General features: G+C 65.3%; 53 protein-coding genes (2 of these 53 only partly in view). 15 read left to right on the forward strand and 38 right to left on the reverse strand.

The window, feature by feature from the left end; genetic code table 11:
- Positions 1-560, reverse strand: partial view of an acetaldehyde dehydrogenase ExaC gene (gene exaC / locus CLI93_RS10955; protein WP_095995886.1) — the start only. 967 nt of this gene lie to the left of the window's left edge; the window shows 560 of its 1,527 coding nt (coding positions 1-560); its start codon is at positions 558-560; its stop codon lies off the left edge, out of view.
- A 455-nt stretch (positions 561-1,015) separates the two neighbouring features.
- Between exaC and CLI93_RS10960 the strand changes: the two genes are divergently transcribed.
- From CLI93_RS10960 to CLI93_RS10970, 3 genes are all read left to right on the forward strand, one after another.
- Entirely contained in the window at positions 1,016-3,058 is a 2,043-nt protein-coding gene (locus CLI93_RS10960) for a sigma-54-dependent Fis family transcriptional regulator (RefSeq protein ID WP_238946630.1), read from the forward strand.
- A 208-nt stretch (positions 3,059-3,266) separates the two neighbouring features.
- Positions 3,267-4,730, forward strand: coding sequence for a 2-oxoadipate dioxygenase/decarboxylase HglS (hglS, locus tag CLI93_RS10965; protein WP_095542598.1), 1,464 nt, complete (start codon positions 3,267-3,269; stop codon positions 4,728-4,730).
- A gap of 24 nt (positions 4,731-4,754) precedes the next feature.
- On the forward strand, positions 4,755-6,089 hold the full coding sequence (locus CLI93_RS10970; RefSeq protein WP_238945824.1) for an NAD(P)/FAD-dependent oxidoreductase: 1,335 nt from the start codon (positions 4,755-4,757) through the stop codon (positions 6,087-6,089).
- Positions 6,090-6,137: 48 nt separating this feature from the next.
- Here CLI93_RS10970 and CLI93_RS10975 read toward each other — a convergent pair whose 3' ends face one another.
- Entirely contained in the window at positions 6,138-7,274 is a 1,137-nt protein-coding gene (locus CLI93_RS10975; protein ID WP_095995888.1) for a mechanosensitive ion channel family protein, read from the reverse strand.
- Between the two features lie 177 nt (positions 7,275-7,451).
- Between CLI93_RS10975 and CLI93_RS10980 the strand changes: the two genes are divergently transcribed.
- Together CLI93_RS10980 and CLI93_RS10985 are read left to right on the forward strand one after the other, a co-directional pair.
- Positions 7,452-8,117, forward strand: a complete 666-nt coding sequence (locus CLI93_RS10980; protein WP_095995898.1) for a LysE/ArgO family amino acid transporter — start codon at positions 7,452-7,454, stop codon at positions 8,115-8,117.
- Positions 8,114-9,124 (forward strand): alpha/beta hydrolase, encoded by a 1,011-nt coding sequence (locus CLI93_RS10985; protein WP_095995889.1) that lies wholly within the window; start codon positions 8,114-8,116, stop codon positions 9,122-9,124. Before CLI93_RS10980 ends, CLI93_RS10985 begins: the two co-directional genes overlap by 4 nt.
- A gap of 99 nt (positions 9,125-9,223) precedes the next feature.
- Here CLI93_RS10985 and CLI93_RS10990 read toward each other — a convergent pair whose 3' ends face one another.
- The 6 genes from CLI93_RS10990 to CLI93_RS11015 form a co-directional block, all read right to left on the reverse strand.
- Positions 9,224-10,132 (reverse strand): PaaX family transcriptional regulator, encoded by a 909-nt coding sequence (locus tag CLI93_RS10990; protein WP_095542594.1) that lies wholly within the window; start codon positions 10,130-10,132, stop codon positions 9,224-9,226.
- Positions 10,133-10,288: 156 nt separating this feature from the next.
- The gene (locus tag CLI93_RS10995) at positions 10,289-11,278 is read right to left on the reverse strand and encodes a tripartite tricarboxylate transporter substrate-binding protein (protein ID WP_095542593.1); all 990 of its coding nucleotides are present in this window, start codon (positions 11,276-11,278) and stop codon (positions 10,289-10,291) included.
- 16 nt (positions 11,279-11,294) lie between these two features.
- A complete protein-coding gene (locus CLI93_RS11000; RefSeq protein WP_095995890.1) occupies positions 11,295-12,686 on the reverse strand; it encodes a carboxylesterase family protein in 1,392 nt (463 codons plus the stop codon).
- A 3-nt stretch (positions 12,687-12,689) separates the two neighbouring features.
- Positions 12,690-13,928 carry an acyl-CoA dehydrogenase family protein gene (locus CLI93_RS11005; RefSeq protein ID WP_095542591.1) on the reverse strand — a complete coding sequence of 413 codons (1,239 nt, stop codon included), beginning with the start codon at positions 13,926-13,928 and terminating at the stop codon, positions 12,690-12,692.
- 321 nt (positions 13,929-14,249) lie between these two features.
- The gene (locus tag CLI93_RS11010) at positions 14,250-15,296 is read right to left on the reverse strand and encodes a 2,5-dihydroxypyridine 5,6-dioxygenase NicX family protein (RefSeq protein ID WP_095542590.1); all 1,047 of its coding nucleotides are present in this window, start codon (positions 15,294-15,296) and stop codon (positions 14,250-14,252) included.
- A gap of 59 nt (positions 15,297-15,355) precedes the next feature.
- Positions 15,356-15,934, reverse strand: coding sequence for a flavin reductase family protein (locus tag CLI93_RS11015; protein ID WP_238945822.1), 579 nt, complete (start codon positions 15,932-15,934; stop codon positions 15,356-15,358).
- Positions 15,935-16,204: 270 nt separating this feature from the next.
- Here CLI93_RS11015 and CLI93_RS11020 point away from each other — a divergent pair, with 270 nt between their 5' ends.
- The gene (locus CLI93_RS11020) at positions 16,205-16,522 is read left to right on the forward strand and encodes a Dabb family protein (RefSeq protein WP_095542589.1); all 318 of its coding nucleotides are present in this window, start codon (positions 16,205-16,207) and stop codon (positions 16,520-16,522) included.
- A gap of 204 nt (positions 16,523-16,726) precedes the next feature.
- On the forward strand, positions 16,727-17,320 hold the full coding sequence (locus tag CLI93_RS11025) for a hypothetical protein (protein ID WP_143327007.1): 594 nt from the start codon (positions 16,727-16,729) through the stop codon (positions 17,318-17,320).
- A gap of 153 nt (positions 17,321-17,473) precedes the next feature.
- Here CLI93_RS11025 and murA read toward each other — a convergent pair whose 3' ends face one another.
- From murA to CLI93_RS11045, 4 genes are all read right to left on the reverse strand, one after another.
- Positions 17,474-18,760 carry a UDP-N-acetylglucosamine 1-carboxyvinyltransferase gene (murA, locus tag CLI93_RS11030; protein WP_095995891.1) on the reverse strand — a complete coding sequence of 429 codons (1,287 nt, stop codon included), beginning with the start codon at positions 18,758-18,760 and terminating at the stop codon, positions 17,474-17,476.
- Between the two features lie 23 nt (positions 18,761-18,783).
- The gene (locus CLI93_RS11035; RefSeq protein WP_095542586.1) at positions 18,784-19,032 is read right to left on the reverse strand and encodes a BolA family protein; all 249 of its coding nucleotides are present in this window, start codon (positions 19,030-19,032) and stop codon (positions 18,784-18,786) included.
- Positions 19,033-19,097: 65 nt separating this feature from the next.
- A complete protein-coding gene (locus CLI93_RS11040; protein WP_095542585.1) occupies positions 19,098-19,877 on the reverse strand; it encodes an ABC transporter permease in 780 nt (259 codons plus the stop codon).
- A gap of 75 nt (positions 19,878-19,952) precedes the next feature.
- Positions 19,953-20,879: an ABC transporter ATP-binding protein gene (locus CLI93_RS11045; RefSeq protein WP_095542584.1), complete on the reverse strand. Its 927-nt coding sequence runs from the start codon at positions 20,877-20,879 to the stop codon at positions 19,953-19,955.
- A gap of 171 nt (positions 20,880-21,050) precedes the next feature.
- Between CLI93_RS11045 and CLI93_RS11050 the strand changes: the two genes are divergently transcribed.
- From CLI93_RS11050 to CLI93_RS11085, 8 genes are all read left to right on the forward strand, one after another.
- Positions 21,051-21,548 (forward strand): hypothetical protein, encoded by a 498-nt coding sequence (locus tag CLI93_RS11050; protein WP_095542583.1) that lies wholly within the window; start codon positions 21,051-21,053, stop codon positions 21,546-21,548.
- Positions 21,545-22,612, forward strand: coding sequence for a 3-isopropylmalate dehydrogenase (gene leuB / locus CLI93_RS11055; protein WP_095542582.1), 1,068 nt, complete (start codon positions 21,545-21,547; stop codon positions 22,610-22,612). Before CLI93_RS11050 ends, leuB begins: the two co-directional genes overlap by 4 nt.
- A 45-nt stretch (positions 22,613-22,657) precedes the next feature.
- Positions 22,658-23,341 carry an exopolysaccharide biosynthesis protein gene (locus CLI93_RS11060; protein ID WP_095542581.1) on the forward strand — a complete coding sequence of 228 codons (684 nt, stop codon included), beginning with the start codon at positions 22,658-22,660 and terminating at the stop codon, positions 23,339-23,341.
- Between the two features lie 547 nt (positions 23,342-23,888).
- Entirely contained in the window at positions 23,889-24,086 is a 198-nt protein-coding gene (locus CLI93_RS11065) for a hypothetical protein (protein WP_095542580.1), read from the forward strand.
- On the forward strand, positions 24,083-24,496 hold the full coding sequence (locus tag CLI93_RS11070; protein ID WP_095542579.1) for a hypothetical protein: 414 nt from the start codon (positions 24,083-24,085) through the stop codon (positions 24,494-24,496). Before CLI93_RS11065 ends, CLI93_RS11070 begins: the two co-directional genes overlap by 4 nt.
- A 325-nt stretch (positions 24,497-24,821) precedes the next feature.
- The gene (locus CLI93_RS11075; protein ID WP_172424287.1) at positions 24,822-25,808 is read left to right on the forward strand and encodes a phage antirepressor N-terminal domain-containing protein; all 987 of its coding nucleotides are present in this window, start codon (positions 24,822-24,824) and stop codon (positions 25,806-25,808) included.
- A 149-nt stretch (positions 25,809-25,957) separates the two neighbouring features.
- Positions 25,958-26,251 (forward strand): hypothetical protein, encoded by a 294-nt coding sequence (locus CLI93_RS11080; RefSeq protein ID WP_095542577.1) that lies wholly within the window; start codon positions 25,958-25,960, stop codon positions 26,249-26,251.
- Positions 26,251-26,667 carry a hypothetical protein gene (locus CLI93_RS11085; RefSeq protein ID WP_095542576.1) on the forward strand — a complete coding sequence of 139 codons (417 nt, stop codon included), beginning with the start codon at positions 26,251-26,253 and terminating at the stop codon, positions 26,665-26,667. Before CLI93_RS11080 ends, CLI93_RS11085 begins: the two co-directional genes overlap by 1 nt.
- A gap of 18 nt (positions 26,668-26,685) precedes the next feature.
- Here CLI93_RS11085 and CLI93_RS11090 read toward each other — a convergent pair whose 3' ends face one another.
- The 26 genes from CLI93_RS11090 to CLI93_RS11215 form a co-directional block, all read right to left on the reverse strand.
- A complete protein-coding gene (locus tag CLI93_RS11090) occupies positions 26,686-36,711 on the reverse strand; it encodes an LPD38 domain-containing protein (RefSeq protein ID WP_095542575.1) in 10,026 nt (3,341 codons plus the stop codon).
- 54 nt (positions 36,712-36,765) lie between these two features.
- Positions 36,766-37,770: a hypothetical protein gene (locus tag CLI93_RS14950; RefSeq protein ID WP_172424286.1), complete on the reverse strand. Its 1,005-nt coding sequence runs from the start codon at positions 37,768-37,770 to the stop codon at positions 36,766-36,768.
- 394 nt (positions 37,771-38,164) lie between these two features.
- A complete protein-coding gene (locus tag CLI93_RS11100; RefSeq protein ID WP_095542574.1) occupies positions 38,165-38,971 on the reverse strand; it encodes a hypothetical protein in 807 nt (268 codons plus the stop codon).
- 1 nt (position 38,972) lies between these two features.
- Positions 38,973-39,395 carry a GNAT family N-acetyltransferase gene (locus CLI93_RS11105; protein ID WP_095542573.1) on the reverse strand — a complete coding sequence of 141 codons (423 nt, stop codon included), beginning with the start codon at positions 39,393-39,395 and terminating at the stop codon, positions 38,973-38,975.
- Positions 39,396-39,443: 48 nt separating this feature from the next.
- Positions 39,444-39,857, reverse strand: a complete 414-nt coding sequence (locus CLI93_RS11110; RefSeq protein WP_095542572.1) for a phage tail assembly chaperone — start codon at positions 39,855-39,857, stop codon at positions 39,444-39,446.
- Positions 39,854-41,773: a phage tail tip fiber protein gene (locus CLI93_RS11115; protein ID WP_095542571.1), complete on the reverse strand. Its 1,920-nt coding sequence runs from the start codon at positions 41,771-41,773 to the stop codon at positions 39,854-39,856. The genes CLI93_RS11110 and CLI93_RS11115 overlap by 4 nt, the downstream gene beginning before the upstream one ends.
- Positions 41,770-44,325 (reverse strand): hypothetical protein, encoded by a 2,556-nt coding sequence (locus tag CLI93_RS11120; RefSeq protein ID WP_095995892.1) that lies wholly within the window; start codon positions 44,323-44,325, stop codon positions 41,770-41,772. Before CLI93_RS11120 ends, CLI93_RS11115 begins: the two co-directional genes overlap by 4 nt.
- 17 nt (positions 44,326-44,342) lie before the next feature.
- Entirely contained in the window at positions 44,343-44,867 is a 525-nt protein-coding gene (locus CLI93_RS11125; protein ID WP_095542569.1) for a hypothetical protein, read from the reverse strand.
- Positions 44,864-45,376 (reverse strand): glycoside hydrolase family protein, encoded by a 513-nt coding sequence (locus CLI93_RS11130; RefSeq protein ID WP_095542568.1) that lies wholly within the window; start codon positions 45,374-45,376, stop codon positions 44,864-44,866. Before CLI93_RS11130 ends, CLI93_RS11125 begins: the two co-directional genes overlap by 4 nt.
- On the reverse strand, positions 45,373-45,597 hold the full coding sequence (locus CLI93_RS11135) for a glutaredoxin domain-containing protein (protein ID WP_172424285.1): 225 nt from the start codon (positions 45,595-45,597) through the stop codon (positions 45,373-45,375). The genes CLI93_RS11130 and CLI93_RS11135 overlap by 4 nt, the downstream gene beginning before the upstream one ends.
- Entirely contained in the window at positions 45,590-45,940 is a 351-nt protein-coding gene (locus CLI93_RS11140; protein ID WP_095542566.1) for a holin, read from the reverse strand. Before CLI93_RS11140 ends, CLI93_RS11135 begins: the two co-directional genes overlap by 8 nt.
- 66 nt (positions 45,941-46,006) lie before the next feature.
- Positions 46,007-46,864, reverse strand: a complete 858-nt coding sequence (locus tag CLI93_RS11145) for a hypothetical protein (protein ID WP_095542565.1) — start codon at positions 46,862-46,864, stop codon at positions 46,007-46,009.
- Between the two features lie 12 nt (positions 46,865-46,876).
- Positions 46,877-47,950 carry a hypothetical protein gene (locus CLI93_RS11150; RefSeq protein WP_095542564.1) on the reverse strand — a complete coding sequence of 358 codons (1,074 nt, stop codon included), beginning with the start codon at positions 47,948-47,950 and terminating at the stop codon, positions 46,877-46,879.
- Positions 47,950-48,246, reverse strand: coding sequence for a phage fiber-tail adaptor protein (locus CLI93_RS11155; RefSeq protein ID WP_095542563.1), 297 nt, complete (start codon positions 48,244-48,246; stop codon positions 47,950-47,952). The genes CLI93_RS11150 and CLI93_RS11155 overlap by 1 nt, the downstream gene beginning before the upstream one ends.
- Entirely contained in the window at positions 48,243-48,953 is a 711-nt protein-coding gene (locus CLI93_RS14955) for a hypothetical protein (RefSeq protein WP_143326413.1), read from the reverse strand. The genes CLI93_RS11155 and CLI93_RS14955 overlap by 4 nt, the downstream gene beginning before the upstream one ends.
- 1 nt (position 48,954) lies before the next feature.
- Positions 48,955-49,389 carry a phage tail fiber protein gene (locus CLI93_RS11165; protein WP_095542562.1) on the reverse strand — a complete coding sequence of 145 codons (435 nt, stop codon included), beginning with the start codon at positions 49,387-49,389 and terminating at the stop codon, positions 48,955-48,957.
- Positions 49,390-49,413: 24 nt separating this feature from the next.
- Positions 49,414-50,079, reverse strand: coding sequence for a phage adaptor protein (locus CLI93_RS11170; protein WP_476726708.1), 666 nt, complete (start codon positions 50,077-50,079; stop codon positions 49,414-49,416).
- Entirely contained in the window at positions 50,045-50,647 is a 603-nt protein-coding gene (locus tag CLI93_RS11175; protein ID WP_143326411.1) for a hypothetical protein, read from the reverse strand. Before CLI93_RS11175 ends, CLI93_RS11170 begins: the two co-directional genes overlap by 35 nt.
- Positions 50,648-50,650: 3 nt before the next feature.
- Entirely contained in the window at positions 50,651-50,941 is a 291-nt protein-coding gene (locus CLI93_RS11180) for a hypothetical protein (protein WP_143326410.1), read from the reverse strand.
- Positions 50,942-51,003: 62 nt separating this feature from the next.
- Positions 51,004-51,459, reverse strand: coding sequence for a hypothetical protein (locus CLI93_RS11185; RefSeq protein ID WP_095542558.1), 456 nt, complete (start codon positions 51,457-51,459; stop codon positions 51,004-51,006).
- Between the two features lie 17 nt (positions 51,460-51,476).
- Positions 51,477-52,592, reverse strand: coding sequence for a N4-gp56 family major capsid protein (locus CLI93_RS11190; RefSeq protein WP_095542557.1), 1,116 nt, complete (start codon positions 52,590-52,592; stop codon positions 51,477-51,479).
- Positions 52,593-52,666: 74 nt separating this feature from the next.
- Entirely contained in the window at positions 52,667-52,858 is a 192-nt protein-coding gene (locus CLI93_RS11195; protein ID WP_095542556.1) for a hypothetical protein, read from the reverse strand.
- 3 nt (positions 52,859-52,861) lie between these two features.
- Entirely contained in the window at positions 52,862-53,893 is a 1,032-nt protein-coding gene (locus CLI93_RS15175; protein WP_238945821.1) for a hypothetical protein, read from the reverse strand.
- Entirely contained in the window at positions 53,886-56,318 is a 2,433-nt protein-coding gene (locus CLI93_RS11205; protein ID WP_476726709.1) for a portal protein, read from the reverse strand. Before CLI93_RS11205 ends, CLI93_RS15175 begins: the two co-directional genes overlap by 8 nt.
- Positions 56,254-56,664 carry a hypothetical protein gene (locus CLI93_RS11210; RefSeq protein WP_095995893.1) on the reverse strand — a complete coding sequence of 137 codons (411 nt, stop codon included), beginning with the start codon at positions 56,662-56,664 and terminating at the stop codon, positions 56,254-56,256. Before CLI93_RS11210 ends, CLI93_RS11205 begins: the two co-directional genes overlap by 65 nt.
- A gap of 57 nt (positions 56,665-56,721) precedes the next feature.
- Positions 56,722-56,762, reverse strand: partial view of a terminase large subunit gene (locus CLI93_RS11215; protein ID WP_238946663.1) — the final stretch only. It continues 1,567 nt past the right edge of the window; 41 of the gene's 1,608 nt are visible here — the last part of the coding sequence; its start codon lies off the right edge, out of view — the gene reads right to left on this strand; the stop codon is at positions 56,722-56,724.

Consider the following 56,762-nt stretch of genomic DNA (forward strand, 5'->3'; position numbering starts at 1 on the left):
ACGGTACAGCCCGCGGCCAGCGCCACCGGCAGCTTCCAGGCCGCCATCAAGAGCGGGAAGTTCCACGGAATGATCTGCCCGACCACGCCCACCGGCTCGTTGAAGTGGTAGGCCACGGTGTCGTGGTCGATCTCGGAAATGCCGCCCTCCTGCGCGCGCAGGCAGCCGGCGAAGTAGCGGAAGTGGTCGATCGCCAGCGGCACGTCGGCGGCCATGGTCTCGCGCAGCGGCTTGCCGTTGTCGATGGTCTCGGCCACGGCCAGGCGCTTGAGGTTCTGCTCCATGCGGTCGGCGATGCGCAGCAAGGTGTTGGCGCGCTCCTGCGGCGAAGTCGCGGCCCACTTCGGGAAGGCCGCGTGCGCCGCATCCAGCGCCAGCTCGATGTCCTCCGCGCCCGAGCGCGCCACCTTGCAAAACGGCTGGCCGGTGATGGGCGAGACGTTCTCGAAATACTCGCCCTTGACCGGCGGCACCCACTTGCCACCGATGTAGTTGTCGTAGCTGGCGCGATAGGGGAAGTCGGTGTCGATGCCCATGCGCTTGAGTTCCTTGGCGTCCATGCGTGTCTCCTTCTTTTTGAAAATGCGTGGATGGTGAAGAGCCTGCCAGCGTGGCGCACCACGCGGGCAGTACAGCACACAAGGCAATATCCATACCAATATTCGCAAACTACGGGTTTATCCCAGGGCCATCCGCCTTCATCGGCCCGCCTGCGGCCCCAACGCCGCTCGCCAAGGCCCTATCGGCCGACTGACATGCTGCTGTAGGTACTGGCACCACCAGTTGCAAACAAGCAACTCTGTACCGTTTTGGCACAGCCCGGCGCGCCAAAACGGCGCAACTGCGCAGTGGCAGCAGGGTCAAATGCCTGCGTGCTAGGATGCCAGCCGCCCCGCAAAACGACGGGGCGCAATCCATGGCCTGTCCCACATTCCACGCCTGACGTGCCATCTGCCAGGCCATGCAGCACACAGACCTGGCACCCAAAAGCCAGGCTTTCCCAAGGAGACACCACATGGGAGCAATGCCTTTTTCCGCACGCCAGCGCCTGGCGCCCGCGGGCGCCGACGCGCTGCTGCAACAGGCGCGCCACGCACTGCAGACCGGCGCCCTGCCAGCCGAAGAGCTGCTGCCGCCAGCGCTGGCCTACGTCTCACGCTCGTGGCAGCGCAGCGTCCAGGCCGGGCTGGACGCCTTCGCCCGCAGCACCCCCGCGCCGCACCACAGCCGCTTCGAGCTGGCCCGCGCCACCGAACGCCAGCACGAGCTGCTCACCCACGCCCGCCCGGTGATGGACTACCTCATGGGCCAAACGCGGGAACATCGCGGCATGGTCATCCTGGCCGATGCCGATGGCCTGCTGCTGCACGCCCTGGGCGATCTGCACTTCCTGCAACGCGCCGAGCGCGTGGCGCTGGCGCCCGGCGCCTCCTGGCATGAGGCGCACCGCGGCACCAACGCCATCGGCACCGCACTGGCCGAAGCCGCCCCCGTCATGGTGCACGGGGCCGAGCACTTCCTCGAATGCAACGGCTTTCTCTCCTGCGCAGCCGCGCCCGTGCGGGCGCCCGATGGGCAAGTACTGGGCGTGCTGGACTTCTCCGGCGAGCGGCGCCCGGCCTCGCCCCAAGTGCTCGGCATGGTGTGCACGGCCGCGCACATGATCGAAAACCGCCTGTTCCAGGCCCGCCACGGTCATCAACTGCACCTGCATCTGCACCCATTGCCCGAAGGCTTGGGCACCGCCGCCGAAGGCGTACTGGCCATCTCCGAGCAAGGGATGATCGCCGGCGCCAACGCCGCTGCCTTGCAGCTGCTGGGCCTGCAGGCGGCCCGGCTGGGGCAACTGCATCTGCAGCGCCTCTTCCAGACCGACCTGGAGCAACTGCTGCGCAGCGCCCATGCGGCGCAGCCACTGGTGCTGCAGCGCGCTGCCCCAGGCCAGCCCGCACAGCTGCATGCCCGCGCAAGGTTGGCCAGCCCTGCGCGCCGCCAGGACACGGCCTGCGCCACGCCCGCCCAGCCCGACACCTCCCGCCGGCCCAGCTCCCTGCCCGCCCCACTGCAAGCGCTGGACACCGGCGATGCCCAATGGCGCAACCTGCTGGAGCAGGCCGCCAAAGTCTGCGATCACCCCATCGCCCTGCTGCTGCACGGCGAATCGGGCACTGGCAAGGAAGTGCTGGCCCGCGCCATCCACCAGGCCAGCGGCCGCGCCGCGCAGCCACTGGTGGCCGTCAACTGCGCCGCCCTGCCGGAAAACCTCATCGAAGCCGAACTGTTCGGCTATGCCCCAGGCGCCTTCACCGGCGCGCGGCGCGAAGGCGCGCCCGGCCTGATCCGCCAGGCCCACGGCGGCACCTTGCTGCTGGACGAAATCGGCGATATGCCCCTGACGCTGCAGGCGCGGCTGCTGCGCGTGCTGCAAGAGCGCCAGGTCACGCCGCTGGGCAGCGGCCAGCCGGTGGCCGTGGACTTTGCCCTGATCTGCGCCAGCCACCGCGACCTCAAAGCCGAAGTGGCCGCCGGGCGCCTGCGCGCCGATCTGTACTGGCGCATCAACGGCCTGACCCTGCACCTGCCGCCGCTGCGCCAGCGCAGCGACTGGCATGCCCTGGCCCAGCGCCTGCTGCAGCAACACGCCCGCGAACAAGGCCGCACCACCTGCCCCACACTGGGCGATGAACTCGCTCACGCCCTGCGCCACTACCCCTGGCCGGGCAACCTGCGCCAGCTCGACAGCGCACTGCGCACCGCCGCTGTGCTGGCCGCAGGCAGCCCGCACATCGACTGGCAGCACCTGCCCGGCGACCTGCAGCAAGAGCTGCAACGCCCGCCAGCGCCACACACCCCACCCGCGCCACAGCCAAACGGCCTGCCCGCATCCGCCCAGCCCATGCCAGAGCAGCCCGCCACCGGCACCATGCCGCTGGCACAGCACACTCTGCTGGCCCTGCAACGCTCCGTGGCCGAAGCCGGCGGCAACATCTCCCAAGCCGCACGCAACCTGGGCATCAGCCGCAACACCTTGTACCGCCACCTCAAGCGTCAGCGCTGAACAATTGCAGTCAGGCCCTGTCGCTGCAGTTGCGCGCTTGATTGACGAGGTCTGGGCCGCAGCAGAGAATCCACACCCTTTGCTGCGCGGGTTGGGCTCAGTGCCTTGCCCGCTGGCATTGCGTTTTGCTTTTGTTTTCCCCATCTGCTGATCACTGCCGCCTGGGCGCAGGGCTTTGCGCCCGGCGGTTGACGATGTGTCCCCTGCCATGACATCTAACGCATCCATTGCCACTTCCGAATCCGCCCACAACACCACGCCCGGCGCGGCGCATCTGAGCCCCGATGAAATCCGCACGCGCTTTTCCAGCGCCATGTCGGCCATGTACCGCGATGAGGTGCCGCAGTACGGCGCTTTGCTGGAGCTGGTGGCCCAGGTCAATGCGCAATACCTGGATAAGAATCCCGAGGAACAAGCTTCACTGGCCGCGCAGCAGGAGCTCGGGCGCCTGAATCTGGAGCGCCACGGCGCCATCCGCCTGGGTACGGCGCAGGAGCTGGCCATGGCGCGGCGCATCTTTGCCGTCATGGGCATGCACCCGGTGGGTTACTACGATTTGTCGGTCGCTGGCGTTCCCGTGCATTCCACGGCCTTTCGCCCCATCAGTGACGAGGCGCTGCGCAAGAACCCGTTTCGCATCTTCACTTCGCTGCTGCGCCTGGAGCTGATCGAGGATGCTGCGCTGCGCGAGCAGGCCGCGCAGATCCTGGCGCAGCGGCGCATCTTCACGCCGCGCGCCATCGAGCTGCTGGAGCTGGCCGAGCGCAACGGCGGCCTGGACCAGGCGCAGGCCGACGAGTTCGTCGCCGAGGTGCTGCACACCTTCCGCTGGCACAGCGAGGCCACGGTGGATGCGGCCACTTACCAGCGCCTGCACGATGCGCACCGCCTGATTGCCGATGTGGTGTGCTTCAAGGGCCCGCACATCAACCACCTCACGCCGCGCACGCTGGACATCGATGCCGTGCAGCGCGCCATGCCAGAGCGCGGCATGGCTGCCAAGGATGTGGTCGAGGGCCCGCCTGCGCGCCAACACCCGATCTTGCTGCGCCAGACCAGCTTCAAGGCGCTGCAGGAGCCCATCCGTTTCGTGGGCGCCGATGCCACGGCCAGCGCCGGCACGCACACGGCGCGCTTTGGCGAGATCGAGCAGCGCGGCGCAGCGCTCACGCGCAAGGGCCGCCAGCTCTACGACGCGCTGCTGGCGCGCGTGCGCGAGATCGGCAACGTCGGCAGCTCCGACGCCGGCTATGCCCAGCGTCTGCAGGCCGTGTTCGCCCAGTTCCCCGACGATCTGCAGCAGCTGCGCCAGCAGGGGCTGGCGTTTTTCCGCTACCGCGTGCTGGATGCCGCCCAGCTGCAGCGCCTGGCCCAGGCCAACGATGCGCCACTGGATCTGGAGCAGGCCATCGCCTGCGGCGCGGTGCAGGCCAGCCCCATCACGTATGAAGACTTCCTGCCCGTCAGCGCGGCGGGCATCTTCCAATCCAATCTGGGCGGCGCCGAGCAAAAAAGCTATGCCGCCAACGCCGCCCAGGCCGCGTTCGAGCAGGCGCTGCAGGCGCCGGTGCTCGACGAGATCGAGCTCTACGCCCGTGCCGAGGCCGATTCGCTGCAGCAGCTGCAGCTGCAGTTTGCGCAATGCCGCTCCGCCGCCGCGGCCTGCGCCTGACAGGCTGAGCCGCACACCATCGCCATGACCGATTTGCCCAAGCCAAGCCCTGCGCCGCAAGTGCAGAATCGCCGCCGCAGCCACGGCCTGTGGGCTGCCAGCGCCCCGCCCGCACCGGCCACCAGCGCGCTTGAAGGCTTGGCCGAGGCCGATGTGGCCATCGTCGGCGCGGGCTACACCGGGCTGTCCGCCGCACTGCATTTGAGCGAAGGCGGCGCGCGCGTGGTGTTGCTGGAGGCCCAGGAGGTCGGCTTTGGCGCTGCCGGGCGCAACGTCGGCCTGGTCAACGCCGGCCTGTGGGTCATGCCCCAGCGCCTGCCCGAGCTGCTCGGCCCCATCTATGGCCCGCGCCTGCTGCAATTGCTGGGCCAGGCGCCGCAGTTGGTCTACGCGCTGGTGGACAAGCACGGCATGGACTGCGAGGCCGTGCACCGTGGCACGCTGCATTGCGCTGTCGGCGCCAGCGGGCTGGAGGAAATCCGCCAGCGCCACCAGCAATGGCAGGCGCTGGGCGCGCCGGTGCAATTGCTCGACGCCCAGGCCACGGCCCAGGCCACGGGCACCACGCTCTACCACGGCAGCCTGCTGGATTTGCGCGCCGGCACCATCCAGCCGCTGGCCTATGCGCGCGGCCTGGCGCGCGCGGCCATGGCCGCAGGCGCGCGCATCCACACGCAAAGCCGCGTCAGCGCTGCTGAGGACGCAGGCAGCCACTGGCTGCTGCATACAGCCGCTGGGCGCGTGCGTGCGCCCTGGGTCATCGTGGCCACCGATGCCTATACCGGCGCGCTGTGGCCGCAGCTGCAGCGCGAGCAAATCCGCCTGCCTTACTTCAATCTGGCCACCCGTCCTTTGAGTGCGCGGCAGCGCGCACGCATCCTGCCGCAAGGCCACGGTGCCTGGGATACGCGCCAGGTGCTAGCCTCGCTGCGCTGCGATGCCGCCGGCCGCCTGGTGCTGGGCAGCGTGGGCGCGCTGCGCGGCCTGGGCGCGCAGCTGCATCCGCACTGGGGGCACAAAGTGCTGGCGCGCTGGTTTCCGCAGCTGGGGCCGGTCGAGTTCGAACACGCCTGGTACGGCCAGATCGGCATGACCAGCGATGCTCTGCCGCGCTTTCACCATCTGGCGCGCAACACCATCAGCTTCAGCGGCTACAACGGCCGTGGCATTGGCCCAGGCACCACGCTGGGGCGCGAGCTGGCGCGCCTGGTGCTGAGCCAGATCGACGCCACGCAACTGCCCGTGCCCGTCACCGAGCCACAGCGCCCCGCACTCAAGCCGCTGCGCGAGGCGGCCTACGAATACGGCGCGCTGGCTGCACACGCCACCGACCGCCTGCGGCCGCCGGCTTCGGCCTGAATCCCCTGCCGGCAAGGCAAGGCTGCAACTCGTAGCGTTAAAGCCTGTTCAGTCAGAGCCTTGCTGCGTTGCGCCGCCCGTGGCCACGCTGGCCAACGGCACCGGCGCGTGCTGCGCATCGCCGGCCAGAAACAACGACCGCGTTGGATAGGCAAACTGCGCGCCATGCTCGGCCACGATGTCCATGATCTTGAGCATCACCTGCTCCTTGATGGCGTGAAAGCGCACCCATTCGGTCGTCTTGGTGAAGCAATAGACCATGAAATCCAGGCTGGAGTCGCTGCAGGCATTGAAGTGCACGATGATGGTTTGCTCCGTGGCGATGTCCGGGTGGCTGCGCAGCATGGCGCGTACCGCATCGCAAATGGCTGCCATCTTGTGCTGATCCTCATAGCGGATGCCCATGGTCTCGTGGATGCGCCGGTGCAACATGCGCGAAGGGTTCTCCACCACGATGCTGGTGAACAGCGAGTTGGGCACGTACAGCGGGCGCTTGTCGAAGGTGCGAATGCGCGTGATGCGCCAGCCGATGTCCTCCACCGTGCCTTCGATCTGGCGATCGGGCGAGCGGATCCAATCGCCCACGGTGAAGGGCTTGTCCAAATAAATCATCAGCCCGCCGAAGAAGTTGGACAGCATGTCCTTGGCGGCAAAACCAATGGCCATGCCGCCAATGCCACCAAAAGCCAACACGCCCGAGACGGAGAACCCCAGCGTCTGCAAAGCCACCAGCGCCGCCGTGATGACCACCGACAACCGCAGCAACTTGCCCACGGCATAGACCGTGGTCTTGTCCACCGGGCGCTGGTTGCGCTGGGCGTCGGTCAGGTTCGCCTCCATGTTGCGGATAAAGCGCAACACGAACAGCGCCGCAATGGCAATCAACAGCACGCGCCGGGCCGCATCCACATGCGCAAACAGCGCATTGCGCTCAATGGCATTGAGCAAGGCCACTGCGGCCGACAGGCCAATGACCCACACCATCAGCCGCAGCGGCAGGCGCGCCGCCTGCAACAGCGCATCGTCCCAGATCGAACGTGTATGGCTGGTGACGCGAGCAAAAAAATCCAGCACTCGCAGCAGCACGAAATTGCAGCACACCGTGGCAAACACGATGGCAAACAGCTGCACGGCCCAGATGCTGGGATCGCTGGAAACCTGAAGATAAGAAGCAAGCAAGCGCATAGAGCAAATGTTGAGTCACAGTCTGCAATGACAGCCCGAACAGCGCGCCCTGGCGCGTGAGCGGCTCAACTGCGGGGCAGGCGCAGCGGTCGCGCGCCGCGTTTCACCGGGCGGGCGATGTTAACCGCGCCATCCATCCATAGAATGCTGGCGCCCCACGCCCATCTGCCTGCCACCATGCCTTCTTCCACCACCACCTTTCTCTCCGGTCTGGCGTTGTCGCTGTCGCTCATCATGGCCATTGGCCCACAAAACGCGCACGTGCTGCGCATGGGGTTGCTGCGCCAGCACGTGCTGCTCACCGTACTGATGAGCATTGCCGCCGACTGCCTGCTGATCTTCATCGGCGTGTATGGGCTGGCGCAGTTCGGCCACATGCCCGACAAGGTGCATGGCGCGCTGGTCGGCGCCGGCGTGCTGTTCTTGCTGATGTACGGCTGGCAGGCGCTGCACCGCTTTTGGCGCGCGCAGCGTACGGCGCGCCACCAGGATGCCGCCGCCCAGGCCATCGATGATCTGGTGCAGGCGCCCGCCGCGCCGCTCATGGGCCGGGGCCAGGCCATGGCCACGGCGTTGGCGTTCTCCTGCCTCAACCCCCATGCTTGGCTGGACACGGCCGTGCTCATCGGCTCGGCCTCGCTGGCCTATGGCAGCCAGGCCATGGTGTTCGGCCTTGGCGCCATGGCTGCATCGCTGCTGTGGTTCACCTGCCTGGGCAGCGCCTCGGCCTGGCTGGGCCAACGCATCAACACGCCTCGGCTGTGGATCTGGCTCGATGGCCTGGTCGCCGTGATGATGTGGGGCCTGGCCTGGTTCCTGGCCCGCAGCCTGTTCAAGTCATGACTTCAAAACGCACCATGCTCATTGCCCCAGCCACCGCCCCCGAATGCCCGCGCCGCGCTGCCGCGCCCGATGCCCGCCTGGTTGGCCTGCTGGAGCAGGCCAACCGCCCCGATGCCCCGCTGCAATCGGCCCAGCTCACGCCCACACTGGCGCGCGATGGCCTGGCCGGGCTGACCCACTCCCTGTGCGCCCCCGGCCCAGACATCGCCCAGGTGCACGAAGCCACGCTGCCCGGCGCCGATGGCCCCATCGCCCTGCGCCTGTACGACCCCGCGCCGGCAGAGGCCAGCCTGCCCGTCTGCCTGTACCTGCACGGCGGCGGCCACATGGCCGGCAGCATCGCCGTGTACGACCCCATTTGCCGCCGCCTGGCCATGCAGGCGCAATGCCGCGTGCTCGCACTCGAATACCGCCTGGCCCCGGAGCACCCCTACCCGCAAGGCCTGCAAGATTGCGCACAGGCCCTGGCGGCACTGCCCGCATGGCTGGCCGCGCAGGGCCTGGCAATGCCTGGGGGGCTGGCCGGTGGGCTGACCGTGGCCGGCGACTCGGCCGGCGGCGCGCTCACTGCCAGCCTGGCCGCGCTGGCCCAGCAGCGCGCCGAGCTGCGCTTTGCGCGCCAGATCCTGATCTACCCCAGCCTGGACTACACCATGGCCCTGCCCTCGATCGAGGAAAACGGCAGCGGCTACCTGCTGGATGCGCGGCGCATCCGCTGGTACTTCGAGCAGTATTTCCAGAGCGCGCAGCCGCCTCAGCGCCGCGCCGCCTCGCCGCTGCACATGCCCGCCACCGCCGCGCTGCCGCGCACGCTGCTGTTCACGGCCGGCTTCTGCCCGCTGCGCGATGAAGGCTATGCCTACGCCCAGCAGCTGCAGGCCCAGGGCGTGCAATGCACACACTGGCACCTGCCAGGCATGATCCACGCCTTCATGAACATGCAGGCCCTGGTGCCCGATGCCTGCGATGCGGTCTATCAGCGCATGGGCCAGTTCATGCGGGCTTGAGCGCCCGTTCGAAGCCTCTGCCACGGGCGGCAACCATGCGCGGTTGGACAGGTCTGGGCGTGACGAAGCCCCGCCATGCCTTCCCTGTAGGGCCAACGCTTATGCCTGCATGCCGGCATCCATGTCTCCCAGATACTCGGCCATGACCTGTTCGTAGTATTGCTGCGACAAGGGGGCCAGCAAACGATGCAAGTCGTTGAACACACGGCGCGCCGTGATGCCGATCCAATTGGCCGGCAGCAACTCGAGCGGCAACCCCGGATCCAGATAGGGCAGCCGGCGCCAACACGTCACCATGGGCAGGTAGCTTTTGAACGCATCCTGCGCACTGAACTGCCCCTGGCGCATGCGCTTTTGCCAGCGCTCGAGCTCGGCCTGATAGGGCTTGACGAAGCTTTGATATTCCTTGCCCAGCGCTTGAAGATTCCACCAGCGCGCGACCTTGGCCTGCAGATCACCCAAGCCACAGGGCTGGCAAGTGAACATCTCCACGTAGTCCCACAGGCCATGCTCGCGGATGTATTCAATGGTCTCCTCCCGCAAGCGCGCCGGGCCGATATAAAGCGCCGCCCCCACGCTGCCGAACCCCAGGCGCGCCAGGCCGATGCGAATTTTGTGGCGATACTGGCGCTCACTCTCCGGCACGGAAAAAGACACCAGCAGCCACGGATCGCCCACCCCCATGGGGCGTGATGAAAAAATGCGCGCATCCCCTGCGCGCATGTGCGGCTCCAGGCCATCCGATAGCGCATAGCCATTGCCCGCCGGGGTGCTTTTGCTGACCAGCACACCTTTTTTCTTCATCCGTGAGATGGAGGAACGAATGCTGGACGGCTCGCAATCGAGCTCTGCCAGCATGCGTACAGCGGCGGCAATGGGGATGGCCGAGCCGGCCGGCCGGCCATAAATGCCGAAAAACGTCATGACCAGCCGATAGTGCGTCGGCTGCTCGTGCGCCTCATGGGCGCGGCCGGCGATGAACTCATCCAGGGCGATGGGGTGTTTCATGGCAGACGATTCTATTGACCTTTGCCAGCGGCCAATTTCCTGCTTGCCATGTCCCGGGGCGAGCCTTCTGCCCGCCGCCCTGCTTTTCAAGCCATGGGGCCAATGCCCAGCGCGGCCTGCGACCGGGCGCATCACGGGCGATGACAGGGCCGCTCATCAAAAGGGCTTCTGAAAGCCCGCCATCTTCACCATTGCCGCAAATGCCTCATCCGTCGCAAGGATGCGCGCCTGCAGCTCCTCGGGCGTGCTGCTGCTGGGCTGAATGGCCAGCTCAGAGAGCTTTTCCGCAAAAGCGCTCGATTGCACGACCTGGGCAATGGCCGCGTTGTAGCGCGCAATCGTCTCGCGGGGCGTCCCGGCCGGGGCCAATGCCGAGACGAAATTGCTGATGCCATAGCCCTTGACGCCCTGCTCCACATAGGTGGGCACATCCGGCAGTAGCGCAAAACGCTGCGGCCCACTGATGGTAATGATGCGCAGGCGCCCGGCCTTGACGTGCTGCAGCATGACGGCAATCGAGCCGATGCCAGCAGGAATCTGCCCGGCCAGCAAATCCTGCACGATGGGCGCATCCCCTTTGTACGGCACGGGGCTGAGCGCCAGCTGGTAGTGATTGGAGAGCATGTGCACACCGAACTCCGGATCACTGGCAGGTGCGGGAACGCCGATATTGGCCTGCTTTGGCTGCGCGCGCATCCATGCCATCAGCCCGGCCAGATCGTGTACCTGGCCCACGATTTCCGGGTTGACCACCAGCACATCGGGCGAGATGGCCACCAGGCCCACCGGCGCAAAATCCCGGTGCGTCTCATAACCGGGTTGGCGCACCGTCAGCGGAATCATCGACAGTGCATGGCTGTTGGAAAGCAACAGCGTCGCGCCATCGGCCGGGGCCTGTTTCAGCGCATTGGCCGCAATCTGCCCGCCCGCGCCAGGCCGGTTCTCCACAATCACAGGGCGATCCAGGATGCGTGCCATGCCTTCGGCCAGTACGCGCGCCACCACATCGGTGCTGCCACCGGCCGGAAACCCGACCAGGATGCGAATTTGAGACGTCTGCGCCCTCGCTGGAGCCAGGCTCATGCCCAGGAGGCCCAAACCTGCTGCGCTCAGCACGCGGCGACGGGTGATGTAAAGCTTGCTCATGACAGAACCCTTTCTTTCAAGTGGCAAAAGGCACGCCGTTTGCAGGCGCGTGGGGCGCAAGGTCGCGCACGGTAAAACTCACAATCTCGGCCATCCAATGGCGTGACACCGCCTCAAGCATCTCCAGCCGCAGGCCAGCCAGCATGGGCGCATCCGCCCAGGCACTCAACTGGCCGAATTGAAAAGGCAGATCCAGACAGTGCCCGCTATGGAAACCGTCCAGCGGGCTTTCCAACGTAAACCGTGCCAATTGCACTGACTTGCCCAATTGCCGCAACTGTTTTGCGTATTCATGCGGGAAACGCTGGAACTGCCGCCACGACGCGGCAGCAACCAGTTGACGGTACGGGGACAGCCCACTTTGCGCCCCCAAGAATCGCCCGTGCCGGCACAAGCTGGGAGGCAAATCGGCCGCGGGCCAGCTCGCCAGCGCCTCATCGACCTGTTGTTGCGTTACCTGCCGCTGCGCTGGTGTTTGAAAAAAGAAAGCTGCGCATTCATCGGCCGTATGGCGCAAATACACGGCCCGGGCGTGGCATGCCTGAGCCGCCCAGCCTGGCTCCAGCAGGCCCTGCGGCAGGCCCGCACTGGCCACTGGCAAAAAAGCCGCCGCTGCATACCCCAAACGAAAAGCTTCGTGGGGCAAGGCACTCAGGCCGGCACGCAATACCAGCGCAGCTGGCGCTGAATGCAAATCAGCGCCTCCACTGCTCAGATCGGCGACGCGCGCTGCTGCCGCAGCAGTCACCATGCGCTGGCGTTCGGTTGGCCAAGGCTGTCTCACCCCCATGCTCAGCAGCGCCACGCGATCGAGCATTCCACGAGCCTGCGGCAGCACCGACAGCAGATGCGCATACCAGCCGCCAGCGGACTGCCCCATCAGCGTGATGCGGCCGGCATCACCGCCATAGGCATGCACATGCTCGGCGACCCACTGCAACGCCAGCAACAGATCGGCTGCAGGCAATGGCAGCTCATGCGCTTGCGGCCATCCCAAATGCCCCAGCGCGCCAATCCGGTAATTGACATTCACCACCACCAATCCTTGGGCCGCCAGGCGGGTGGCGTCGTACCAGGCCATGCTGCCGCCCCCGGTCATCCACGCCCCGCCATGAATGAACAGCAAAACAGGCAGACCCTGGGCCTGCGCAGGCGCCCAGACGTTCAGAAAAAAGGCATCTTCGTCCTGCGGGTTGGCTCCCCCCTCGCCCATGGCTGCTGTCAGCCGGCTCGGCAGTTGGGGGAACACGGGCACTTGCTGCAGGCACTGCACCGACAATTGCCCGCCGGCCGCCTCGGCAGGCGCAAAGCGCCTGGGCGCATGTGCATAGCGCAGGCCATACCAAGCCTGGACGTCCACGCCATCGACCCGGGCCTGGGATGAGGGGAAAGCTACGACCGTGCGCATCGTTTACAGCTTCAATGAAATATAGGGCGTGCCCGTCAGCGCATTGCCGTGCAGCTCATACCCCATCGGGGCAGTGATGGAGGCATGGCGGGTGCCCGTATTGATGTCACGCCACATGCGGCCCAACAGACTGCTTTCGGCAAAAGCGGCTGTGCCATGCAACCAGCACAAATCGTTGACGGCATCGACCAATTCATGTCCAGCATGGCCAATGCCCCCCCGATGCGCGGCCCGGTATTCCAGCGGCATGGGGACGACGCCGCACGCGGCCGCATCAATCGCATCGGCTGCGCGCTCCAGCAGCAGGCGCGCGCCATCCACCTTGGCACTGACCATGCCCAGGTTTTGCACAAATGCCCCCGAGTCGATTTGCCGTTTGTAGTGGGTATAGGTGATGCCACGCTTGCCAGCCAGCTCGACGACGTGATCGAGCGCAGCATAGGCAGCGCCCAGCGAGGGGGCCTGGATCGTGGTGGACATGGTCAGATGCGGTGTCAGCCGACGCCCGAAGGTCGCCGAGCCATCCTGCTCCATTCCGGGGCCCATCAATTGCTCAAAGGTGATGACCCGATCTCTGGGCACCCAGAGGTTTTCGGTCGCCATGGTGTTGGAACCCGAGCCGCGCATGCCGATCGTGAACCAGGTGTCTTCCAGCCTGTATTCGCTGCGGTGCATCAGCACAAAGCCCACCTGCGGCACAGTCTGGTTCGCTGGTGCCGCCTCGGAATCCTGGATGAACAGAATGCCCAGCGCCCACTCGGCATGGCTGCTGTTGGAGGCAAATGGCCACTTGCCGGTAATACGCCAGCCATCACCATCTGGCGTGGCCGTGCCCTGTGGTTGCGCAAAAATGGAGGCTGCGCGAATCGGCCCATTGGCAAAGACCTCGTCGAGCACTGCATCGCCAAAGCGGTTGGCCAGCATGACCGAGCCGTTGGAGATGACTACGCACCAGGCAGCCGCAGGATCGTAATAGGCCACCGTCCTGGCCACATCCAGCAGCATGCGCGCCCCGCCCTCGTAGCCACCATAGCGCTTGAGCGCAGAAATGCGCCACACATCGGCCTGCTCCAGCGCCTCGACGCTGGCCAGGGGCAAATCCCGCTCGCGATCGGCAATCACCGCCTGCTCTCGCAGTCGCGCTCCGACCTGATGCACGCGCTCAATCAGTTCTGCCGTCGCATCGGGCACAGGCGCCTGAGTGACAATCAGGCGTTGATGGGTTGCAGTCACATCGGTCATAGCCTCTCCTTCCTTGTCAATCATCTTCAATCGAATCTCGCGAGAACAGGCCCTGGGGATGCTCTGCACGAATCGCCGCGTCGTGTGCATTTGCGGATTCGGGCAGCCCGCTTCGTGACTCATCCTCGCAATGGCCGAGGCCGTTGCTGCGCCTCGCGCCTCGCACTCCATCCCGAACCGCAACGCACCCTGGCCGCTGGATTCGTGCAGAGCCCCCCTGTATGTTGTCCCGCAGGCGCCTGCCCACAATCGAACCGATGGCTTTCGCGTCGGGGCAAGGCGCAGTTTGATGTGCAGGCATTTGCAGCAGACAGCAGCACACTAGGCCAATACCCCTTGCAGCACACCTTCGCGCACCACCTCTTGCCCGTCCAGGCTCACCGTGCAATTGCGCATGGGGTAATCGAAGTGGCAGGACGTAAAGCGCCCAGCGGCCGGATTGGCTCCGGTGGAGATCAGAAAATTACCGGCAAAGGCGCGCAGTTCCGTACCGTTCGTATCGCGCTTGTCATACATCACCAATGCATCCCAACGCGCCGCTGGCGCCATGCCCCAACCCACGTGGCTGATAGCATAGGCATCACGACCTTCCCAACTGCTGTAGTACGAGCACAGCAATTGCGCGTCCAGTCCATCGCCCTCTATGGCAACGACGAAGTCGTTCTCGATGCGCAGCGTCACCGGCGCCTCCAGATAGCGCTTGAAGGTCAGATTCACATCCCCACAATCGAGCACCAGCGTGCCGTTGACGCTGCCATTGCTGGGATAGCAAATGCACAGGCCTGCAGGCCAATAGCCAAAACTGCCTGGACGATCCGCAATGCCGGCGCTGCCCCGGCCAGGCACCTGTGTCAAGTCCACCGTCAGATCCGTGCCGGCACGGGATGTGACGCGCATGGTGCGGGCATCGGTAATCATCTGCGCGCCCAGCTGGCATTTCTCATGCACCACGGGACAAGGCTTGAGCCGCTCCAGAATCTCCGGGTGCTCGTTGCTGATCATCATGATGCGCGCGCCCCTGGCCAGCAAAGCCGTGCGCTCCACCGCATGCAGCAAACCCTCCACCGTGCAATCGACGATGAAGTCACTGGAAGACAAGGCCGCAATGACCGGCTCCAGACCCTCGATGGCCAGTGAGGTGCCCGTGGAGCGCAACGGCGCCGCCTCCTTCAGCCGCGGCGAGGGCAAGCGGACATGAAACACCTTCGCCCCCATTTGCTCAAGCGCCAGCTCAGCCAGCTCCACCAACACCGAGCGCGACTGCGACTCCGACAAAATTGCCGCCACCTCGCCGCGCCGCACTTTGCACAAACCGAACACCTGCACAAAGTCGGCAACCCATTTGCCTTCCACACGCTCGATCAACATCACGCACCCCCTTCGCCGTCCCTGGCCTCGATAGCAAAAACAATCGGCAGACCCACCCATTAAGGCGCACCACCCGCACAAGACGCCTGCTGCACCGGTGGCATCAAATGGGTGAATCGAGAGCAGTGAAACACCAGCGGATCCACCGCTTCATCAATGCGAAAGTCGTGCACCAGCAGCTGCACGGCATCGTGGTCCCCCGCATCGTGCAAGGCATGCACGCTGCAATCGAACCAGACCGAAGCCCCTTCGATCCGCACAGCCCCCATCGGAGTCTCCCGCGTTGGCACTCCGCAAAACCGCACATCCTTGTCGCGACAGGCCAACTGCCGGCAAATGGCCGCATGCCTAGCCCCCAGGATGGACACGCCCAACCGAGGAGCTCGAACAAGCGCCCTCCAGGTCGATGAGCCCTTTTGCACAAAAACACCAGCCAACGGAGGATCCAATGAGACCCCCACCGTGAAGCTCGATGCGACCAGCACCTGCAAGCGCCCCTCGCACCGTGCCGCAATGGCCGCCACTCCCGAAGGAAAGCGGCTGAACGCATCTCGCACCCGCTTGCCATCAAGCATCACCGACTTGCACATCTCCCCCACCCCTTCCATCAGACACATCCCCAACATCCATACATTCATGACGATCGAAAGATTAATGCAATAAGCAAATACGCAAAACAGGGGTTAACACCTAACTCCCCATGCGCCAAAGATGTCAACATCAACCTAAGAATTGGAACAGCGTCCGCTCCAATCAGAGAGACGCCTTTTTGGTCTTTGGCAAAGAATGTCTTCCAACTATGACGATCGCAACAATATCGATGAACACATTTTTTCTGCATCATGCAGACAATCCCAAGGCGACAAGCCCTCCTCTGTAATGTCGCCGCCGCTACAAGGAGATCCCCGATGCAACTACACATCGTCCTGATGGCCTTCCACGCCACTCCATCCGACGAGCTGCAGCAGCACATCGACACTGCATTCCGGCGCATGCCCGCCCTTTGCGAAGGCCTGCTTCGCTATGAATTGGTGAAAAACCATTCCTCCACCTCCGCCCAGTACAGCCATGCCCTGCTTTCCGTCTTTGCCAGCCCTGGCCACCTCAGCGCCTATCGCGTCAGCCCTGAACACGATGCCTTGATGCAACTGCTCAAGCCCCATGTCCGGGAAATCGTCGTGCTCGACACTCCCTGGCCCGCCAGCCTGTCCACACTGCCCGCCTGAAGCCAGGGTCGTTCGGTGCCTGGCCCATGGCCTCAGTCGGCTGCAATGGGCGCGCGCCTGCGCTCTTGGCAAGCCTAAACCCTTGATGAACGCGGGCTTCAGGCTTGATTTAAAGGTCACGGCCTATCATCGGTTCTTTATGCGCTGCCTGGGCTCCGGCTTGGGTGCCACGCTCTCATTCAACATACTTTGGAGGATTTCCCCATGAACCGTGCATTCCTGCTGGCGTTTCTGGTTGGTCTTGGCGCTACTGCCTGTGGCGGCGGCTCGGACAGCCCTGCTCCCGCTCCGGCCCCTGCTCCCGCACCGGCACCGGCGCCCACACCTGCGCCGACGCCTGCGCCCACCCCGGCACCGACACCTGCGCCAGCGCCAGGCCCGCAGCAGCCTGCGGCAGCTTTGTTCGACTACTCGGGCACCTGGAGGGAGCACGATGAACGCTGCGAGTGGAGCAGCGCCGGTTACTACAAATGGGATGTGGATGTGGTGACGAAGAAGTCCGCCACCTTCTTCGAGCGCCAAGAGCACACCCTGGCCTACAACAACCCGCAGTGCACGGGCACGGTGTTGCACACCATCCCGAAAGAGGTGGAATACCTGAGCGTAGTGGGCCAGGGCCAGCTGGCCGATGGCACGCGCGTGGACTTGATCGACGAGAAGCGCCACCCCAATGGCCCGGTGGTCGAGAAGTGCGTGGCCGTCATTCAGGATGGCAAGCTGTTCTCCGAGTGCCATGATGCGCCTCGTGGTTACCCCACGTATGTGGAGCGCCATGAGTGGGACGTGCGTCTGCCCTGATGATGATGCTGATGGCCTGATGCCTTTGGCCGGCCAGCGCCGGTGCAAGGCATCGCAGTGGCCAGAGGCTGCTGCCCAGACGTGAAAAAAGCGGCTTTGCCTGTGGGCAAGCCGCTTTTTTCATGCGCACAGGCCGGCGCAGCGCTGCAGACCTCAACAAGCCGTGTTGCTGCGCTCAATGTCCGCGCCCAGGCCGCGCAGTTTGGCTTCGATGGCTTCGTAGCCCCTGTCTAGGTGGTGCAGCTCGCCCACGATGGTCTGGCCATCGGCCACCAGGCCGGCGATAACCAGGCAGGCCGAGGCGCGCAGATCGGTGGAGCTGACGGCCGCGCCGCTGAGCTGGGCGCCGCCTTCAATGACGGCGACCTTGCCATCGGCCTGGATGTGCGCGCCCAGGCGCGCCAATTCGCTGACGTGCATGAAGCGGTTCTCGAAGATGGTTTCGGTGATGGTCGAGATGCCCTGCGCCACGCAGTTGAGCGCCATGAACTGCGCCTGCATGTCGGTCGGGAAGCCCGGGTATTCGGTGGTGCGGAAGCTTTGCGCCGTGAGCTTGCCCGAGGCCGCGCCCGGGCTGCGCACGCGGATGCCCTGCGGCTTGCACTCGATGTCCACGCCCATGTCGCGCAGTTTGTCCAGCACGGCGCCCAGGTGCTCGCATCGCGCGCCGCGCAAGAACACGTCGCCGCCGGTGGCGGCCACAGCGCACAGGAAGGTGCCCGCTTCGATGCGGTCGGCCACCACGCTGTGGCTGCAGCCCTGCAGTTGCTCCACGCCCTGGATGCGCAAGGTGGCTGTGCCATGGCCTTCGATGCGCGCGCCCATGGCAATGAGCATCTCGGCCAGGTCGATGATTTCGGGCTCCAGCGCGGCATTGCTCAACACGGTTTCGCCCTCGGCCAGCACGGCGGCCATGAGCAGGTTTTCCGTGCCGGTGACGGTGACCATCTCGGTGGTGATGCGCGCGCCGCGCAGCCGCGACATGCCCTGGGGCAGGCGCGCGACGATGTTGCCGTGCTCGACCGCAATCTCCGCCCCCATGGCCTGCAGGCCGCGGATGTGTTGGTCCACCGGGCGCGAGCCGATGGCGCAGCCGCCGGGCAGGGCCACGGTGGCGCGGCCGGTGCGCGCCATCAGCGGCCCCAGCGCCAGGATGGATGCGCGCATGCTGCGCACCAGCTCATAAGGGGCTTCGGGCTCGCCCAGCTGTTGCGCCCGCAAGCGCACCGTACCCTGGGCATCGTGCTCGGCCTGCACGCCCATGTGCTGCAGCAGCTGCAGCATGGTGCGCACGTCCTGCAGGCGCGGAACGTTGTGCAGCGTCACGGCCTCGCTGGTGAGCAAGGCTGCACACAGCAACGGCAGCGCCGCATTCTTGGCGCCGGAGATGGGCACTTCGCCCTGCAGGGCGCGGCCGCCACGGATCAACAGTTGTTGCATGGTCTTTGTTCAATCGGCAAAGGTTATTGCGCGTTTTGCTGGGCTTGCCACTGCGCGGGCGTGAGCGTTTTCATCGACAGGGCGTGCACCTCATCGGTGTGCAGGCGCTGGCCCAAAGTGGCATAGACCAAACGCTGGCGCTGGATCAGCCCCAAGCCTTCGAAGGCGGGTGAGACGATGGTGGCAAACCAATGGCGGCCATCGCCTTGCAGCTCGATGTGCTGGCATTCGAGGCCTTGCTGGATCAGCGATTGAAGTTCTTCGGCGGTCATGGCAGAGGCAATGTGTGTGTGAGTGAACGGGGCGAGGGCAGCAGGCCTTGGGCGGCGCGCGGCCATCAATGGCGGATTTTGTAGCCGATCTTGAGCAGGTGCAGCGCCAGCCAGCTCGTCAGCGCCCAGGCGCCGCCGGTGATGACCAGGCTCAGCAGCGGCGAGAAATCGCTGTGGCCCAGAAAGCCGTAACGGAAACCGTCGATCATGTAGAAGAACGGGTTGAGGTGGCTGATGCCCTGCCACAGCGCTGGCAGCGAGTTGATGGAGTAGAACACGCCGGAGAGGAATGTCATCGGCATGATGAGAAAGTTCTGGAAGGCGGCGAGCTGATCGAACTTGTCGGCCCACAACCCGGCGATCAAGCCCAGCGTGCCCAGCAGGCCAGCGCCGATGATGGCAAACAGCAGCGCCCATAGCGGATGGGCCAGGCGCAAGGAAGTGAACAGCAACGTCACCAGCATCACCCCCAACCCAACGGCCAGGCCGCGCAGGATGGAGGAGCCGACAAAAGCCACATACCAGGCGCGATGCGACAGCGGCGTGAGCAGCAAGAACACCAGGTTGCCGGTGATCTTGCTCTGAATCAGCGAGGAGGAGCTGTTGGCAAAGGCGTTTTGCAGCACGCTCATCATCACCAGGCCCGGCACCAGAAAGCTGGTGTAGTTCAGCCCGCCATAGACGGTGACGCGGCCATCGAGCACGTGGCCAAAGATCATCAGGTACAGCAGCGCCGTGAGCACCGGCGCTGCGATGGTTTGGAAAGCCACGCGCCAGAAGCGCTTGACCTCCTTGATCAGCAGCATCTGCCAGCCAAAGGAAGGTGGGGCGGGGGTCGGGGGCATGTTCGATGGAAAAGGCAAAGAGCAAGAGGGGCTGGGGTGGCGCCAGGCCTGGCGGCCAGCGCGGGCAGGATGGGGTCAGTGGCCGCTGCCGTCTGGCGACTCGCCCATGATGGAGACGAACACATCTTCCAGATCGGCGCGGCGGATTTCCATGTCCTGCAGCTGCACACCCGCTTCGCGCAGCTGCGCCAGCAGCCGCTCCACATCACCGGGCTCGCGCGCCGGAATCTGCACCACGCGGCCAGTCACACGCGCCTGTGCCGCCAAGGCCTCGGGCAGCGGCTGATCGGTTTTGAACTGCAACACGCTTTGCGTGGCGGCCGCCAGCAAGGCGGTGGTGTCTTCCAGAGCGATGATGCGGCCGCGCTTGAGCATGGCAATGCGATGGCACAGGGCCTCGGCCTCCTCCAGGTAATGGGTGGTCAGCAGCACCGTATGGCCTTCGCGGTTGAGGCGGTCGATGAAGTGCCACAGCGTCTGGCGCAGTTCCACATCGACACCGGCGGTGGGCTCGTCCAGTACGATGATCGGCGGCTTGTGCACCAGCGCCTGCGCCACCAGCACGCGGCGCTTCATGCCGCCCGAGAGCTGGCGCATGTTGGCATCGGCCTTGTCGCTCAGCCCCAGGTGGTGCAGCAACTCTTCAATCCAGGCCTCATTGCGGCGCACGCCGAAATAACCGGACTGAAAGCGCAGCGTCTCACGCACCGAGAAGAATGGGTCAAAGGCCAGCTCCTGCGGCACGATGCCCAGCCGGCGGCGCGCCTGAGCGTAGTCTTGCTGCACGTCGAAGCCTTGCACCGTCACTGTGCCCGAAGTGGCCTTGGCCAGTCCAGCCAGAATGGCAATCAGCGAGGTCTTGCCCGCGCCGTTGGGCCCCAGCAGGCCAAGAAATTCGCCTTCGCGAATCTCCAGGCTGACCTCATGCAAGGCCTGAAAAGGGCCACGCGGCGTGGGATAGATCTTGCTGACGGACTGAAAGGAAACGGCGGCATGGGTCATGGTGGGCGCCGATTGTAGGTCAAGGCCTGATCTGCCGCCCTGCCCGCCCGCAACCGGGCATGGATCGGCCAGGCGCAACCGATACAATGCCCCGCGCATGATGCCCAGGCCCGGTCGCCGCTGCCTGTTCGCCCATTTTTTCCAGCCATCTTCGTGCCTGCCCCACCTGTTTTGCCATCCCGGCCCGCCGCCCGACCCAAGCGGCAGCGCACGCGCTCCTGGCTGAGTGGCGGCGCCAGCCACGTCCGTTACGACCATCGCCAGCGCCCTGCACAGCTCGATGTGCGCTGCCCACGCTGTGGCCAGCGCGCGCTGGCCACGCCGCCGCCGGCCCTGCTCGATGCCATGCCCGATGTGCGCATCGCCGCTGACGGCAACGCCTTGTGGGACCAGCCGTTTGACCTGCGCTGCACCGCCTGCCTGTATCGCGCGCAGGGCGTGGCCTACGCCCAGTTGCCTCCGCTGTTTCACCAAATCAGCGTCGGCGGCCGCACCCTGTGGGCCTGGAACAGCGAGCACCTGGACATGATTGCCCAGGCCCTGCAAGGCCGGGACGTGCGCCGCCACCCCTATGGCTTTTTTGCCACCTACATCCAGCGTGGTTGGATGCTGTGGCGCCACAAATTCATCCACGCCATTTCCCAACACCAACGAAAGCACAGCACATGAAAATCGCCATCCTCCCCGGTGACGGCATCGGCACCGAAATCGTCGCCGAAGCCGTCAAGGTGCTCCAGGCCCTGGGCCTGCCGCTCGAAATGGAGCAAGCCCTGGTCGGCGGCGCGGCCTACGCCGCGCACGGCCACCCGCTGCCCGAGGCCACGCTGAAGCTGGCCAAGCAAGCCGACGCCATCCTGTTCGGCGCCGTGGGCGACTTCAAGTACGACACGCTGGAGCGCCACCTGCGCCCCGAGCAGGCCATCCTGGGCCTGCGCAAGGAGCTGGGCCTGTTTGCCAACTTCCGCCCCGCCATCTGCTATGAGCAGCTCACCCACGCCTCCAGCCTCAAGCCCGAGCTGGTGGCCGGGCTGGACATCCTCATCATCCGCGAGCTCACGGGTGACATCTATTTCGGCCAGCCGCGCGGGCGCCGCACCGCCAGCGACGGGCACTTCCCCGGCAGCGAGGAAGCCTTTGACACCATGCGCTACAGCCGGCCCGAGATCGAGCGCATCGCCCACGTAGCCTTCCAGGCCGCACGCAAGCGCGGCAAAAAAGTGCTGTCGGTGGACAAGGCCAACGTGCTGGAGACCTTCCAGTTCTGGCGCGACGTGATGACTGAAGTGCACCAGCAATACCCGGACGTGCAGCTCGAACACATGTACGTGGACAACGCCGCCATGCAACTGGTCAAGGCGCCCAAGAACATCGACGTGCTCGTCACCGGCAACATGTTCGGCGACATCTTGAGCGACGAGGCCGCCATGCTCACCGGCTCCATCGGCATGCTGCCCAGCGCCAGCCTGAACGAGAAAAACCAGGGCCTGTACGAGCCCAGCCACGGCAGCGCGCCCGACATCGCCGGCAAGGGCATTGCCAACCCGCTGGCCACCATCCTCAGCGCCGCAATGATGCTGCGCTACTCGCTGAACCAGCCCGAGGCGGCCGAGCGCATCGAGGCCGCCGTCAAGAAAGTGCTGGCCAGCGGCCTGCGCACGGCCGACATCTACAGCGAAGGCACGAAAAAAGTCGGCACCGCCGAAATGGGCGACGCCGTGCGCGCCGCGCTGTAAAAGCCTGTTCAAGGCACACACGCAAGCCCGCAGCATCAGAACGCCATGAGCAACGCCCTGCCCCCAACGCCAGAACCGCCCCAGCCCGCCGCCCAGGGTCACACCGCCAGCCCCGGCCCAGCCGGCCAGCTCTCGGCCAGCGAAGTGCTGGTGCAACTGCTGACGCGGCTGGACAAGCCTTCGTTCTCGGTGCGCGAGCTCATGGCCTTAATGGGCGACAAAGGCCTGCTGATGCTTTGCGCGCTCATGACGCTGCCCTTTCTTTTCCCGGTCTCCATCCCGGGCGTATCCACCGTGTTCGGCTGCGCCATCTTGCTCATTGCGCTGTCCATCAGCCTGGGCCGGCTGCCCTGGTTGCCGCCCTTCATCGCCGACCGCCAGCTCAGCGCCGATCGGCTGCGCCCAGTATTGCAGCGCGGCCTGGGCGTGTTGCGCAGGCTGGATGCCATCCTCAAACCGCTGCGCATGCACCGCCTCACCGGCGGCCCCATGCGCAACCTCAACGGCCTGGCCATCATGTTTGCCGCCGTGCTGCTGATGCTGCCGTTGGGCCTGGTGCCGTTCTCCAATACCCTGCCGGGCATCGCCATTTTGCTGCTGTCGCTGGGCGTGGCCCAGCGCGATGGCCTGCTGGTGCTGGGCGGCTACCTGGTCACGCTGGGCTCGGTGGTGTACTTCGGGCTACTGGCCTGGGCTGCCTGGAAAGCCGGCAGCCATTTCTTCATCTGATCTTCATCTGATGAATGGCCCACACGCAAAAAAGCCAAGCCCGCAAGCTTGGCTTTTTCATTCTGGTGGGCCCCCTGGGAGTCGAACCCAGCACCAACGGATTATGAGTCCGACGGCAATATGTTTTAAATCAATGGGTTATGCCGATTTTTCCCGCAAAGAAAGATTGCCTCTTGCCTAGGGCTATTGTCCTTTTGCGGGAACGCTTTGGCGCTCCGGCCAACCACCCGAAGCCCGCTTGAGGCGGGCTTTGCTGTGCCCACTGCTCGGGCGGCATGCGAGCAAGGCCCAAAATCATTGATCAGTTATTGTTCCATGTCGTGCCGCTATAGGGCCGACCGCGGCAGATAGTGATCTGCCCAGCCTGGGGCCAGCGCCAGGGCACCACATGGTCTGTTCAGTTTTTGCGCAGACCACTGGCTTTGTACTGGCGATCGCCAGCGGCCGCCAGAGGCCGCCAGCCATCGCCAATAGTCGCTGAAACTGCGGAAAAAGCCGGAAATGGATAGAATTTATCTCCGATTATCAATCCAACCGGAGCCTGAAAATGAAGCAACGCCCCATGCACATCATGCGCCCGGTCAAGCGCGAGGTGCTTTCTGCGCGCCAATACCAAAAGCTGGCGCAAACTCAGCCACATCTCATTGAACGCTCGCGCTTCATCCCGCCAAGCATTGGCAGCCCAGGCTTTGGCCGCTTTGACGTGGTGTACTCTGTGCCCATGTTGCGACCGCAATCGGCATGAACAAGAAACTGAGCAGCGTGCCTACGCCGCAAACCCCGCAAATCAGCGAACAAACCTTGCAACGCATGTTGGCGCTGCAGGAGTCAAAGATCGCCCTTGAGCTCAAGCAAACAGAGCTGGCCAGCAAGGAAATCGATCACAACTCCAGCATTGCAGACAAAAGCATTGCGGCACAAGCGGCCGACCGCAAGGATGAGCGCGCAGTGCAACGAGCAATGCACCTGCACCGATTGGTCTTTGCTGGATTTGTGGTGCTGGTTGTCGTGGCCCTGATCATTGTGGCGCTGCTCAACGACAAAGACGCGATCGTGCTGGATCTGACAAAAGTCATCTTTGGCTTTGTTGGTGGATGGGGTGCCTCTGCCGCGTGGCGATCGCGGCAAAAAAGCCCCCCGCCTGATGCGGATTAACTCCGCAATCCTGCGCTCAAGCCCGCCATCAGCGGGCTTTTCTTTGGCTGCTGCTTGGGGTATCATGCGCCTGCCTCGCAAGAGGCGTGGGTTTGGCGACCCAACAAGTCAAAGGCGCAGCAAGGCCGCTCGCCTCTCATGGTGCAAGCGGCTTTTTTCATGCCCGTGCTGCGCGGGCGCGGCTTCCTTTTATGGCAGGCCGTGTGGGAGCCCGCAAGGGCTGCCGGTACCTTTGACCCGGTTCGCCAACCCGCACGCGCCTGCCACCCATCGTTTGGCGACGGTGAGCGGCAGGCTCCACAACCTGTTTGTCAAAGGAGCCATCATGGCTAACGCCCTCACCACCGTGGACTTCCACGGCCAAGCCCTTCTCGTCACCCTCATTGACGGTCAGCCTGCCGTAGCCCTGCGCCCCGTGTGCGACGCAATCGGCCTAGACTGGCAAGCCCAATTGCAGCGCATCAAGCGAAATCCCGTGCTGGCAGAAGGTGTGTGTATTACGACCACACCTTCGCAAGGCGGCCCGCAACAAACCACCTGCCTGCCCCTGAATATGCTCAACGGCTGGCTCTTTGGCATCAGCGCAAGCCGCGTCAAGCCCGAGCTGCGCGAGCGGCTGATTCAGTACCAGCGCGAATGCTTCGACGTGCTGGCCCGCCACTTTGGCGCAGCACCAGCCCAGCCCTACAGCGTCAGCCCCGACCAAACCCTTTCAGCCGAGCAAGCACAAACCCTGCGTAGCCTGCTCCAAGACTTTGCCAAGAGCATGCCCAAAGACCTGCAAGCGCAAATCATGGTGCAAGGCTGGAGCAAGCTCAAAGCCCACTTCAAGGTGGACTACCGCCACATACCGGCAAATCAGTTCACCGAGGCCGTGAGCATCCTCAGCCGCCACATCGCGCAGTGGGCACCAGCGGATCCGCAAAAAACCACCGCCCCGGCGCTCGACCTCACCGGCGGCCCGGCCATGCAAGCAGCCCACGAAGCCGCCTGCCAGTACATCGACAACCTGCGCAGCGGCCAGCAGCAGCGCTGGGACTTGCCCCCTGAAGTGCTGCAAGGGCTGGTGCTTGACGCCCTGATGAGCCAGCGCTTTATCGTCAGCTTCGGCTACGGCCATGGCATGAGCATCAACCCCATCGCCCGCGACGCCTACGTGCTGCCCAGCTCCAAATGGGCCAGCGCCATCGAATCGGGCGACGCGCACCTGCCACCTGAAGAACTGGCCCGGCTTGCCAACGTCTGCACCCAGCGCATGGCCCGCGCCCTGCAACGCAGGCTGCCGCCCGCACAGCCGCCCGCGCTGGCCTGAACCCCATTCCATCCATGCCCGCATGCCGCCTACCCCAGCAGGCAGGCAGGGCATGCCTCACCACAAGAAGGATCGCGCCATGAACTGCGCACATCCGTATTTCCACCAAGGTGGGGGACATTGCTTGCCTGACTACAATCGCGCACATCATGCCAATCTTCCAAATCACCCCGCTGGGCGACAACTACGACAGACTCAAGCAGGAAGTCGAGAGTCGCTTTGAGTCCAAAGATCGGCACACCCTGCAAGCAAAGGCCGGGTGGCTGGTGCGTTATGGCGGCACCACCATCGAAGTCTCCAATCTGCTGAACATCACCGGCCAGGAACAAGGCGAGAAGTCTCCTGTTGGCCCCACACTTGTCACCTCATTTGCCAGCTACTACGGGCGCGGCCCGTCGGACATGTGGGAATGGCTCAAGACCCGTATGGAAGGCACGGCGTGATGGCCACCACCCGCGCCAAAAAACAAGCGGCAACAGAAGAAGCCGTTGCCCCGCCAGCGATCATGACCACGCCTGCACAAATGGGCATGGCACATGGCATGGATGCGGTTTTCGTCTGGCAGCAAATGACCGATGTGCAAAAAACCCTTGGCGCTATCGACGCCAAGCTTGATCAGCACAAAGAGTCTGTTGCGAAACTGGAAGCAGACATCGCCCGCATCAAAAGCGACGTCTCCGAATTCAAGCAAATCAGGCACACCGCAAAAGTGCTTGCGTGGGTTATTGGCGTAGCCGCTGCGGCTTTTATGACCGTCACCGGCTACATCGCAAAAGAGGCATGGGGCATCCTCAAGCCCCATGCCATGAACGCCGTCGCCAAATCAGAACCTGTGACGCAAGCCAAATCGCGGCCCTGATCTGAGCGATCGCAACCCCTACCCCCCCTTGCGCCACATCTGCGCCTCCCGCACGATCTTGTCCACCCGGCGGGCGATCTCGTCGCGCCGGGCGCGCAGTTCCTGCAGGCGGCGGTTTTTCTCGGCTGCCGGCGCCGAGCTGGCCAGCGTCAGGCGCATTTGCTGGTTGATCAGCGTCACGCCCTTTTGCGCTTGGTGCAGCACCGGGTAGGCGGCCATCTCCGGGCGCGAGACCAGCTCCTGGTACCGTTGCAGCTCGCCCAGCCTGCGGGCGTTGCTGGCTGAGGCGTAGATCTCGTTGATCTCGCTTTGCAGGCGATAGAAGCGCTCGGCGTACTTGGATGGGATCGTGCCCGAGTCCTTGACCATATCACCCACCACGAACCAGTTGTTCACGCTGCTCAAGTCGCTCTTGGGCGATTCGGGCAAGTCCATCATCGGCCGCGCCATCCAGTCGCCTGCGTTGAGCGCCTGCACGCCCAGCCAGCCAAAGTAGCCCCGGATCAGGTGCTCGATCTTCTTGGGCGATGCGCCCAGCGCCCGGCCGGCCGCAATGGCCGCTGCCGAGGTGTTGGCATCGTAGCGATCCTCGGGCAGCAGCCGCTCCAGCGCCATGCCTTCGATGGCCTGCTCGCGGAACATGTCGTAGTTGAACCAAGCCTCGGCAGCGGGCTTGATGAGCTGCGGCGTCAGGTTCATCGACAGCGAGTTCATCAGGATCGACATCACCGAGTCCTTGAAGTCCTTGGCCTGGTAATCCCCATCCGAGAACACCAGCTCGGTAAAGCGCTCCACCACCGTGCCCATGGCCCCCACCTCAAACGGCTTGGGGATGTAGTACCACTTGCCGCCCATCTTCACCGGCCAGTAGGTGTTGCGGATGTAATCCGGCATGGCCCGGTACTCGTCATCATCGGCATTGAGCAGGTACAGCACAGCCGACGCCATGCCGATCAGCCCCGTCACCGCCCAGAACCGGCGCGGGTCGCGCGCCGCGCCGCGCACCAGGCGATCCATGCCCTGCACGCGGGCATTGGCAAACGGCACCACCTGGGCAATCGCGCGCACCGCCGCAAAGCTGCCCATGCTGGTGAAGTTCATCAGGTCGCGCGCCTCAAAGCTCGCCTCCAGGTGGCTCTTGGTTTTGGCCAGCGTGCGCTGGTAGATCACCGCCCGGTTGACCATCTCGATGCGGTCGCCCACCTCCTGATAATTGTTCAGCGCGTCCCCGAAAAACCGCCGGATCTTCTGCGGGGTATCGAGGATCTGCCCCTCCTCAATGCCCTTGGCAATCATGCGCTCGTAATGCTGTGCCTGATTGCCATCATTGAACGAGCCAAACCGCACCGCGCCGCCGCCGGCAATCAATTGCGCGCGGGTGTCGCTGCCCTTGGCCGTCAGCGCCAAGCCCTCCAATGCGTTGCCAATGGGGTCGTAGCCCACATCCGCCGTGGCCGTGGCCTGCAGCGTGTCCCGGATCAGGTTTCGGATGCGGAACACCGGAGAGGCCGTCACCCCCACCGTCAGCATGTGCTTGGCCTTGCCAGCCGTGCGCATCAGGGCATTGTTGTAGCCATTGAAGTTCAGCGACTCCAGCGCGATCAGCACCAGCGGATCATCGACCTGCCAATACACCTTCTTGCCGCCCTGCATCGTCCAGGTGCCGCCCTCGACAGGCTCCTTCACCTGCCGCGCCTCGCCCATGCTCTGGGCCGCATTCAGCGCATTGTTGGCCGCCAGGTTGCGCATGCTGGCCGTCAACATCGCATGCCAGTTGGCCATCAGGTTCTCCAGCGGGTCGCCCAGCTTGTCCGTGCCGCCCTCCAATCGGCGGATCACCTGCTGGCGCGCCAGGCCAGTGCCTTTGCTGCTGAAGTCAAACGCCGTGTTGTTCTCTGCCGAGACGCGGTAGAACGGCACATAGAAGTCGCTCTCCCACTGCTTGCGCGATTCGGGGTCGATCAGGCCCGCCGCCTCGGCAATGTCCAGAATCGAGCGGTTGTAGCGGTTCAGCGCCACCAACGCATTGTGGTAGGCCTCGGGCCGGGGCCTGCCGTTGGCCATCTTGCCGTAGAGCTTGTTCTTCATCGCCTCGATCTCCTCGGCGTTGAACAGGTTCTCGCGTGATGCAGCTTGCGCCTTTGCGCCCGGCTTGCCTTTGGCCGCTTGCAGCGCCGTGGCCTGGTCTTTGTAGCGCACGGTTGTACCGTCTGCATACGTCACAGTCCACTCCTTGGAGAGCCGGTCTGCCCGGTTGCCCACCACATACATGAAGAAGTTGCGCACCTCCTCGGTGCTGCCCAGCTGCTTGGACAGCTCGCCCAGGAACCCCTCGGGGTACTGGTCCGTCTCCACGGCAATGGCCCCATCCTTGAGCACAGGGATACCCAGCGTGGCCACCGCCTCCACCGCGCCATCCGTGCCCTTGGAGAGCTGCGCCTGCATCCAAGCCGTTTTGGAGAGGCCTTTCAGTGGTCGGAACTGATCCACCACCCCTTGCACCACTCTGTCGCGCGCGTTGTGCCCAATCTCGCGCACGCGCTCGCTCAATGGCTGCTTCTTCGAGTAGCGATCAAACTTCGATGCCGCCGACTTCTCCGCAGGCGACCAATGCTCGGGGATCTCCAGGCTGTCGTCCATCCAATCGCCCACCTTGTCCAAGGCGGCATTGGCTGCGGCGCGCACACGCTGGCTGCGGCTGAAGCGAACGTCCTGCAGGCCGGCCTGCACGTCCAGCGTCAGCAGGCGGCGCAGCTCGTCGGCCACCGCCTCGGGCGCGGCCTTGCCCTCCTGTGGGGATGGTGGTACAGTGGCTTTGCCTTCTTGATTTGTTGAGCCAGATCGCTCCACACCGCTTGCGGTGTCAGTCCTGGACACTCTCAGATCAAGAAGGCTTTTTGTTGCTTCGCGTTTGTGTGCGTTTTGCGCTATGCTCCAGCTGTCCCCTGAAGCGGATGAGCCAGACCGTTCGGATGCTTTTGCATCAACACTGGATACTCGGCGCTTCAGGGGACTTTCTACCGCTTCACGCTCGTGCGTGTTTTGCGCTATGCTCTGGGCGTCTCCTGAAGTTGTTGCGCTGTGTGGCTCGGATGCTTCGGCATCAGCAGCAGATACGCTCGGCTTCAGGAGATTTTCTTTGAGCATCACGCTGTGCAAGTACATGCGCTGCGTGTTGGCGTCCTTGCGCACAAGCACCGTCACCATGTTGTCGCTACCGTCAATCGTGACCGGGGCGGCAATATAGAAGCTGGTTCCATCGCGAGCATGCTGCGCCTGCATCACCACAGCCCCGCGCTCGATCACATCCTTGACAGCAGCAAACGCCGCGCGCTTGTACGCATTGGCCCCGCCGTGCGCCATCGACGACTTGGCCGCACGCTCATCAAGTACCACCTCCCCAATATCCTGGCGCGTGGCAACCCCGCCTTGGCGCGCAAACATCCGGGCCACGGCCTGAACCACATCGGCATAGCTGCCGCTTGGCGCATCCTTGGTGGCCAGCCTCGCCACCGGCTCGCCCTGCAAAATCCGCGCCTTCTCGGCATCGGATGCCGGCCGCGGCCTGCTGCGGCTCAAAGCCGGGCGGCCGCCGGCAACGCCGGCCTTGGCGCTGCGCTCCACCCAACGGCGCGCGGGCAGCAAATAGTTGTTGACGATCTCATCCTGGGTGAGCGCCAGCTCATTGAACAGCGGCACATGCTCGCGCAGCCAGGAGCGCATCGCCGCCACCGCGCGGCGCACAAAGCCCAGCTGCGGCTGATGCTGCGCCATAGAGGCCAGCACCTCCTCGGCCGCCTCATCGCGCTGCTCTTGGCTCATGCTCTTCCAAATCTCGGAATTGCTCGCCTCCTTGGCCTGCCCCAGGCCATGCAGGCCATACTCGCGCGCCTTGGCAATCACCTCCTGGGGCCGCGCCGCCTGAATATCGCGCAGCACCAGGGTCAGCCGCTTGCCAAACACCCCGCGCAAGCCCCAATGGCCCAGCGCCTCATGCAGCAGCACCCGCGCCACATCGCGCGGCTTGGGCAGCCGGTCAGCAATCAGGTACACCTTGCCATCGTGGAAAAAGCCCTCGGGCGCACCCTGGCCCTGCTTCGCCTGCACGGCGCTGCGCAGCTCCTCGGGGATGGCCTCATCGTGCAGGCTGGCGGCCACCACCACCTCCGGGGCATTCTTCCAGTGGCGGCGGATGCCATCCACCGTGCGGCGCACCTGCTCTGCGCGCTGCTGGCCCGCCGCCTGCTGCCGGCGGCTGTAGCGAATGTCCGGGTTTTGCGCGTCGAAATCGCCGCTGTTGCCGGTGGCAGACTTCAGACCGCGCGCATCGAACACGGCAAACTCAATGCCGCCATCCTCATCGATCGTGTAGGTGCCGCCATAACCCTTCGCCAGCAACTGCTGCGACAGGCTTTGCGCCCCTTTGGCCGTCAAATTCTTGAAACGCGCTTTATCTTCCTGGGTCAACTCCAGCGCATTAAAAGGGCGCGCAAACAGCTCCATCACGCGCGGTGCAGACTCTCCGCGCTTGGCCTTGGCGTAATACTCAGCCGTCCACCGGTCGCTAGTGACGTAGTGGCCGCGCCCCAACCAGCCTACGTCTTTTTTGTTGGGGTGTTCAACATCGAACGCGCTAAACGCATCTCGCGTTCCATGATAGAAAACTCGCGGCTCTCCGTTGGGAGAAACAAAGGGGAATCCTCTGGCAGCCCCCTGAGCCAAGCCACGATCTCCTCCCCTGTCTGAGCTTTGCGCAACTGCGCCAGTTCCTCTTGCTCCTGTTGTTCTCTCGTTCGCTTGATCGGCTTGCCAGTCATAACCCCACCATTTCTTGAACGCAGGCGTTCTGACCTGCACCCACTGATGGTAGGTCAGTTTCGTTTGCCCCTCTGCCTTGGCTTTCTCCCATGCCGCCTTGCCGCCATAGGCGCGCGCAGTTTGCTCAAACTCATGGCCGCCATCCAAGTGCGTCGCCAGCGGTTCGCCAGTGTCGGGGTCAACGGCCTTGGAAACCTCAGAAGGGTTGAAGGTCAGCAGGTTGTGCAATACACTGGCAACATCTCCTGAAGTGACCTTGCCAGAACTGGTTGCGCTTGCAGCAGTGGAAGAACTGGAATCCCTGGCCTTCAGGAGATTTTCTTTGGTCGTCACACTGTGAACATACATGCGCTGGGTATGTTCCTCGCGGTGTACCAGCACAGTCACCACATCATCGACACCACGGATCTTCACCGGCGCACTGATGTAGACGCTCTTACCGCCTTCACCCCGGGCGACAACCGCACCCTTCTCGATCACGGGAGCAACCGCCGCAAAAGCCTCCGCCTTGAACGGGTTCATGCCGTGGGCCATGGAATCACGCACGGCGCGCATGTCCAGCGCCACGTCACCAATCTCTGGGTTCGTGGCCTTGCCGCCTACCTTCTGAAATTGGGCCAGCGCCCATTCACGCAGTGCCGGGTAGCCGTGCGGGGCATCGTGCCCTTCCAAAACGGCAACCGCCGGGCCTTGCAAAACGTCGACGTTCTGCACCGCCTCCCAATCCCCGAACCACTGCTTGAAGCTGGGCGTGCGCACCTGCACCCATTGGCCGTAGCTCAGCTTGGTCTTGCCAGCGGCCTTGGCCCTGTCGTAGGCCGCGCGACCGCCATAGGCGCGCGCAGTTTGCTCAAACTCATGGCCGCCATCCAAGTGCGTCGCCAGCGGCTCACCAGTGTCGGGGTCAACGGCCTTGGAGACACCATCACCATTGACAGCCTCCACCATCTGTGCGAATCTTGCGTCAGCGCCGGGCAGCGGAGAGGACGCGGTTTCACCACCGCGCTGGAATTGACCAGACACCCTAGGGTCTTCTCCTTCAACCCCGGCGTTTTCTATTTCAACCGCTTCAATCAGGTACAGACGGTTGCCCTTGTCGGGCGAGACAAACTCCTTGCCCATGATCTTCACGCGCAGCACCTGGCCGTCAAACGGCATCGGCACCTCGAAGTGATGCACAGCCGCCATGTCCCCGGCGTCATGCACTTTCTTGGGCGCGCGAACCTCTCGCACACGCGCCAACGCGAACAGCTTGTCAATGTTGCCCAGCGCCTGCATGTGCGCCTGGGATGACACGGAGCGCTCCACGTTGGAGCGGCTCATCATCTTGGCGAACGACTCGCCAGATACCGTTGCCGTGAACCCGCTTTCCAGGTTCACCAACTCAGCCCCTACGATCTCTGCGCGCACTTCCTTGGCTTGGTTCGAGCCGCGCACACGGCGCATGCTCTTTGCCAGGCCCGCCAGCTCCCAATCCCCAAACCACTGCTTGAAGCTGGGCGTGCGCACCTGCACCCACTGGCCGTAGCTCAGCTTGGTCTTGCCAGCGGCCTTGGCCCTATCGTAGGCCGCGCGGCCGCCGTAGGCGCGTTCGGTGTCCTTGTACTGTTGCTGGGTCTGGCCCAGCTCTTGCGCTTGCCCCTTCTGGCGGCTCAAGCGCACATCGGGGCGATCTGCGCTGCCAGGGCCAGCCGCCGCCCCAGCCGCCGCCTCTACGCGCCCGTCTTGCCCTGCTGCTGCACCGCCTTGAGCGCGATCTGCTGGGCCACTTCCTGCTGCTCGGGCGTGGGCTCGCTCTGGTTGAGCCAGCTGCGCATCAGGCCCAGCCCGCCCTGGCTGCGCAGCAGGGGCTTGTCCTGACTCTGCTCGGGCTGCGCCGGGCTGGGCTGCGGGTTGTTGGTGGGCATTGCCAAACTCCTCAAAAAGCTGTTTTCTGGTCAGTGTGGGCTGATCGCCGAACATGCCGCCTTGCACGGCATTTTGCTGGGCAATCTGCACCTGCTGCAGCGCGCGCTGGGCAAAATTGCGCAGGCCATCGGCAATGCGCCGGGCAGAGCGGATGTTCTGGGCCATGAACTGGGCAATGACGAGCGCCTCCGGGTTCATGTCCAGGTCGAGATTTTGCACCTCCTGCGCCAGCGTGCGGCCCTTGCGCCGCGCGTTGACTGCCAGCGCCGCCGCATCGGCCACCGCCTGGCGAATGTCAAACTCGCCCGCGCCGGCCAGCTGGGCCATCGCCCCGGCCGAATCGGCCAGCGCCGCCATCACCGTGCGCGCCTCGGGGTCGGTGGCCTGCGCGTGCAGCTTGACCAGCTCATCATTGCCGTAGGCCTGCTTGAACGCCGCCGCCATCAGCCGATCCACCGCCTGGCGCGTGGGCGCGCCATCGGGCCCCAGCATGTTGCCGCGCTCGGCCTCGGGCATGGCATTGATGAAGCCGCGCAGCGACGCCGCCGTGGGGCTGCCATCCTCGCCAAACTCCAGCGCCGCCAGATTCACCCGCTTGGCATCGTTGCTGGCCTCCTCCAGCGGCGACAGGCGCGCCGTGGCCACCGTGTTGCTGCGGTCGCCAATGTCCGGCGTCACATCCGCCTCATCCATGATGCGCACCAGCATCGGCGATTGCAGGCGCTCGATGTGCGCCGGCTCGATGCCCAGCGACTGCGCATCCTCCATCAGCTCCTGGCGGTACTGGCCGGCCGTGCCCCGGTTGTAAGCCTCGATCAGCCCGGCGGCGCGGCCATTGCCCGCCACCGCGCGCAGCTTGCCCGGCTCGCCGGCCGCATAGCTTTGCACCGGCAGGCCATCGGCCGTGTTGGACGGGATCACATCCGCCGCATCCACCACCGCATAGCGCGTCTTCACGCGGTCGCCCCGGCCATCGGCCACCGTCTCCTCGCGCCCCAGAATCGAACTGGCCGGAAAATCCCCAAACACCACCGGCGCGCCCTGATCCATCGTGCGGCTCGGGCCAGTGCGCAGATAGTCCGGCTTCGCGGCAATCGCGTTCATCTGCTCGATGCTCGCCGCCGTGCTGCGGTCGCGGTTTTGCAGCACCATCTCCGCCGCGCGGCCCGGCACGCTCTGCGCCTGGCCAGCCTGCTGGGCTTGCTGAGCCTGCCCATCCAGCTCGGCCGCCTCGGCCAGCTCCTGCTCAAAGCTGCGCGCCGGCTGGGCCGCGGCCTCCTCGGCCTGCAACTGGCCCAGCCGCGCGCGCTGCGCATCCGTCAGGTTCTCGCCCATGCTCTGCAGCACCTCGATCTCTGCGGCGCGCGCATCGGCCGCATCGTCGATATGCACCCTCGTCGAAGGCGTGTCATGGCCAGCAGCGGCCTGCACGCCCGCCCGCTTGTCCCAATGGGCAATCAGCTGCGCCTTGCTCATCTTGGCCAGGTACGGGTTGGCCTTGAGCTGGGCCTCGGTCAGGATCTGCGCCATCGGCACGTCCATGGCCGCCTTGGCAAACGTCAGCCCCTTGGCGCCAAAATGGTGCATCGCATACAGGTTGTGGTTGTTCACCTCCAGCCCCTGGCTCTGCAACCGCTGGGCGTTCTGCCGATCCAGAAAATCGGCCATCTCCCCGCTGCGCTGCGGGTTGGCGCGCTGGGCCAGCAACTGCTCGCGCGTCAGCCCCTCGGCCCAATCGGGCTTGGCCTGCGCCACCACATCCAGCCAGGTGCCATCCAGAAACTGGTCGATGCCAAAGGCCGATGACGTCTTGGCCTTGGCCTGGGGGTTGCCGCCAGACTCCAGCGTGCGGCGATACTGCACATAACCCTCGCGCGAGAACGCTTGCTGGGCGGCCGGCGCTGCCGGCTGCTGCCCTTCGCCCGGCCCCTCGTCCAGCCCGTCGTCCGGCTCGTCGCCCTCCCCCTGCGCCTGGGCCGCGGCGGCACCAGCGCCCTTGCGCCCGCGCCAATCCAGCGCACTGCCCGCAGCGCCGCCAGCGCCCATGGCCGCGCCCGTCATCAGGCCGCGGGCCAACGTGCCGCCCAGGTCGAAGTCCGCATGCACATCGGCCTGCTGCTCGGCCCGGTGCGATGCCGCCTCCTCGCCCACGCTTTGCACCGCCTCTTCCGCGCCCTCCTGCGCGGCATTTCGGGGGATCGTCTTCAGCGTCGCCTTCTGGCCCGCCAGCAAAGCCGCCGACGCGTCGCCGCGAAACAGCCAGTTCATCAGCTTCCCGCCCGCAATGGTCGCCATGGCCGCAGGCAAAGTCACCTGATCGGCCAGCTCATTGGCCAGCCGCTCGCGCGCCTGCTTGAACGACATGCCGCCCTTGACCAACTCCTCAAAGCGCGGCGACTCCATCAACTGCGCATACGGCATCTGCGAAACCTTGCCGTACAACTGCTCGCGCCCCATCAGGCCCGACGTCGCCCCTTCGGCCAACAGCCCCGCCGTCGATGCCCTGGCCGTGGCCTGCGCCATAGTGCCGCCGCGCGCCAAGGTGGCCGCACCAACCGCGCGCGCTAAGCCAGCGCCGGCCAGCATGGCCGGGGCAGAACCAGCCACATCTCCAGCCAACGCCATCGGGTTCTGCGCATACGCCTTGGTCGTGCCCCAAAACCCCTTGGCGTCGGCCACCGCCTGCTGCTGCGCGGCAAACTGCGGGTTCATGGTCTGGTCGAAGTCTTGATACTCCGCCCGCGCTTTTTGGTTTGCGTCCAAATACCGCCCCAAAAGGCCCGCAACAACGTTGTTTTTCTCGTTCTCGGCCCGCTGCTCCGCAGCAAAATCCGAAGCCATCTGCGCCTGGCGCTGCAAGCTCTTGGAGTACTTGGCATCGCCACCGAAGAAGTTCCAACTATCGGTGATGCCACGATCCACCGCCGCGGCCGCGCTCAACGCATCCGCCAGCACCGAGGAAGTCGGCGCCTGCGCGCGCCGGGCCAGCGCCGCAGAAAACTCCAGCGCCCCCTGATTGAGCTTGGAGCCCAGCGCCATTGCCGTGTTGGCAACAGTCTCGCCCCAGGTGTATTCAGGCTTGGCCTCCGGCTGCGGCACAGGCTCGGGCTGCGGATTCTTCTTGGCAAACACCGCAAAGGGGTTTGGAACCTTCGACTCAGAGAGCGGAATCTTGCCGAAGGGGTTTTCCTCATCCTGTGGTGGAACTTGGTGTGTCTGCTGGGGCTTCTTGGCAAACACCGCAAAGGGGTTCTCCACCTTCGATTCGGAGAGGGAAATCTTGCCGAAGGGGTTCTCTTGCTCTTGGTTCGTAGGCATGCGCACGCTTTCCTGATAGTCAGGTCAGCATGCTTGCATGCTTGGAACCGCCAATCAGCGCCTCATTTGCAGCACCAGTTCGGCCATGCCGGGGCCGAATGTCTGATTGAACTGCTTGGCCAAACCCGGATTGGCGTGCAACCTGGCAATGTCCTCACCCGGAATATCCCCAAGCCTTTGCAGATCGGCCTCATGGGCGAGAAACTTCGGCAAGGCCGCCTGGTCGTCTGTTGCCCCGGTCATCTTCACGAAGTTGAGAAACGCATCCATGCGCTCGGGCTTGACCTCGTATGTCGTATTGCCAAACTGATCTCGCACCGGCTCGCCCAAGGCATGGCTCACGTTGGATGCGCTCCAGCGCACCTTGTCCTCGCCATCGCCGGCGCGGCGCTCCAGGCTGGGCTTCAAAACCCCCGCCCTGGCCGCCGCAATCTCCGCCTGGGTGCCGCCGCGCTTTCGCACAATATCGGCGAACAACTGCCCAGACAGGGCCGCCTGCTCCATCTCGTACTGCTGCTTGCGGGCCTTGTTGTTGGCCTCGGCCAAGCTCTGCTGGGCCGTGTAGCTTGCAGCAACAGCTGCGGCCAGCCCCTTGTTCACCGCGGCCAAATCCTCCAGCGCCGATGGGTCGCCGCGCTGAAGCTTGCGAACAGCAATCGCCATGTGCAGCAAGTTGTTGCCCGTCAGGGGCATGCTATCCACTCCCCCTTGCTCATTCGCCACCTGCAAGAAGGTCACGCCCGTTTTTTCATCTTGAACCGCCTTCACGCCCGGCACGGACTGCTGGCTGACGAAGGCCATCAAGCCCTTTGCATCTTCTCCATCCTGATTGCGCAGCACCCGCAGCCCAAAGTCCATATCCTCACGGGCATTGCGCTGTTGCTCGGCCTTTTCAAACAACGCGCCGGCCTGGCTGAAATTCCCTTTGCGCAGCGCCAGCGCGCCCAATTGCTGGTTGTACTCGCTGGGCTTCATGATCGAATTGATGATGTGCCCATGCTCAAAGCCATCGCCCGGCTGGCCGATGGCCGGCGTGGCCGCAGACAGGCTGCCCGGCATGCCCAGGCCGGCCACCCCAGGCGGCGCAGCGGGCGCTGACGCTGCGGCAGGCGCAGCAGCCGGAGCAGCCGGAGCAGCCGGGGCTGTTGCAGGGGCTGTTGCCTGGGCCTGCGCGCTCTTGGCCTGGCGCGACTGCTCCTGCAGCCGGCTGATCGCATCCTGCACGGGGTGCGCCAGCGCGTTGCCCTGCCCGCCAGGCGCCATCCGTTGCGCCAGATCGTCGTATTCCTTGGCAATCTCCGCCTCGCGCCGCAGCTTGCCCACCTCCAGGCTGTGCTTTTCCTGCTTTTGCTGCCGCTCCTCTTTCTCCTGATCCCACTTGCGGCGCAGCTCATAGCCCTGCATGCCGCCGCTCATCAGCCCCGTCAAAAACGCCGTTACACCACTGGACATATCACAACCCTAGTTTCTTACCCAAAAAAGCCCCGCCGATGGAGCCCAACGCCGTGCCAAACGCCTGCCACCCAGCGGCGCGGTTGGCCCTGTCTTGCAAATGCGCGTTCATCTGCACGCCGTACATGTTGGCCGCGCTGCTGCCCATCTGGCCTGCGGCGCCGGCCACGCCCTGGTGGGTCTGCATCATCCCGCCAATGCCCGCGTTGAAGGCGCTCAGCCCTGCGCCCATCGTGTTCACCCCCTGGCCTTGCGCGCCCATCGTCATCGACGGATAGCCCGCCAGCGCGTTGTTGGCGCGGTCGTACAACTGCAGGCGCTCGGCCCTGGCGGTATCGCCGGCCACCTTGCGCCCCTGCACGCGCGCCAGCGCCTCGCTGATGGCCATCGCCCCCTTGCCGGCCATCGCGCGGCCATCGTTGGGGTTGACCCCCATGCGCGCCATCTGCCTGTCCATCGCCTGGCGCTGCATGCCAAAGGCCTGCGCCACATCCGCATCCGACTGCCCGGCCAGTTGCTCGCGCCGGCCGGTCTCGCTGAACGTCGTCGCATCACTGGCAATCGCATCCTGAATGCCCGAGAGCTGATCGCGCTTTTGCAGGGCAAACTGCCGGTCTTGCTCATTCCAATGCCACAGCTGCTTGCTCTGCTCGATGGTCTGCTGCAACTGCTGGCGCTGCAGCGGCGCCATCTCCTCGGACAAACCCACCAGGCGCCGCACGGCATCGTTTTGAATGCCCAGGCTTTCAATCTGCGCGGCCACCAGCTCCGGCGGCGGCGCAGGGATCTTGCTCGACTTCCCGCCCATTTCACAACTCCAAAAACCGGCACTCCTGCCGCTTCATCGCATACACCAGCACATCGCCGCCATCGCTGGCCGCGCCGGGCAAGCAGGCCACCTGCCTGAAGCCCACATGCTCGTCAAAGCGCCGGGCATCGGCATTGCGCGCCTCCACCCAGCCCCAAAGCGTCTGCACCCCGCACACCTTGAACGGGTAGGCAAAGCCAGCGCGCAAAAAATCCCGGTTCAGCCAGCTGCGGCCATCCACCGCCGCCAGATGCACCCAGATATTGGCCCCGTTGAAACCCTCGTAGATGGCCGCGGCAATCACCTGGCCGTCACGCTCCAGACCAATGGCCCGCATCCCCTCCTGCAAGGCCAGCGACGGGATGCGCGCCTGCGCAAACGCCGCCACCCTGGGAAAGTCAAAAGTCAGAACACCGCGCGCCATACCCCGTTTATCGCAAGCTTGGAACGGCAAACAGCGTCGTTAATGCCATCAGCCATGCGAGGCCTCCGGCGCCACAGGCCACTGAATCCGCTCCGGGTCGGGCTGCTCGGTGATGTCGCGCAGCGCCTGGCGGTAGGCCAGCCACTGTGGCGGCACAGGCTCGCCCCGCTCCTGGGCGCGGGTGACGATCCAATCACAGGCGGCCAGCAGATGATCGCGCTTGGCCCGCACTTGCGCCCAGCGCGCTTGGGGCTGCACTGACGGCTCCTGCGGCGCATCCCATCGCTGCGTCTCCAGGTTCCACAGCGCGCCTGGCTGCGGCGGCGCTTGCATGGCCTGCTCGGGCGGCGGCTCAAACACCACCTCGCCGCCACTGGGGCAGGCCACCAAGTGCTCGGTTTCTGGCTGGCAAACCCCGAACTCGACCACATGCGGGCCGAGCCGCACATAAAACGCCCTCATCGCTTCACCCCCAGCAGAACAATGTCGCACGGCGCTATCCTGATGCCGGGGTCGCCACCCATGAACTGCACCTTCACCTCCACCGTGCCGGGGGACGGCATGTAGTGCCGCCAGTAATGCACCCCCAGGTAATAGCCTGTGTCGATGGCGCGCTCGGACACGATCTGGCCGTTGACCAGCAAGCGCGACCCAGCAACGCGCCAGCCGTGCCCATCCGTGCCAATATGCGCCACCACCATAATGAGCACGGCACCAGGCTGATCCAGATGGATGTGGGCCGAGGTGTAGTCCATCCAGTTGCCAAAACCACTGCCCCCCATAACCAGATCAGAACGCTTGTGGATGGGCACCGTCACCGCGTTGCCCGCGATCTTCAGCGTATCCACCGCCGCATAGCCGATGTAGGCATTGGTGATGGCCGCGCCCTCCATGAAGGTGTTGATGTTGCCCGCCGTAATCTTGTTGCGCAGGCGGCTGACGAAATCCTGCTCGCCCATCACCGTCCCGTCAGAGAACCGCACCGTCTCGCCAATGCTCGCGTAGTGCTTGCGCGCCATCGCCCCCAGGCCCGTCACCTTGTCGGCCGTCAGCCCGGCAATATGGTTGATCAGGTTGAAGTTGACGCTGCCCGCGTCCAGAATCACTCGTCCGGCGTTGTCCTTGATCGTCAACCCGCGCGTGTCGATCTTGCTGGCCGCCACGCTCCCGTTAACCAGCAAGTTCCCGTTAAGCACCATGCCGGGGTTGCGCCAGCTGCTGCCCATCCAAGCCTTCGTGGTCACCGTGCTGCCGTGGGTGAAAGTCACCGTGTCGCCAATCACCAGGTGATTGCTGTTGGACGGGCTACCCGTCTTGCCCAACGCCTGCCACACCGCCGCCGAGGCCGCCGCGTCGCTCCAGACGCCATTGCGGTACACGTCCACCGAACCGCGCAGCCCGTCGATCAGGCGCTTGCCGCCCGTGTCGATGCGCACATTGCCCCGGATGTAGACGTTGTGGTTCAGATAAATCCCGTGCGAATCCACCCCGAACGGGATGTGCGCCTGCGCCGGGGTCGTTGTCAGGCCGCCGGTGTAGGTGGCCGGGTTCACGATGGCGAATTTCTCCGCCGCCACGATGAAGGCGCTGCTCAGCCCCCCCGTGCCGTTGTCGCTCGCGGCCAGGCCAAAGCCCGCGATGGCCTTGCCCGCCTGCACCTTGAGCGTGTACTGGCCGCGCAGGCCCGTGATGCGATCAGCCTGCACCCGCATCTCCTGCTCCAGGGCGACGCGGCCGGGCGTGCCGTCCAGGTAGAAGCGCCCCAGCGAGGCTTGCAGCTGCGTGATCTTGCCCGCCATGGCCGAGTTGCCGTCCGCATAGGCGTAGCTCAGCTCGCGCAGGCCCGCTGCCGAATCGCCCACCGCCGCCGTCAGCTCCTGCACCACGGCCGCCAGCTGGCTGAAACGCTCGCGCTGCACCAGCTCCACGCGGCGAATGTCCGCGCCGCGCTTGCGCGCCTCCTCGGCAATGTCTTGCAGCACAATCTGCCGAATCTGGCCGGGCAGGTGGTCAAATCGGCTGGGGTCGTCCAGGCTCTTGAGCAAATCCTTGAACAGCGGCAGGCCCCGGATGGCGTCGATGAACTTCTCGATGTGGATCGTCGCCGTCAGGCCGCCGCCCAGCTCCAGGCCGATCTCGCCGGGGCCGGGTTTTTTCTCCATGCTCAGGTAGTGGCTGGCCACGTTGGCGCGCTCGAACTCGCGCACCGTCACGGCCCGCTCCTTGGGGTCGCCTCTCTGGCCCTCGCGCACCTCCAGGCGCTCGGCCACCTTGCGCATCCAGTTGCCCACCTCCGCGTCCACGGCGCGCGGCACTGCAGGCAGGCCCGGCAGTTGCGCCTGTCTGCCCTTGGGGCGCGATAACCACTGCCCGCTCATACCGACTGCATCTCCTCTGTGCTGCTGGCCAGTACCAGCTGCGTCACGCGCGGCTGGCCCTCGATCTCCAGCTCATGCTCCAGCCAGCGGCCAGGGGGCAGGCGCACCGGCCGGGTGCTGCTCACCTGCACCTCGTAACGCAGCGCGCCATCGCCAAACCAGCGCACCGTCACCGGCTGGGCGGGGCTTTGATCGCCCACCACCTTCAGCCAGGCAAAGGGCGCCTGGGCAGGCAACACATGCACGCGCGAACGCCAGCGGCCCGTGCGCCGCCCCACGGCAAACGCCTGGCGCACCTGGCCGCCAGCGGCCACGTACAGGTGATCGGTGATGCGGTCGCGGAACACCGCCGTCGCAGGCAGCGACACTGTGCCCAACTTGCGCGAGGGCACATCCAGCACGTAGCACTGCCCGCCCGCCCAGAAGTAATAGGCCCCGTCGTGCGCAGCCGCAAAAATCTGCGCGGGCCGCAACGCCTGCCACTCCTCGCGCGAGAAAAACGCCGCCGTCAGCAGCTCCACGCCCCGGCCGCTGGCCAGGCACAGCCCATCGGGCGAGGCATAGACCACGCCCGAGCCCACCGAGACGATGGAACGGCGGCTCACGCACGCCTGGTCGGCGTCGAGCTTGTCCGCGCTCATGCTGGCCGAATCCGCGCCCGAGATCAGGTACGGATTGGCCATCGTGCCCACGAACAGCGTCTGCCCAAACACCCCCAGCCCAACAATGGGCGTCTCGGTCGTGATCTGGTACTCCACCGGCCATGCATAGGGGTGGTACGGCTCGCAGAAGGCCACGAAGTTGTCCACGAACCCGGCCACAATCCCATTGGGCATGGCCACAACCCCGCGCAAATACGGGTCGTCGCCGCGCGGCGGCTTGATGCTCGCCGGGCTGCGGCTGTCCCAGCGATACGGCGGCTCGGCCCAGCCAATGGTCGGGCACACCTCGCCCAGCTGCTCGTTCTTCACCGAATCGGTGAAGCTCAGCTGCGTGGCCAGCAGCTCCTCCACGAACTGGAACGCCGCCTGCTCCGTGCCCGAGTTGCTGCGGTAGATGCGCCACTTGGTTATGTGCCGCCCCGCTGGCGGCGCCGGGCAGGTGATGGTCACCGAATCGTTCTGGTCGATCTCCACCAGGTCGCTCACCGGGCTGGGGGCCGACTCCTCGCCCCAGTCCGTCACATACGTCACCATGTAAAAGCGCGTCTCGATGCGCCGGTCTTCATCCACCTCCAGCAATCCCTGGCCGTCCTCGCCCTTGGTCACCTGCGTACCAATGCCCTCACGCACCGCCTGGGCCGCGCCCTCCAGGCGCTCGAACCACATCGCCTCGATGCGCTTGGAGGCCGTCTCGATCTCGGCAATCAGGCGCTGGGCGTTGGCCACGGCCGCCTCGCGCGTGCCTGCCACATCCTCATTGCGCAGCAGCCGCTGGCGCTCCTGCTCGCGCCACTGGGCAAAGCGGCGGTCGTACTCCTCCCACTCCGGGTCGGTCTGGGCATTGGGGCCACCGAAATTGATGTGCCGCAGCCGGGCCGGGGGTTTGGGCCGGGTGGAGTCGTCGTAGTTGGATTCGTCCAGCTTGCTGACGTACTCCCCATCCAGAATCTTGCGCAGCTCCTGCAGCTTAGTGTCAATCTCCATGCGCAACGGCTGGATGTCGGCGCTGTCCGGGCTCAGATACTCGCGCACCGCCCGGTCGAAGGCCGCCGCGCGGGAGGCGTCGAACAGCGCCGTGCCCTTGGTGGGGTGCTCGATGGTCTGCAGGCGCTCAACCAGCTTGGGCGCGCTGTGCCCGGCCGGGGCCGGAATGTGCCCCCAGAACGGCAGTGCAGGCACCAGCACGCGCCAGATGTTCTTGTCCGAGGTGGGCTGGCGGCCAAACAGCCCGGCCATGCCGATGGAGCCCTTGCGGTTGACCTCGACGTGGTAGGCCATCATCCACGGGTACAACGCATCCTGGTCGTAGCCGTGCGCGGCAAACGCGCCCGCCCAGGGTTTGCCGTTCACCCAGCGGCACAGGCGCTGGTGCGCATCCTGGCTCGGGTCGCCCCAGATGCACTGCTTGACGATCTCCGTCACGCGAGGCAGAAACTCCGCCTCGAACCACACCTGCGCATCCTCGCGCGTGAACTGCGGCGCCATCTGCGCGGCCAGGCCAGGCTTGGTCGGCGCGGGCACGCCCAGCAGGCGGTCGGCCCCAGTCACGTCGATCACGCGTGGGGGCTGCACGCCGCTGTTGTCCGTCACCACCGTGCGCTCGGTGGCATCGTCGTTGAGCTGGCTGGCCACATGGTTGAAGTCACCCTCCAACGCCAGCCAGCCGCCCTCGGCGCCCGTGCGCAGCACCCCCTGGGCCGAGCGGCTCATGCGGTAGAGCGTTCGCGCGCCCACAGGCGCAGCGCCCACACTCCGGTCGTCCTGCAGCGGGCGAAACTCGCGCGCGCTGGCCATCAAGTCGTGGTTGGTCTGCGCCGCGCCCTCGGCCAGCGCGCGCGGCGGCACGCGCGGGGCAATGCCGCCGAATTCATCGATGCGAATGACTGGCATGCGCCCTACCCTCCGCTTCAATCCTGCGGCCGCGCCAGCAACGCCCGGTCGGCGTCGATCTGGGATCGCAACAACTTCACCTCGGCGTCTCGCCGGTCAAGATCGCCTCGGAGTCCTGCAACCACCTCAACCCCTCGGACAATGTGCGCGTCGAGGGCTGCGTGTCGATCTGCAACACGCTCGCAGGCAGCGGCGTTGGCTTGGGCCATCTGACGGTAAGTGGCGGCTCGGCGCTCGGCGTTGAGGCGCAGCCGCTCAGCCACAGCCAAGTCGCGCCGCACAGCAGCATCGCGCGCCAGCGCAGCCATCTCGAATGCTTGGCCGTTGGCCAGGGTTGCTGCTGCATGTTCTGACTCCTTTTCTGCGGTTTCCTGTTCGGCCTTGAGCGCCGCCTCGGCACGCTGTTGGCGATCCTGGGCCACGGCCATTTGCAACTCACGGTGCGCCTGGCGCTCCCAATGCAGGCGCACCGTCTGCGCCATCAATGCCGCAACCGCCAACGCCCAGCACAGCGCTGCCACATTCAAACTCTTGAGGATCATGGCTGCGCCTCCAAGCACGCCTTGTGCCGCGCCAACTGGCGCGTCCACACCCCCATGCAGCGCTTGTTGCCCGGCGTCGAACAGTCGTAGCCGGCCACGAAGCGATAGCGCAGCAGCGCATGGCAGGCCGCACGGTGATTGCCCGCCAGAATCTCCCGGCGCATGCTCGACTTGTTCCAGGCCCCCATGCCGTACTGGTATACCCAGTCGACGTATACGTCGTACTCGCCCTGGGTCAGCGATGCACCGGGCAAACTGGCGCGAAACCGCGCCTCATCGCCGCTGATGTGGGCATGCGCCAGCTGCAAGGCATTGACAGGGTCGGTGCGCTCGCCCATGCGCACCGGGCGGCCATCCTCATGCACCGTGGAGCCAAAACCCAGCGTCGGCACATCGCCCTTGGTCGGGATCACCGCGCGGCTGGTATAGCCCTCATAGCCCACCAGGCCGATGAACGCCGCCGCGCTCAGCGCCAGCCCCGCCACAGAAACACGGCTCTGCTGCTTCATGCCTGGCCCTCCTGCAACTGCGCAATCAGGTCGGGCCGAAACCCAGACCAATGCTGGCCTCCCTGCGTCACCACCACAGGCGCGCTCTGATGGCCCAGGCTGCGCAGATACTCGGCGTGCTCGGCCGCATCCAGCACTCGGTAGGCAATGCCGCGCCGATCCAGGGCGCGGCAGGTCATGCGGCAAGGCTGGCAGTTGGGGGCGCTGTACACATCAATCATCGCCGCCCTCCTCATCACCGCCGCCTGCATAGCGCGAGAGCATCTTGCTGTCGTGCAGCTCCTGCTCGCGCTTGTCGCGCCTGGCCGCATACTCGCGCTTGATGGCCAGCTCCTGGCGCCGAAAATAGATGTTGGCTGCCAAACCCAAGATGGCCGCAATCGCGCCCACCAGGCCCAAAAACTGGTTGGACAAAATCCACGACCACGCCGTCGAGCCAGCGCCGGCCATCCACGTCTTCGCGCCTGCTGATGCCAGCACATGGCTGGCCGCAGCCTGCTGCGCGTCCGTGCGCGCATGGGGGCCGTAGAGCACGGCCAGGGCAGAGGCCGTTTTTCTAAACATGACAGGCCAATCCTTTGAGTTGTTCCAGGCAAGGTTTTGCCATGCTTGGAACCGAGCCCGGCCGGATCACTCACCCCGATACGCCGTCACCGTGTAATTGCGCCCGCTGATGTTGAGGTAGCTCGTGCGCAGCAGCACGCCGTCCTCATTCACGTAGTTCTCCTCGGGGATGTGCAGGTGCTGCACCACGGAGAAAATCCGCCCCCTGTACATCGGGCACAGGTACGCCTGGTTGCTGGTGCGGTCGGTGAAAATCATCAGCCGAGGCTTGAACGGGCAGCCAATGTTGCGGTTGGCCTGGCTGTTGCCGGTGTAGGTACCCGTCCAGATGCCGTCGCCCTGCGAAGGAAGGGTGATGCCGTAGAAATCCAAGATGCTGCCCTGATACCTGGCCGCCTGAAACCCACCAGCGGGGTGCACGCCCGCCAGCAGCGCCGGGCTGCCAGCATTGGCATACCATGTGCCTTGGGCTACAGAGTTCGAGGTGCGTCGGTCTGGCGAGCCTGCCGTGCGCAGCACCAGGTAATAGGGGTTGGGTTCTGAGCTGTAATGCAAGCGTCCGAAGTACGAGCTGACGTGGTACACCCCGCGAGTGACGACCAACAACAGCGATTGCTGCCCTTGGGCCACCAGCCCAGGGGGAATCTTCAGCGTCCGCGCATACTTGTCGTACCAGAGGTGTCGCACCTCAAGCGCGTTGCCCGTCATGTCAGCCCAGGAATGGTTGCGCCCAGCTCCCACAGAAAGCGCCAAATAGTGGGTGCCGTAAGTGCCCAGGCGCAGCAGCATCGCGCCAATGTCTGTCGAAAACTCAGGCAAATCCAAATCCAGGGAGAGCGTCTGCTCCTGCGAAGAATGGTTCACAACAGCCGTGGCCAGCCACGGCAGGGGCGCGCCGTCGGCGGCAAAGAAATGGTGCAGCATCGGGCGCTCTCCTCAGGCGTTCCAGGTGCCGGGCGAGGGCTTGGCATACCACAGCGCCCGGTCGCCCGGAAAATGAACGTGCTGGAAATGGATCACCGAAGTCCGATTCGCTGGAAACACCGGGCTGGCCCGATTGAGTCCATCGGGCCAGGCCACCACTGCGTGCGCGGCAATCGTGACATTGGCCTGCGGGCGCAGGTACACCAGCACCGACCGCCCCTGATCGGTCGAGTCATTGAGCCCGCGCGAGTAGGTGATGGTCATGGTGTTTGCTGTGCCCGGACGCAGGTACTGCAGCCCCCAATAGGCGTTATCAAGGTTGATGGTGGTGTTCTGGGAAGTCAGGCTGGGGTCGGGTATGTAAGGCGATTCCTTATGGCCGGAAAACGTCTTGTTCCTCAGCTCCATCGGCGTGTCGGCCAACGCCAGGCGCTGCCAGGGCTGCCAAGCCCCAGAGCGCTTGCGGCGGTAGTAGATATGTTCACCCACAGAGTGCAAATAACTCACACACTGCAGTATGTCCTGAAGGTTGGCGTTGGAGACCCATTGCTGCACCACCACCCATCCGGCACCTGCGGGGACGTTGGTCAGGTTGTGGCCAGCAAATGCCGTGGTTTTGTATGGCAGGTGGTTCAGGTCGAGGTTCGACCTATGGGGCAGGTAATCGCCGATCCCGTGGTCACCCACGCGCAGCACATGGCCCGCCGTACCATCGCCGGTACTGGTCGTCAACGCCGCATATGCCGCAGTGCCGAACGCCGGTTTGCCCTGAACCTCTCCCCATTGGGGCGGAGCGTCCCAACGCTGCGCGTCGGCGGCCGTGAGGCGCTGGCCCACCACCGAGCCGCGCGCAAACGAGCGCGCCACCGTGCCCTCGCGCCCGCGAATCACCGTCAGCGCAGAGCCGTTGCTGGCCGTCACCTCCACAATCTCGATGCCCACCTCATCCTGCAGCACCGCCGTCATGCGGTCGCTCGAAGCCAAGGCGGGCATGCTGCCGCCTGGCGCCAAATGCAGCGTCGTGGTCGAAGCGCTGATATTGCTGGACAGCTCAGCGCGGGCCGCGTTGAAAAACCTGCGTGCCATCAGAAATCCTTCACGATAAAAACCACTTCACTCTCATCGCGGCGCCCGGCCGTGGTCACCACCTGCACCGTCACCTTGTAGCGCCGCCCATGCGCGCCGCCCGAGACCCACAGCTTGGCCGTGTTGGGCGAGACCTGCACCTCATCGACCACCAGGCTGTCGTCGCCGGGGTGCGTCAGGCACGTCACCACGGTATCCGCCCCGTCGAGCTGATCGCCCGCAGGCAGCCACTCGTGGTAGGTGATGTCGTAATCCTTTCGGTCATGCGGCTGCTTGGTGAATTTCGCCAAAATCATCGGTAGTCCTCTGCACTGCGCCCCTCGAACGGGCGCTCGATCTGCCTGGGCTCAAACGGCCGCAGCGCCGCGTCGTAGCCTGGCGGCAGCGTCAGGTAGCGCAGGCTCACATGCGGCTCGAACACCGCTCGCAGCACCACCTGCGCATCGCAGTTGACGGCGGCATACCCCACCGCCTGCGCTTGCGCAACGGCATGAATCTGCGCCTGCACCGAAGCCACGGCGTACGACACCGCCTGCACCTGGGCGCACGCCTGCGCCTGCGCCTGGGCCGACACCGCCGCCCCTGCCTGGGCGTCCACCACCACCGCCAAAGTGGCGTGCGCATCCGAGTCATTGAGCGGATGCGCCTCGCACACCGCCCGCAGCCAGGCATGGGCCTGCTCATACACCCCTAGGCCCACATCCGCATGCACATCGGCAGCCAGTTGCGCCTGCGCGTCGCTGCAATGCAGCGCCATCGCCTGGGCCTGTACCTGGGCGCGCAGCCGCGGCTCAGCCCAAACGCTATAGACCGAATACCCCGATGCAGACGCCTGGGCGCGCAGTTGCGCCGCTGCACCCGAAAAAACACTCAGCCCGGCGTCGGGCTGTAATCGCGCCGCAAGGGCGACATCCGCGCTGGAGCCAGGGGGGTCGTACTCGCGCGCCAGCTCCGCCCAGGCCAACTCCCAGGCGCCAAGCTCCAGGCGGGCGGGCTGCCACATATCAGCTCGTCAGCACCGTGATGCTGGTGCTCTGGCGCAGGCGCGCCGCGCTGCCGTTGCGGTACTCGATCGGATGCGACAAGGCCGCGCGCAGCAACACCTTGCCAGTGCCCGAGACATTGGTGCCGATGGACACATGCGTGGCCGTTCCGCCCGCGCCGCCAGTCATCTCGCCAAACTCCACCGTGTTGGCCAAGGTCGCCTTGTTGCCCGTGATGCTCCAGCCAGCGGCCGAGCGCTGCAACGCCACGCGCGCATAGCCCGTGTAGTTCACCTCGTGGGTGGATTGGTTGCCGCCCGCGCCCGGGTCGGCCGTATGCAGCGCCAGGTACAGCGCCTGCGCTGGGGACGAATGGTTCTGCGCCAACGAGGCAATGGCCTGACCGTGCAGCAGCAGCTTGAGCAAATCGCCAGCAAATTCCGCAGAAAACGCCATGGCAAATCCTTTCCAAAACAAAAATCAAACCGTCGGGTCGGCCGTCGTCGAAGGCCTGGGCGCCACCACGCCCAGCGCCTCGGTGAACGCCCCCCAATGCGACGAAGCCAGGGCGCCATTGGCCCCGTACTCCGCATCCTTGGACCAGGCGCGAAACAGCATGTAATGCCGCAGCGCCTCGGTGAACTCCTCGCGCATCGTCACCGGCCCCGCGCCCGTGGCCTGCACCGACTGCGGGTTGCGCGCCACAATCGCCACCACCTGCACCCCCTCGCGCACCGGCGGGTACACATCAAAGCGCATCGGCGTGCGCGGATCCTGAACAAAATGCACCACCGCATCGCGCAGCGGCCCACTGGCCCAGCCAGGCGCGCTCGCATCCAAATCGGCGCGCGCCACCTGGGAAATCGCCCGCTGCCTCCCCTGCGCATTGCGCACCAGCTCCAGCAGCCCAAAACAATCGGCGGGCACCTGCTGCTGCACACCCGCAGCCAACTGCAACAGCCGCTGCTGCGACGTGGCCGCCGGCATCTTCGAGAGCGCATAGCGCTGCCCGTCATTGATGTAGCCGGCCAGCTCCGCCACGCTCCAGCGCACATGCTCGGCGTCCTGCAACTCCTGCGCCACCGAATCGATCAACGCCCCAGCCTGCATCTCAGCACCATCCAATCCGCGCCCTGCGCGTGCCATCGGTATAGCCACGCCAGGCGCGCGTTGCAGCCTGGCTCACGCCCGCAGCAAACTCCTGCGCCAACGCTGCTGCCATCTGCAAATCCGTCCACGGCCTGTCGCGGTCGGCCATGCAAATGGACTGCACCCCCAACGCCAACAGAGCGCTGTACGGGTCAAACACCTCATCGGGCAAGCCAGGCGCGCCATCGACCGGCAGCAGCACGGCGCGAAACCGCACCTGCCCCAGCGGCCCGCCCTCTGCAACGTGAAACACCACGCGCCCGGGCACCACATGCCCGCCGGCGGTATCCTCAGGCGCTGCAGGCGCAAACCCCCAAGGCAGCATCTGCCGCGCCCGGCCATCGACCGTCATCGCCTCCAGCACCTCCACCTGCGCGTGCATCGGCACATCCACGTCGTACTCGCCCGGCCCCTGCACCAGCGTCGGCTCCGTCCACACCCGCCACACCCGCGCGCGCCGGCACAACTGCTGCGCCGCGCGGATCAGCGCGCGCTCCAGGCGCGGCAGTGGCACGCTGGGCAGCGCAGGCAGCACATCCGGCAAGAGGGCGTCCACCGTGCGCACGCATCACTCCTGCGACTGCGCCTTGGCTGCGCGGCGGCGCGGCGCCCGCTGCGTGGCGGCAAACTCCTGCGCACCATCGGCCACCTCCGCCGTCAAGCGCTGCGCCTCATCCTCATCATCGGCGACGGCCGGGTAAAAATGCCCCGTCGCCAATGCATGCGCCACTGCCGCACCATCGGCCACCTCGGCCGTCAAATCGCCATGCGCATCGCGCGCAAACAGCCAAGCCTGGCCGGCGAACTCAAACACCACCGTGCCATCGCGCCGCGGCTGCAAACTGCATACCAATCGCATCCCTCACCCCGCGAAAAAAAATGGCCTGCGCACAGGCCATCAAACCCTCAACCAATTGGCCCTCAATTGGGCGAGCGATACGGCACCGTCAGCCCCAGCGTGCCCGCTGCCGAGCCCTGCGTGCTGAACTTCACGGCAATCCAGCGATCGACCTGCGCCGGCTGGACGGCCAGCAGCGCCGCCGTCGCCTCCACCTGCTTGACCGCTGCCGAGCCCACCGCCACCGCCTCGGCCCACACCGCGCCGCCATCCTCGGCCTTGGTGGACAAATCGCCCGTGGCCTCATCCAGAATGCCGATCGAAATCGCCGCTGAGCCGCCCAGGCCCGAGGTGTCCACCAACATCGGCAGCGCCGGCGTCATGCCCGCAGGCAAAATGCCCAACACCCCCACATTGCTGGCGGCGCTGTCGGCCACCGCCATCTGCTGCACAAAGCGCGGCGCGCTCACATTCGTGTCAGTCTGCGTAGGCACAGGCGCGCGGCCCGCCACCCAAGGGTTTTCAGTTGTGAAAGCCATCTCTGAACTCCTTTGTCTCAAGCCGGGGTCACCGCCGTATCCAGCGCAAACACCCCGTGGTCATGGCGGCCGGCCTCCGTCGTGAACGCCGTCTTCTTCACGCCAAAAATCGACGACGACGTGATCACCACCTGGTTGCCGTTGTCGCGCGACTCCTCGTGCCAGTCAAAGCGCAGGCCCGTGCCCGGCGAACCAAAGGCCACCACGCCCGCCTGCGCGCCCAGGAACAGCGCGCGCGCGGCCTGCACGTTCTGGCCCGAGCCAGCATTGCCAAATCGAATCACATTGCGATGGCTGTGCAGCACCACATTGCGGTACATGCCCAGACCGCCCTTGAAAATCGGCGAGCTTTTGCCCACGGCGGTCGCCAGCGCCTTGTGCAAATCCAGCCAGCCCGCGCCGCCCATCTCCTTGCGCAGCGCATCCTCTTGCCATGTGTGCATCACCAGCACAAAGTGTTCTTCGCCGTCGACCTTGCACGGCTGCATCACCGGCACACCCGTAGCGCCGCCGCCCTGTGTCGCTGCGCGCGAGACCAGCGCATCCACCGTGCCCAGCTTCATCGTGTCCGAATCGGCCAGATTGGCAAACGCCGTGGCAGAGCCGCCAAAGAAATGGTGGCGGGCGCTGGGCGCCGTCAGCGGGTTGCTGGCGCGGCCGGCAAAATCCTCATCCAAAATGAAGTTGTCATTGACGCCGCGCGCGCCCGACAAATAAATGAACGTCAGCTCATCCATGAAGCGCGCCCACCAGTTCGACTGGCGCTCGCGCGCCTTCTCGCGCAGGTTGTGCAGCGTGCGCTTGCGCGTCATGCGCCCGCCCGTGTTCACGCCGCAGCGCGCCTGGTCGATGTACACGCTGTCGGTGTAAAAGCGCAGCTTCTCCTCCTTGTTCTCAAGGATGTCATCGCCCTCCACCGGCGACATGCGCAGCTCGGCCAGCAAGTCGTACTTGATCTCCTCGCCCGCATCGGACTCCAGATCCGTCAGCACCTGCAGCGGCGCGCGGGCGTTCTCGCCCTTGCCCATGAAGCGCGTATTCCAATACGCTTTTTGCGACGCATCCACCGCCAGCGCCGCGCTGTACTTCTTGACCGCCTTCGGGTCATTGATGCCCACAATCGTTCGAGCCATTCGAGTGTTCCTCCTGAAAGGTTGAAATCACCTCGCAGCACTCCTGCGCTCGACAAGGATCAAATCGGTAGCCGCTATTGGCGCATGCTTGGAACCGTAGCGGGCGCGGCCTGCGAAAAATTTTCGCCCTCGCACTTGTGCACCGGCACCTCCTTGGGCGCGGCAACGTGCAGGCGCGCCACATTGCCGCTCTTGTACTCATAGCGGATCGTTGCCGCGCCCACCTGCAGCGCCTGCCCCGGCCGCAACTCCAGCACCAACGCCATGCCTCACTCCTGCGCCAAATAACGCGCGTACGCCTCCGGGTTGGTGCGCGCGAGCTTGCCCAGCGCCGCCTCCAGCTTGTCGCCATCGAGACCATTGAGCGCCGCAAACTCACCGCCATCGGCGCCATTGTCAGCGCCGGGCAGCGTCGCCAGCGTCGGCACGGCCCGGCCCACATCCGCCGCGCGCGCCTTTGCCACAGCCTCCTTGGCCGCCCTGGCATCCACCGCTGGCGCTGCCACAGGCGCTGCTGCCGGGGTTGTGGTCGTGCCCACAGCAGCGGCCGGCATCTGCCCCGTGCGCAAAAACTGCACCGCACGGTGCGCCGTCTGCAGCACCTGCTCCTTGTCCAGCACCGGCCCGCCCGTGAACCCGCGCGCAGCCAGCACCGCCTGCACCTGCTGGCCCAGGGCCGCGCCCATCACTGCGTCATCGTTGTAATCGGGCGCGCCCGGCTCATCCTTGATGCTGGCAATCAGCGCCTTCAGCGCCGCATCCCACCCGGCAGACTCGCGGCGCTGCGCCTCAGCCTGCGCCTGCTCGGCCATGTCCCTGGCCAGATCGTGGCGCGCCTGCAAATCGTCCAGCGTGCGCTGCTCGGCCATCAGCGCGCGCAGCTGCTTGCCATACTCGCCCGCGCCCATCTCGCCCAAACCCATGCGCTCATCCAGATCCGCAAACTTCTCTTTCAACGCCTGCACCCGCTGGGCATAGTCCTGCGGCAACTGGTACTGATACGGCGCCGCCGGCATCGGCGCAGCCTCAGGCTCCTGGGGCGGCTGCGCGGCCTGGGCATCGGCGGCCCCATCCGCCTGGCCCGCATCGCCCTCCTCTGGCGCCTGCGTCGCCTGCTGCTGCGGCGCAGCCTCGCCCGCCGGCCCATCGTCGTGCTGCGGCGCCTCATCCTGCGCGGTCTGGCTGGCAGCCTGCGCCTCATCCTCCGGCCCATCGTCCGCATCACCTTGCACGCCCTCTTGCTGCGGCCCCAAATCCAGCGCCATCGCCTCGCGCTCCTCGTCCGAGAGCCAATCAGGCATCGCCACTTCCATTGCTGCTTGCGTCGTCATTTGCAAAATCCTCTTGTCGTTTCGTGCCCGTCGATTGCGCGCGCTGGACCTTGGCACTGACAGCGTCCAGCCGCTTGATGATGTTGCCCAGCTTGGCGTCCGCGCCCGCGTTGATCTGCGCCACCTTCACGCGCGTGTCTGCATCGATGCGCGCGCGCTCCAAATCGCTCTCGGCCTTGATCCGCAAGCGCAGCATCTCCCCTTGCGCCTGCGCCAACTTCTGCGACAGCGCCTCGATCTCATCGCTGGCCTGCGCCTGCGCCTGCATCGCCTGGCGCTGCGCCTGGCCGGCAAGCTGCGCATCCACACCAGCGCCCGCCGCCTGCACCTGGGCCTCCAGCTGCGCCGCCCGCGCATTGATCTCGCGCACCTTCGCCTGCCGCTCCTGCAGCGCCAGGCGCGCATCCTCGCGCTGCATCTGCAGCGCCTGCTGCTGCTCTTGCGCCTGCTGCTGCTGCGCCTGCAGCTCCTCTGGCGTGGGCTCCTTGTCCGGGTCTGGTTCGCCCGTGATGCGCCGAAACGCCCCTGCGATCTCATCCTTGTTGGGCAGGTCTGAATACTCGAACGCCATCGTCATCAGCCGCAGCCCAACCTCAGGCGGCACCCGCTGCGCCAGCGCATTGATGCTGTCGAACATCACCTGCCGCATCGTGCCCGCGTAGTCCTGCTCACTCACCACAAAATCGGCCAGGCTGGCCGTAATGTCATCGAGCACCCGCACCGAGCCATCCGGCCCGACCTCCACCTGATTGACCTTCACCCAATCGAGCCGGCTCTTCTCACCCACCAGCCGGATCACCTTCTCCTCGCTCATGAACTGCTCAATCAGGCTCAGCTCCTTGCTGCCCGAGAGCTGAATGGCCAGGCGCAGGTTATCGAACGGCTCTGTCGTCACCACCGAGCCCTGCAACTGCCGCGCCTTGATCGCCTCGCCGCTGACCGCGTTCGTCTGCCGCCCCAGGTTCTCGTCGGCCACGCCGCCCGTCTTCTGGATCGCCTGGGCGTTGTACTGCATCATCTGCACCTGCCCGGCCACCTGCTCCGCATCGCGGCGCAGCACCAGCTCCGTGCCCCGCTTCTTGATGATCACCCCATCGGGGCGGCTGGCCTCATCGCGCAGCGTGTCCCAATCGTCGGTCGCCCCCTCCTCGGCAATGATCTGATTCGTGTTGATCAGGAAATTGGCCTTGCTCGCGCGCTTGTTGAGATCCAGCTGCAAATCCCGCACACGGCGGATCACCCCATACGGCATCCCATCGCGGCTGCGCCGATAGCACCACACCGGCGTCAGGCTGAAATCGTTGTGCCGCCACGGCGCCGGCCCCATCGCCAACATCCCGCCCGGCACGAACAGCGCAATCTGCATGCGCATCGCCACCTTCTCGACGATGCCCAACGACGCATCCCGCGCCAGCGCCGCCTGCACAATCGGGTCCAGCTCCGAATCGAACACCCCCTTGAACGGCCCATCCTGCACCATGCGCGAGCGCTGCGGCTGCCGGTACTGGCACTCATAAATGCGCACCACCCGCCGCCCCTGCGGCGCATGGCCCACCCCTGCGAACATCGCGCCCGAGCCGCGCCGCCCAGCCGCATACGCCGCCAGCGGCCCGCCCCAGCCATCCACATCGCCATCCTCGCCCGGATCGGCAGAAAAATCGCGCGCCGCCTCCTGGAGCAGCCGCGCGCGCCCAGGGAACATCGCCTGCGCCACATCCAGATCAATATCGCGCCAGCGGAACAAATAACGGCAACCGGCCAAATCCATGCTGCGCACCGCGCGCGAATCGTGCAGCACATTGCGCCAGGACTCATGCGTCTTGTAGACCTTCTCCTTGCTCGGATCGTCCCTGACCCCATCGTCAATCCACGACAGGCCGGACTTGACCGCCTCGGCAAACGCCGCGCTGCGCACAAACACCGCGCGGTTCACGTCGCTCATGTACTTCATGACCTTCGTCTTCACGTCGGCCATGGCCACATCCTCCTCGGTGCGCGGCAACACCCGCGCATCCACGCGCGAGCGGCGCTCCGTGCCGATCATCCAATCGACCATCGGCGCGATCTCATTGAACACCAGCGGCAACTGCCCCCGGCCCTGCACCTCGGCCATGTCCTCGGGCGTCCACTGCATCCCGTCGTACATGTCCGCGTCGATCGCCATATCCAGACGGTTTTGCGCCTGCAAATCGCGCTCATCCTGCAGCCAGCCCAGCAACCTGCGCAACAGCGCCTGCGCCTGCTCGCCGTCCAGCGCATCCGTGGGCGCCACCTCAGGCACCGCGTCAGCAAACAGCGAATCGCCCGGCGCCTTGTGGTTGGAGCGCACATCATGCATAGCGCGCCCCCTGCGGCACATCCAGGCGAACCTCCTCGCCGCCCACCAGCTTGCCATCGGCCAACATGCGCATCTCGCCAAACGTCGCCCGCGTCTTCTCTGGCGGCGGCGCGCTGGGCATCGTCAGCAAATCATCCAAGTGATCGTGCATGATCCCCGCCAACTTCACCGCGCTGCCGGGCATGCCCAGCACCTCGGCCGCCTTGGCCGCAGCCCGCGCCAAATAGCGCGGATCGTCATACTGCCAAGCCGCGCCATCCATCACAATGAACCACGGCGCACCTGGACGATAGGCCGGCAGCAGCACCATCGCCCGCTCATCGTTGACCCACGTCAACACCACCACCACATCGCCCAGCTGCCGCGTCATGTGCGCGCGCTGCGTATTGATCGAAATCCCCATACAGGCCACCAGGAAACCCAAACAACCCCGGTTGTGCCATGCTTGGAACCGATGGCCTCACCCCGCCGCCATCGGCGAGCCACGCCTGCGCACAAACC

It is taken from the genome of Vandammella animalimorsus (assembly GCF_002288875.1).
Lineage (GTDB): Bacteria > Pseudomonadota > Gammaproteobacteria > Burkholderiales > Burkholderiaceae_C > Lampropedia > Lampropedia animalimorsus.

Excerpts from the sequence above, each read along its gene's own strand:
- CLI93_RS10960 (WP_238946630.1), top strand. The coding sequence starts at position 1,016 with ATGGGAGCAATGCCTTTTTCCGCACGCCAGCGCCTGGCGCCCGCGGGC.
- hglS (WP_095542598.1), top strand. The coding sequence starts at position 3,267 with ATGACATCTAACGCATCCATTGCCACTTCCGAATCCGCCCACAACACC.
- CLI93_RS10970 (WP_238945824.1), top strand. The coding sequence starts at position 4,755 with ATGACCGATTTGCCCAAGCCAAGCCCTGCGCCGCAAGTGCAGAATCGC.
- CLI93_RS10975 (WP_095995888.1), bottom strand. The coding sequence starts at position 7,274 with ATGCGCTTGCTTGCTTCTTATCTTCAGGTTTCCAGCGATCCCAGCATC.
- CLI93_RS10980 (WP_095995898.1), top strand. The coding sequence starts at position 7,452 with ATGCCTTCTTCCACCACCACCTTTCTCTCCGGTCTGGCGTTGTCGCTG.
- CLI93_RS10985 (WP_095995889.1), top strand. The coding sequence starts at position 8,114 with ATGACTTCAAAACGCACCATGCTCATTGCCCCAGCCACCGCCCCCGAA.
- CLI93_RS10990 (WP_095542594.1), bottom strand. The coding sequence starts at position 10,132 with ATGAAACACCCCATCGCCCTGGATGAGTTCATCGCCGGCCGCGCCCAT.
- CLI93_RS10995 (WP_095542593.1), bottom strand. The coding sequence starts at position 11,278 with ATGAGCAAGCTTTACATCACCCGTCGCCGCGTGCTGAGCGCAGCAGGT.
- CLI93_RS11000 (WP_095995890.1), bottom strand. The coding sequence starts at position 12,686 with ATGCGCACGGTCGTAGCTTTCCCCTCATCCCAGGCCCGGGTCGATGGC.
- CLI93_RS11005 (WP_095542591.1), bottom strand. The coding sequence starts at position 13,928 with ATGACCGATGTGACTGCAACCCATCAACGCCTGATTGTCACTCAGGCG.
- CLI93_RS11010 (WP_095542590.1), bottom strand. The coding sequence starts at position 15,296 with ATGTTGATCGAGCGTGTGGAAGGCAAATGGGTTGCCGACTTTGTGCAG.
- CLI93_RS11015 (WP_238945822.1), bottom strand. The coding sequence starts at position 15,934 with ATGAATGTATGGATGTTGGGGATGTGTCTGATGGAAGGGGTGGGGGAG.
- CLI93_RS11020 (WP_095542589.1), top strand. The coding sequence starts at position 16,205 with ATGCAACTACACATCGTCCTGATGGCCTTCCACGCCACTCCATCCGAC.
- CLI93_RS11025 (WP_143327007.1), top strand. The coding sequence starts at position 16,727 with ATGAACCGTGCATTCCTGCTGGCGTTTCTGGTTGGTCTTGGCGCTACT.
- murA (WP_095995891.1), bottom strand. The coding sequence starts at position 18,760 with ATGCAACAACTGTTGATCCGTGGCGGCCGCGCCCTGCAGGGCGAAGTG.
- CLI93_RS11035 (WP_095542586.1), bottom strand. The coding sequence starts at position 19,032 with ATGACCGCCGAAGAACTTCAATCGCTGATCCAGCAAGGCCTCGAATGC.
- CLI93_RS11040 (WP_095542585.1), bottom strand. The coding sequence starts at position 19,877 with ATGCCCCCGACCCCCGCCCCACCTTCCTTTGGCTGGCAGATGCTGCTG.
- CLI93_RS11045 (WP_095542584.1), bottom strand. The coding sequence starts at position 20,879 with ATGACCCATGCCGCCGTTTCCTTTCAGTCCGTCAGCAAGATCTATCCC.
- leuB (WP_095542582.1), top strand. The coding sequence starts at position 21,545 with ATGAAAATCGCCATCCTCCCCGGTGACGGCATCGGCACCGAAATCGTC.
- CLI93_RS11060 (WP_095542581.1), top strand. The coding sequence starts at position 22,658 with ATGAGCAACGCCCTGCCCCCAACGCCAGAACCGCCCCAGCCCGCCGCC.
- CLI93_RS11065 (WP_095542580.1), top strand. The coding sequence starts at position 23,889 with ATGAAGCAACGCCCCATGCACATCATGCGCCCGGTCAAGCGCGAGGTG.
- CLI93_RS11070 (WP_095542579.1), top strand. The coding sequence starts at position 24,083 with ATGAACAAGAAACTGAGCAGCGTGCCTACGCCGCAAACCCCGCAAATC.
- CLI93_RS11075 (WP_172424287.1), top strand. The coding sequence starts at position 24,822 with ATGGCTAACGCCCTCACCACCGTGGACTTCCACGGCCAAGCCCTTCTC.
- CLI93_RS11080 (WP_095542577.1), top strand. The coding sequence starts at position 25,958 with ATGCCAATCTTCCAAATCACCCCGCTGGGCGACAACTACGACAGACTC.
- CLI93_RS11085 (WP_095542576.1), top strand. The coding sequence starts at position 26,251 with ATGGCCACCACCCGCGCCAAAAAACAAGCGGCAACAGAAGAAGCCGTT.
- CLI93_RS11090 (WP_095542575.1), bottom strand. The coding sequence starts at position 36,711 with ATGCCTACGAACCAAGAGCAAGAGAACCCCTTCGGCAAGATTTCCCTC.
- CLI93_RS14950 (WP_172424286.1), bottom strand. The coding sequence starts at position 37,770 with ATGCCGGGCAGCCTGTCTGCGGCCACGCCGGCCATCGGCCAGCCGGGC.
- CLI93_RS11100 (WP_095542574.1), bottom strand. The coding sequence starts at position 38,971 with ATGGGCGGGAAGTCGAGCAAGATCCCTGCGCCGCCGCCGGAGCTGGTG.
- CLI93_RS11105 (WP_095542573.1), bottom strand. The coding sequence starts at position 39,395 with ATGGCGCGCGGTGTTCTGACTTTTGACTTTCCCAGGGTGGCGGCGTTT.
- CLI93_RS11110 (WP_095542572.1), bottom strand. The coding sequence starts at position 39,857 with ATGAGGGCGTTTTATGTGCGGCTCGGCCCGCATGTGGTCGAGTTCGGG.
- CLI93_RS11115 (WP_095542571.1), bottom strand. The coding sequence starts at position 41,773 with ATGAGCGGGCAGTGGTTATCGCGCCCCAAGGGCAGACAGGCGCAACTG.
- CLI93_RS11120 (WP_095995892.1), bottom strand. The coding sequence starts at position 44,325 with ATGCCAGTCATTCGCATCGATGAATTCGGCGGCATTGCCCCGCGCGTG.
- CLI93_RS11125 (WP_095542569.1), bottom strand. The coding sequence starts at position 44,867 with ATGATCCTCAAGAGTTTGAATGTGGCAGCGCTGTGCTGGGCGTTGGCG.
- CLI93_RS11130 (WP_095542568.1), bottom strand. The coding sequence starts at position 45,376 with ATGAAGCAGCAGAGCCGTGTTTCTGTGGCGGGGCTGGCGCTGAGCGCG.
- CLI93_RS11135 (WP_172424285.1), bottom strand. The coding sequence starts at position 45,597 with ATGATTGATGTGTACAGCGCCCCCAACTGCCAGCCTTGCCGCATGACC.
- CLI93_RS11140 (WP_095542566.1), bottom strand. The coding sequence starts at position 45,940 with ATGTTTAGAAAAACGGCCTCTGCCCTGGCCGTGCTCTACGGCCCCCAT.
- CLI93_RS11145 (WP_095542565.1), bottom strand. The coding sequence starts at position 46,864 with ATGCTGCACCATTTCTTTGCCGCCGACGGCGCGCCCCTGCCGTGGCTG.
- CLI93_RS11150 (WP_095542564.1), bottom strand. The coding sequence starts at position 47,950 with ATGGCACGCAGGTTTTTCAACGCGGCCCGCGCTGAGCTGTCCAGCAAT.
- CLI93_RS11155 (WP_095542563.1), bottom strand. The coding sequence starts at position 48,246 with ATGATTTTGGCGAAATTCACCAAGCAGCCGCATGACCGAAAGGATTAC.
- CLI93_RS14955 (WP_143326413.1), bottom strand. The coding sequence starts at position 48,953 with ATGTGGCAGCCCGCCCGCCTGGAGCTTGGCGCCTGGGAGTTGGCCTGG.
- CLI93_RS11165 (WP_095542562.1), bottom strand. The coding sequence starts at position 49,389 with ATGGCGTTTTCTGCGGAATTTGCTGGCGATTTGCTCAAGCTGCTGCTG.
- CLI93_RS11170 (WP_476726708.1), bottom strand. The coding sequence starts at position 50,079 with ATGGCACGCGCAGGGCGCGGATTGGATGGTGCTGAGATGCAGGCTGGG.
- CLI93_RS11180 (WP_143326410.1), bottom strand. The coding sequence starts at position 50,941 with ATGCGATTGGTATGCAGTTTGCAGCCGCGGCGCGATGGCACGGTGGTG.
- CLI93_RS11185 (WP_095542558.1), bottom strand. The coding sequence starts at position 51,459 with ATGGCTTTCACAACTGAAAACCCTTGGGTGGCGGGCCGCGCGCCTGTG.
- CLI93_RS11190 (WP_095542557.1), bottom strand. The coding sequence starts at position 52,592 with ATGGCTCGAACGATTGTGGGCATCAATGACCCGAAGGCGGTCAAGAAG.
- CLI93_RS11195 (WP_095542556.1), bottom strand. The coding sequence starts at position 52,858 with ATGGCGTTGGTGCTGGAGTTGCGGCCGGGGCAGGCGCTGCAGGTGGGC.
- CLI93_RS15175 (WP_238945821.1), bottom strand. The coding sequence starts at position 53,893 with ATGCCTGATTGGCTCTCGGACGAGGAGCGCGAGGCGATGGCGCTGGAT.
- CLI93_RS11205 (WP_476726709.1), bottom strand. The coding sequence starts at position 56,318 with ATGGCAAGCTGGTGGGCGGCGAGGAGGTTCGCCTGGATGTGCCGCAGG.
- CLI93_RS11210 (WP_095995893.1), bottom strand. The coding sequence starts at position 56,664 with ATGGGGATTTCGATCAATACGCAGCGCGCGCACATGACGCGGCAGCTG.